The organism is Microcoleus sp. bin38.metabat.b11b12b14.051, from assembly GCF_013299165.1.
In the GTDB taxonomy this organism is placed as follows: domain Bacteria; phylum Cyanobacteriota; class Cyanobacteriia; order Cyanobacteriales; family Microcoleaceae; genus Microcoleus.
The window spans coordinates 22,576-79,376 of the sequence record NZ_JAAFKD010000020.1 but is presented as its reverse complement, the minus strand read 5'-3'; the positions used below and the strand labels follow the sequence as shown (position 1 = coordinate 79,376).

Sequence of the window (56,801 nt, the reverse complement as noted above, 5' to 3'; positions counted from 1 at the left end):
ATGTGGGCGCGGGGGTGAAAGATAGTAGGGTGCGTCGCTACCAAAAATCTGCAAATAATAGCGACAATCTAGGAGCGACGCACCGCCACCGCCAAGAGAGCAAAGAGATAAACTAAAAATCTAACCCTGAGATATTGACATCACAAAACAAAAATTTGCTCAATTCATACCATTTGTAATAATTATTGCAATAGTATATTGTTGAATCTGCCGATCGTACAACTTAGCGCGAATGGTGCGTCGCTATGAGATTATACATTTTTGTGCAGAGATTTTTAGTAGCGACACACCCTACGGAATACTGTAGGATAATTTTTCAAAATTGGTATCAAATGTAGGAGCGTGCGGTGTCATGTCAGACAATCAAAATGAACCCAGAGAATACGATGCCGTCCTTGGAGGACAAAATTCAATTCCTGTCAATGCTGCGGTACTCGGAGGCATAGCCGGTGTTAAAAGCCGCTTAGCCTCACCCATTGTCGAAGTGAGAATCGCCGCCCTCTCCGAAGCACTGAAATATGGAGAAGCAGGTTTAGATTTGATAATTCAAGCAATGCAGGATAAATCAATGCAGGTGAAATTTGCTGCCTATTCACTGCTGAAAGATCGAGATGACTTAAAGATAAAACCGCAGTTTCAAGACTATCTCCCTATATTTGAATTTGATGTCATCACAGTCGATGCAAAAGGAAAAGAAAACAGTCCCAGAAAGTCTTTTGCTCATTACTTCCCTGAAGACTTAGGTAATGGAGTTGTACTAGAAATGGTTGACATTCCTGGTGGTACATTTATGATGGGTTCACCAGAAACAGAGGCAGGTAGGAGTGAAACAGAAAGTCCGCAGCATCAAGTAACAGTACCGGTTTTTTTTGCAGGAAAATACCCCATCACTCAAGCACAGTGGCAAGCAGTGATGGGAAATAACCCATCGACCGTTAAAGGTGAAAAACTTCCTGTAGAAACAGTAAACTGGAATGAGGCTGTAGAATTTTGCCGCCAACTTTCTGAAAAAACAGGCAAGAATTATCGCTTGCTTTCGGAAGCTGAATGGGAATATGCTTGTCGCGCCAGAACTACAACACCTTTCTATTTTGGCGATACCATTACCACGGATTTAGTTAATTATGACGGGCGTTATCCCTTCGGTGGTGCACCGAGGGGACCTTACCGCGCACAAACAATGGATGTGGGGAGTTTTCCTCCGAATCCCTTTGGACTTTATGATATGTACGGTCAGGTTTGGGAATGGTGCAGCGATAGGTGGCACAATAGCTATGACGGCGCACCGATTGATGGAAGTTCTTGGGAAAGTGAAGCAGATCATTACCGGGTGCAGCGTGGAGGTTCGCGGTACAGCAATGCGGTCTATTGCCGTGCTGCCAACCGCAACTATAACTTGGCGCGCCACTCGAACGGGCTCATGGGTTTTCGCGTAGCTGTAGTTTTGCCACTTCCTTCCTCCCCGTTCTCCCTGTGATGACTCTTCTCTACTCTTTAATTTTGTTTTTGCACTAATCTTTGCACGCGATTCAAAATAGTAGGGTGCGTCGCCATCTACAATTTGCAAATCAAATCGACAATCTCATAGCGACGCACCGCCAGAATCAGATACGCCTTCTGATATCGTGTCTGGTCGATTACCATAACAAAAAACGGTTTGTAGTGCGGACTTCAGTCCGCAATATTGAGCGGACTGAAGTCCACACTACGAACGGTTTGTAGTGCGGACTTCAGTCCGAAATATTGAGCGGACTGAAGTCCACACTACGAACGAATCTTGCTGCGGGGGTCAAAGAAACCGGGTTTTTTCGATCGCTCAAAACGCGGAATCAAAGATTGTGGCAAAAACTTGGTTTCTGATTTTAGATATTATATGGCCGCACGGATTCCCATGATGATATAATATGTCAATCCTACAAAAAAGTCAAGCAAAATAAGTACGATCGCCCGCAAAGATTTTGAGACATTCTTTAATGCAAGTGTCAGATTAGATATAGGTCGCTTGGCGCTGAAGCACAACTACAAACTTATTAACACAGGACTAATAAATATGATTTTAGGTTTCGATCCGGGTAAAGACAAGTGCGGCATCGCCGTCATGAGTAGAGACAAGAATGTTTCCTACCATCAAGTTATTCTTTCCGATGCAGCAGTATCTACCATTCAATCTCTGTGCAAGCAGTTTCCCATTGAGTTATTAGTCATGGGAGATCAAACAACTTCCAAAAGTTGGAAACAAAAACTCAGTCAGAGTTTGTCACCCTTTATAAAAATTATCCAGATTGACGAGAGATACAGCAGCTTGGAAGCCAGGACTCGTTACTGGGAAATGTACCCACCGACGGGACTTACTCGCTTGATTCCCCAGGGGATGCGGACTCCGCCGCGGCCGGTAGATGATATAGTGGCGATCGTCCTGATTGAAAGGTATTTGAACAAAAGTGAGTGAATCAGTCGCATCCAACTAATTTTGTTGAACCATCCACACCAAAAATCCTAAGATATTTTCCACAGGAAGCAGGGGATAATCGGTAAGGTCGATCGCAGCCGTGGTTCCTGAAAGCTTGAGAAAGCGCCATTGAGTGCCGCTGCTGATACAACCGTAAATAGTTGCGATCGGGTGTTCTGCTGCTTCGTTAAAGCGCTGTGCCGCTACCATTTCAGCAATACATTGACCGATCCCTTCGTTCAAATCGGCTTTTTTTGCTTCCACCACTACGATCGCGGGCGCTTCTACGGTAAGCTGTTCGGGCGATCGGCTAATTAAAAAATCTACGTATCCGTTGAGATCGCAACTGGGATCGACATTGAATTCCCGTCCCGAAAATAAACTGATTTGGCGGTTCATCAAGCGTCGGACTTCTTGCAAAACTGGGTAGACAATGGCTTCAGATCGGGCTTTTTCTGAATTAACTGCGATCGTCCAAGGCAAATCTTCTAATTCGCTACTCAATCTCGGACTGGGATTAATTGATTCTACCTGTGGAAAAAACCGACTTCCCTCCACGATAGTTAAATGAAAGTCTTTTTTAGCTCTAGTAATTGTAAATTGACTGTAGGGCATAATGTGCGATCGCTCTTTTGGTAATACAGACTTTTATTCTTCTAATTATGCCTAAATTAGAAAGAACATACAATTTTTTCGAGCTCAGCTAATAAAATGCACCCTAAATTTATATAATTTTTGATTGAATAACAGTATTGAGGATATTTAAACAAAAGTTAATCAATTTTATAACCCTTCCCACTCATCTCTGGTAATATTGCCTTGACGTAATATCCTAGATAACAATGCTTGACTGATATCTCCCTGATGAGGATTGGGAATTGTCAGCTTCAATTCACCTTTTACCATGTATTGATGCTTCCCACCAGGGTAAGGCCCGTCAAAACCAACCTCTCTCAAATACTGAACTAAATCGCGGCGACTAATTGGCCCAAAGGTCGGCATTAGGCAACCTCTTGGCTAATATTCAGGTCAATACCGTTGAGGATAGGTAAAGTGTGGCTAAAACGCAACCCTAAGATAATCCATCCTTCCAAAGCGTCTTGCAAATCTTCGCGGCAAGCTTCAGGCGTCGCAGCATTGCCCCATACACCTTGACACTCAGGAATTTCACCGTAGAAAGTACCGTCTTCAAGCAACTCATAGATTGCTTTCTGCATGGCCGTAGTGATGTACTTAGTAAGCATTTAACTCTGGAAACTCCTTAATAAAGATTCCCTAAAATTAATATATCACAAGTTTTGACAGGGGGCAACTTTTCTCAGTCCGGGAGCGGGAATAAATATGTTTCTGCTTATTTTAAAGTTTTTAGTCAAATAAAATGCAATACGGTTAACTTAAGGTTTATTTGTCATTGCGCTTCGGGAAAGCAATCGCAGCGCGTCTATTTATCACATCGTTTTTCCCGGTGAACCGTCTTAATTGAACCGTATTGGGGCATAATGTGCGATCGCTATTTATGAAATTTAAAATGCTACAGACAAGATACGCAAGGCACACTTAAATTGTATATTTAGGACGATGCTCAAAGCCCATCCCACAAAAGTTTGATCAAATTTTCGCTGTCAACTGTCAACTGAATGAAGATCGATCGCCCATTTCCTGCAACCAATTCACCAAATCGTCCGCGCTATTAAAATCAAGCACAGCTTCTGTCAAATTATCGAGTCGATCGCTAGATAACTGTGCAATCCTAGATTTAATTGACTCATCCAACGTTCCCAACTTTCGTTCCAGTAAACGAATCACAGTATTAATTTGACGCTGCAAACTCTGCTGCAAACCCTGCTGCAAACCCTGCTGCAAACCCTGCTCCAAACCCCTTTCTAATCCTGTTTCTAAAATTTCTTCTCTCGACCTTTGCTGATCTTGCAGATAAAACACCTGTGCCTCCAATTGATCTAATTCTTTGCGACTGAGGTTCACGGCATTAGCAATATCAAAAGCTTGCTGAATTGGTGTAGTTGTTTCCAGCGATTCTGGAATCATTTCTAAACTCGGTGCTTCTTTAATGAAATAAATCCACTTGTCAACTAGCAACTCTAACTCATCAAGAGATTTATGAAATTTCGGTAATTCCACAAAAATCAGCGTCATTGTCGGACAGATATAATCAAAGTGTTCTTCCTCTTCTCTAAAAGAAAAACGTGAAATTACTTTGTTTGTGTTTTCAAACAAAATAAAATCTGTAATTGTGATGGCAATTACCGGGTCTAAATTTACGTAGCCCTTGCCCCGCGTCAGTTGATTTCCGTAAGCTTTCGCCGCATTGTAGGCAATCCGTTTTTCAAAGGCTTTAACATTCAAAACTTGCATTTCGATAATCACGATCGTCCCGTTATCGAGGGTTGCTTTGACATCTAAATATGAGTCTTTAGAACCCAGAACTTCTCCGGCTTGATACGGGTCGATAATTTGTAAATCTTGAATCGTGGGATTCCCTTGATAAATTATGGCATTTAAAAAGCTGATGAGAATTGGCTTGCTTGATGCGGAAGCAAAGATTTTCTTAAAGGCAAAATCTGTCCTGGGATCGATAAATGTCATGGTTTTTATCTCCGATTTATAATTTATTTTTTTGAGTCTCGACGGATCTATTATTTTTTAGTTTGTAGTAAGGACTTTAGTCCTTCCATTCTTAATTTTTTAGGACTGAAGTCCTTACTACAAACCAGGAAATCAACGAACAGCAGTTAACTGTTTATCCTTAACTTCAACTGGTGCAGTCAAAGCTGTTTCTAAATCAGCACAGCCGAGTTTTTCCTCCAATATTGCCATCACTTCTCGCCCGAAGTCATTGGAATTTCTCTGCCAAGCTTCTAAACAAATTTGTCCGAAAAACGAACCCAAAGGCTCGGGATTCCACAGCAATTTGCGCGCTGTCCAAGGCATCAAACTCATCGGATCGTAATCTGGTTTCAGAATATCCTGTTTGAAGGCATATTCTTCTAAAATTGTGTGCGGCTGCAAGCCGATGAAGAAAATCGCCGGTTCTACTTTGTCAACTCCGAAAATTCGTTCTAATTCCCGATGATAGGCAATAGTTTGTCTGATGGTTTCAAAGGTTTCGTCAATGACGTTGAATGAATAATTTACCGAAACTACATCGTTATAACCGGCGGCTTTTAAATCGTGGCAATTTTCCAAAACTACGCGCAAGTTGTAGCCCATCCGCATTTTGCGAACCAGTTCCTGGGAACCGCTGGTGATGCCGATTTCAAAGTAATTCATTCCCGTTTTTACCATCAAATCGCACAATTCGGGTGTGAGATTGTCGGCGCGGATGTACGCAGCCCAGTGGATGTCTGTCATCCCGGAGGCGATGATTTTTTGCAATAATTCGATCGCATCATCGATGAATTTGCGCGCGGGGATAAATTGAGCGTCGGTAAACCAGAAGTTGCGGATACCTCGATCGTACAATTGGCGCATCTCCGCCACCACCTCATCCCCCGGATTGATCCGCACTTGCTTGCCTTCAATCACCGTATAAATACAGTAACAGCAATTGTGAGGACAGCCGCGCTTGGTTTGGACTCCGAGGTAGAAGTCCATATCCTGTAGATAATAGGAAAATTCCGGCCAAATGGTTTCGATGTAGTTGTAATTGCAAGCCGTTTTCTCGATGTTGGCTGGCTTTTCGTGAATTAGTCGATCGCGCGGTACAGTTTCTCCTACTACATAACACCTTTCCTGCGCCAAATCTTCGCCTTTAATCAACTTCTCCAGCAAAGCTTCACCTTCGCCCACCGAAACCACTGTCCCCGTCGGCAAACTGCGCCCCAACTGCTCGTAAAACACGCTCACAGCGCCACCACCGACCACTGCACGAGCTTCCGGGCAGTATTTCCGGGCCCGCTTCAATCCGCGCTTAATTAGTCCCAGATTGCGCCAGAGTTCGGTATAGTAAGACGTAGCTAAACGCAATCCCCCGATCGCACCCCGGAACTTGGTCAGCAGATTTTTGGCGTAGTAAAACTCGAAGGCATTTTGCAGCGGATTACCGCCTCTACCGCCGACGGGCGCGTAAATTTGAATATCCCGCCAAGAGAAAACCAACAGCGTTGGCTTAAACTCATCGATGATCGCATCCAAACCTTTCGCATAATCCAGCGGCGGTACTGCGCCTAAGTCGAAAATCCGCTGTTGGACATCGGGAAACAGCTTGTGCACGTGATCCGAAAGATACACAACTCCGATCGGGAAAATCGGATTGCAAGGGAGGCGAACGTACAAAACTCGGTTTTCTTGGTTTTCCATGGTTGCCATATCCTAATGTGGAACTTTTTTAACTATGTTTATATTCTTTTAATATAACTTTACATTATCTCTAATTTTCGCAATTTAATATTAAATATTTTTAATTTTTGCTAAGATGCCTAACGGCGAGCTTGTGGGTGTCGGTGGGCGACAGCAGCCGAAAAAAGCAGCTTTTTCGGGAAATACAGCCTATTTTGACTAAAAATCGCAGCTAGGAGTCGAAAAGCAGATTTTTATTCTGAGACATAGAAAGTTTTGGGCGATCGGTCTCTCATGTGTTATTCAGTTGGTAGTCGGCTTTACAACAGGCCGGGATCGCAAGATGTTAGCCTAATAAGATAACTAAAACTTTTAGGCAAAGCCCCTCAGCAGTTATGGCTCAAATTCTTGACCCAGTACCCTCAGACGCCGACAGCAAAATTCTCTGCTGCTACGTCAACGCCACCAGTCAGATTCAAATTGCTCGCATCTGTAACATTCCTAACTGGTATTTTGAACGAGTGGTATTTCCCGGACAGCGTTTAGTGTTTGAAGCGATGCGGGCCGCAGCATTGGAAATTCACACCGGGATGATGGCGAGTGCAATTTTGTCGGATAAAATTCCTTGCGATCGCTTGCAGATTAACGAAGGCCCCTACTCAAACGTCAATCTTAGCAGATCCCGAGGGGCAGTTTCGGGCGATCGCACGCCAGCCACCGGTCGCCCCAAATCCCGACAAATATCAGAACCTTTGACTGTACCCGCACTAACAGCCGTCGATTAATAGAAGTTGTGAGTTTTGAGTTAATTGATAACTCCGCGCTCAAGATTCCAACTTCTGCAAAGCTGTAGAAACTCAACAGTTAAGAATCAAAGTTTCTGAATAGACTTTTAGATCGAAACTCAACACTGCAAATATAGTCCTGTTTTCCATATTTGTCTGAGTATTTGTAGAGTGCGTCGCCATCAACAATCCCTGCTATTTAATCGACTTTTCGAGTGGCGACGCACCTTATACCATTTCTCTCAAGTGTTGTTAGATAATTATTGATTTTGTTTGCTCGACTCTTCAAGAGTATAGGTGCGTCGCTATCAGACTAGCGATTTTTATTTGGGGATTTTTAATGGCGACGCACCCTACGGCTCTTTTTTTTCTTCAGTCCGCGGAGGCGGACTTGGTTTTTGTAGGCGCGGTTTCAACCGCCGTCTTATCTTAATTGAAGAGTGGGCGGTTAAAATTACTTTATTTTCTTCAGTCCGCGGAGGCGGACTTGGTTTTTGTAGGCGCGGTTTCAACCGCCGTCTTATGTTAGTTGAAGAGTGGGCGGTTAAAATTACTTTATTTTCTTCAGTCCGCGGAGGCGGACTTGGTTTTTGTAGGCGCGGTTTCAACCGCCGTCTTATCTTAGTTGAAGAGTGGGCGGTTAAAATTACTTTTTTTTCTTCAGTCCGCGGAGGCGGACTTGGTTTTTGTAGGCGCGGTTTCAACCGCCGTCTTATCTTATCTGAACAGGATTGATATTAGTTTGTTTTTCATATTTGCCTGAGTTTTGTTCGCGAGCCAGAAAGCTGTGCAAAAATATCAATATACAGCTTCTCAAATTTCAGTTATGTCAGCAGAACCGATCGCACTTTCCCCATCTTCCCCCCCGGTATTTGAGCCGGCAGTATTCCGGCTTTCTCCGCTAATTAGAATCACGCTGTTGAGTTTGTACGTCGCCCTGAGTATTCCCTTACCGTTTTTGTCGGAAGTCACGAAAGCACCGGTTTCGCCCGCAGCACTGTGGGTGGCAATTGCGATCGGCGCTGTGGGCTTGTATGGCGTGCTGTGCGAACGGGTAATTCTCAGCGAGGAGGGGATTCAAGTCACCTATCCGAACTGGTTTCCGCGCGTGTTTCGCAAGGGTTGGTCGCTTCGTTGGACTGAGGTGAAAGCTCTTAAACCTCGATCGACCGGTCAAGGAGGTTTAGTATATTATTTTCTGAGTCATGCGGGTGAAGGTTATTTGTTACCGATGCGGGTGGCTGGATTTGGTAAATTCGTGCGTTTGGTGGAAGCGAAAACGGGTATTGATACTACGGATGTTCGACCTTTGTCGCAGCCTTGGATGTATCTGATTTTGCTCTTCTGTACGCTGTTGCTGCTATTGGTGGATGCGTGGACGATCGCAACTGCGATCGCTCTTCAAGGTAATCTGTAAATCTGTAAGTTAAGTAGGGTGCGTCAGCTAAGGAAATTTTCGCTACAAATTGACAATCTTACAACTGACGCACTCCTCAAATAAATGGTGCGTCAGAATTAGATTAGCAGTGATTATTTAAAATTACCAAACTGACGCACCCTACCACTAAAGTTAAGTAGGGTGCGTCAGCTAGGGAGATTTTCGCTACAAATTGACAATCTTACAACTGACGCACTCCTCAAATAAATGGTGCGTCAGAATTAGATTAGCAGTGATTATTTGAAATTACCAAACTGACGCACCCTACCACTGACGCACTCCTCAAATAAATGGTGCGTCAGAATTAGATTAGCAGTGATTATTTAAAATTACCAAACTGACGCACCCTACCACTGACGCACTCTTCAAATAAATGGTGCGTCAGAATTAGATTAGGAGTGATTATTTAAAATTACCAAACTGACGCACCCTACAACTTAAAATTATTGTGGGGTGGGCCGGAGATCCCGCCCCAAATATATAGCCTTTCTCAAATGTTATTAATGAAAAACCCGGTTTTTTTGAGAAGCCGGGTTTTGCTGGTGTATTCTATTGTTGATTAGAAGTTACTTAGCTTCAGCCGATTTCCGAGTGTTACGCGATTCGTAGTAAACTCCAGAACCTGTATCGGAGACAAAGTGACAATCCCAGTAAGAGCGAATAAAGCTCTTCCAAATTGGATCGGTTGACTTGCGGTAATAATCACCCAACAAAGGCTTAATTGCTTCTGTTGCTTCCTTTAAGTGATAGTGCGGCATTGTCAAGAAAATGTGGTGGGCTACGTGAGTACCGATGTCGTGATGGATGGAATTGATGATTCCATAATCGCGATCGATCGTAGATAACGCACCTTTCAAGAAATACCAGTCATCTCCGCGATACCAAGGAATATCGGATTCTGTGTGGTGCAGGAATGTTACCAAATCCAGCCAGATTACAAATACTACGTAGGGAACTAGGTAGAATTTGAGTAAAAACAGCCAACCAAATTGATAGGTTAACGCGCCTAAAAAGGCTACCATTAACACTAAGGATGCGGAACTCGTCAATACGTCCGCTTTTTCGGAAGGACGGAAAATCGGGCTACCGGGCATGAAGTGAGAACCTACCCGATCGGGCGATCGCTTAAACAGATAAATTGGATATGCAAATAACAGCAGATAAAAACGTCCTAGCTTCTCGTACCAGGTCATTTCATTGTATTTGCTCTCCGACACGGGATACCAGCTTTCATCGTTGTCCAAGCTGCCTGTATTCGCGTGGTGGGTTCTGTGGCTGATCCGCCAACCGTGGAATGGTACGAGAATTGGTGCGTGAGAGAGGTGTCCGATCAGGTTGTTGAGCCATTTGCTCTTAGAAAATGAACCGTGCCCGCAGTCGTGGCCGACTACAAACAATGCCCAAAACATGGTTCCTTGCATGAACCAGAAGATTGGATAAAATAACCAGGAATCGAGGCTGTAGGCGATCGCATATAAGCCTGCGATAATCCCTAAATCCAAAAAGAAATAAGCTAGAGATCTCCAAGCCGAGGGTTCAAAACAATGGGCTGGAATGGCTGCTTTGACATCAGCAAGAGTAAAAGGTAACTCTTTTGTACGAGATGATGAGCCTTTATCGCTCGGCGGATTGATAACAGTGTTTGATTGCACGAAGTTTCCGATTTAAGCTGACTTGAGAAACCGCATTCCGCCTTTTAACAGTCAATCGATTTTAGATTTTAGACTTCGACTTCGCTCAGTCGAACGATTTTAGATTTTAGATTTATTCCAGAGATGAATCTGCGGCTTAAACTAAATATCTAAATTTTTTGGCTGCTCGTGATACAAGTCGAGGGCTTGTATCCCTGTGCGGGTGAGGTGATCTTTTGCCCGCGAGGAGCCATATTCTTTACTTGGCAAGGGTTTCTAAAGTTATTTAGTTCGCATCAATAGCCCGCCCGCAATTCTCAAGCAATTGAGCTTGGGGAATACTTGTGTGGCAAAAATTTGTGCGATCGACCCTGTTATCTAAAAAAATCTCTTGTACCCGTTGTTGGTGCGAAATGCGACTTCAATTTGAGATCGCACTTTTGGAGGAACTATCTCCAGTTCGCAGGTAGCATACAGCATTTCGAGCAGGAATTGTCAAGGAATTTGTAGGTTGAGGCGATCGATTTTAGATGGCGATTTGAAATTTGAGATTTTTTCTCCAATTCCAAACCTCAAATCGGAGTCTGGGGTTTCACGCAAGTTCTACCCAACCGATCGCTCACTACAAATTCACAAATTCTGCAAGATTTGCTAGAGCTAAGTTAATGTAACATTTCTACACACTTTCTGGCAATGAGTTACCAGAAAAATTTGAAAATTCATAAATTGCTGAAAGTGGCCGCCCAAAATGGGATGAAAGCCCCCGAAAATTGTCGATAACTCAAGCATTTTAGATTTTCGTTCAAACTCCTAGATTGACTGCGCGGCCAGTCATATCATATCCGCTCGATTCACAAATATCAAATTGGTTCGTAGTACGGACTTTAGTCCGCTCTTTTCTTACGGACTAAAGTCCGCACTACGAACCGGTCCGCTCGATTGACAAATATCAGATTGGTTCGTAGTACGGACTTTAGTCCGCTCTTTTCTTACGGACTAAAGTCCGCACTACGAACCGGTCCGCTCGATTAACAAATATCAGATTGGTTCGTAGTACGGACTTTAGTCCGCTCTTTTCTTACGGACTAAAGTCCGCACTACGAACCGATCTATTTTAGATTTTCTAGGTTGTAGCCTTTTCTAAGATGAGCTTCTCCCGTTTGACGACTGCGGGAATCTCGATCGGATAATCGCCGGTAAAACAGGCCGAACAAAAAGTTTTCGTGTCTTCATTCGTGGCTGTCAGCATTCCTTCCCGGCTCAAGAAAGCCAAGGAATCAGTCCCAATTTGAATGCCAATTTCGGCGACTGACTTAGTAGCAGCAATTAACTGATCTTGATTGTCGGTGTCGATACCGTAGAAACAAGGGTGAGTCACCGGCGGCGAGGAAATTCTCATGTGAACTTCGGTAGCACCCGCATCCCGCAAGGCTTTGACAATTTTGCGGCTGGTAGTCCCGCGCACGATGGAATCGTCGATAATAATTACCCGCTTTCCTTCCAACACATCTTTGAGAGGGTTGAGTTTCATGCGGATTCCTGACTCGCGCATTGTCTGAGTCGGTTGAATAAAAGTGCGTCCAACGTAGCGATTTTTAATCAATCCTTCGGCGTAGGGAATGCCGGAAGCTTGAGAAAAGCCGATCGCCGCTGGGATGCCAGAATCGGGAACGCCGATGACTATATCAGCATCAATGGGAGATTCGGCGGCCAACATCCGCCCGAGTCGCAGTCGGTAGGTATATAAATTTTCACCTTCCATAATGCTGTCGGGTCGAGCAAAATAGATCATTTCAAAGATACAAAGTTTGCGCTTCTGCTGCTGACTCCAGTGGAAGGAAGCCATACCTTCTTCTGTAATCCAAACTAATTCTCCCGGTTCTACATCCCGCAAAAATTCTGCCCCGATAATATCTAAGCCGCAAGTTTCGGATGCTAAAACGTATCGTACCGGAGTTGTGGGGAGAGTGCCAATTACCAGCGGGCGGACGCCGTGGGGGTCGCGGACTCCCATAACGCCTTTTGGAGTGGCGATCGTCAAACTAAAGGCTCCTTGGCACATAGCAAAGGCACTGATCGCAGCTTCTAACCAGTCTTTCCCATGGTCTACTTCCCAACCGATCGCCACTGCGATCGCCTCTGAATCCGTCGTGCTGACAAACTCGCAATTGCGAGACATCAATTCTTCCCGCAATTCTTTGGTATTGACAAGATTTCCGTTATGTGCTAATGCTAGACTTCCCAAACGGGTTGGAACGACCACTGGTTGAGCGTTGACAACGCGCGACGAACCCGTAGTAGAGTAGCGAGTGTGGCCTACGGCTAAATTACCTGGCAAATGACCTAAACTCGATTCGTTAAAGACTTGTGAAACCAGTCCCATATCCTTGTGCAGGTGGACTGTTTCACCGTCAAAAGTAGCAATTCCGGCTGATTCCTGACCCCGGTGCTGCAACGCGTACAAACCGAAGTAGGTCAACTTGGCGACATCTTCACCCGGTGCGTAGATACCAAAAACGCCACAAGCTTCCTCGGGCTTGTCGGGTTTGCTAGAATGCTCGTCAGCCTCGAAGGAATGGTTGGGAATCATAGATGGGTTGGCTCTTAATAGCGATGGTATTTGAGGGGGACAAGTTCACCGGTGAATTCTGTTCGGGAAGATGTCGCATAATTTAACATTTTCTTAATATTGCCACGAATCAGACCTCCTGTTCCAGATTTTAGATTTTAGATTTTAGATTTACTCGCCTCGATCTGGCGATTAAACTTTGACCTAAAATTGCGATCTCTCAACTACTGTTAAGTGGGAGGGCTGTTATCCGTGGCAACTGATGTCGGATTTCAGACTGAAGCTATGCGGCGTTCGATCGCATTGTAGTATCGATCGCCCAGTTCTGCGATATTAACCTCAATTAACGGCAGATTATCGGTAGTAAAAACCCGCAAACACGATTTAGTATTACCAACCAAGCCGATTTTCTGCCACTTCCCGGCTAAATGCTCCTGCAAATAGGATGTCCAAACAGCCTCGTTGGCTGGACTCACCGAAACTAAAATGCAGTTACCCATTTCGCCAAACAACAGTTCATCCCAACGCTGAGACCGCTGCGAGTTTGGGTACAGGTGGACTGTGGCACCCAGTTTAGCAGAAATGCAGGATTCCGCCAGGGCGATCGCAATTCCGCCCTCGGCGCAATCGTGGGCAGAGCGTACCCAACCGCTGCGAATGCCATCCCGACAAGCTTTTTGCACTTCTCTTTCTAGATTGAAATCAATAATTGGAGGCTTACCCGCGATCGTACCGTGAACAGCAGCCAAATATTCCGAACCGCCTAGAGTCGGAGAAGTTTGCACATCAGAATTTTCCGATGATTCGCCAATTCCCAACAGATAAATTAAATCTCCCTGTTTTTCCCAAGCTTGGCCACAAATCTTCGTCAAATCCGGAATCAACCCCACCATTCCGATTACCGGAGTCGGATAAATTGGTTGAGGATTTCCGTCAGCATCAACCGTTTCATTGTAAAGAGAAACATTACCGCCAGTTACTGGAGTTCCCAACTCGCGACAAGCATCAGCAATTCCCCGACAAGCCGATGCTAACTGCCAATATCCCACAGGCTTTTCAGGACTACCAAAATTGAGATTATCAGTAACAGCAAGAGGTTCAGCACCAACACAACTCAAATTTCTCGCCGCTTCCGCCACTACCGCCTTTGCACCTTCATAGGGGTCAAGATAAACATAGCGAGAATTGCAATCAACCGTTGCAGCAACTCCGGGAATAACCCCCCCTGGCCCCCCCTTGCTAAGGGGGGGAGAAATTTCGGGAAGTTTTCTACCTTGTCCCTTTGAAAATAGAGGAATTACATCTTCTTCCTGTTTGCTTGCAGAAGCTTGACCAACAGCATCTTCTCTCTGTAGCCCCCCCTTAGCAAGGGGGGGTTGGGGGGGTTCTTCTAACCCTTTAGCAAGGGAAGATTGGGAAGTTTCGACCGATCGCAATCTAACAACAGCAGCATCCGCGCCACCTGGTAACAGCACAGTATTGTTCTGCACTTGATGGTCATATTGGCGATAAACCCAGCGTTTAGAAGCGATGCTAGGAGTATCTAACAGAGTCAGCAAAATCTGATTCCAAGTCTGCAAATTACCTTGAACTTCGATACCGGCTGCGGTGCATTCCGGCAACTGAGCCGCCGTCCATTCCCAGGCTTTCCTAGCATATTCTGGCGGTTCTGTCAACAATTCGCGGTGATAAATTGGCGTATTATCAGCCAAAGCCGTCGCCGTAATTTCCGCAGCGATTTCACCTTTAAAGAGAATTCGGACGATCGGCTCTGCGATGACTGTCCCCGCGACTACAGCGTGCAATCCCCAGCGATGAAAAATATCAATTAATTCCTGTTCCCGTCCTTTGTGGGCCACAAAAAGCATCCGTTCTTGAGATTCCGAAAGCAGGTATTCGTAGGGAACCATACCACTTTCTCGAACCGGAACTTTATCTAAATCAAATTCAATTCCAACGCCACCTTTAGCTGCCATTTCCGATGTCGAACAGGTAATTCCCGCCGCACCCATATCTTGGGCGGCGACAACTGCGCCAGTTTTGAATGCTTCCAAACAAGCTTCAATTAAGGATTTTTCGAGGAATGGATCTCCTACTTGCACCGCAGGGCGATCGTCCATCGATTTCTCAGTCAATTCTGCACTAGCAAAACTTGCGCCTCCCATGCCATCTCGACCAGTAGTAGAACCGACATAAAGCACGGGATTTCCGATTCCCGCTGCGCCCGATTTAACGATTTCTTGAGTTTCCATCAAACCCAAAGCCATGACATTAACTAACGGGTTTTCAGAATAAGCAGGATCGAAGTAAACTTCGCCGCCAACTGTGGGAACACCGATACAATTTCCGTAGTGACTAATTCCCGAAACTACACCTTTAAATAATCTCTGAGTTTTGCTATCATCTAAATTGCCGAAACGCAGAGAATTCAAAAGTGCGATCGGGCGAGCACCCATAGTAAAGATATCGCGGAGAATCCCACCAACACCAGTTGCTGCGCCTTGGAAAGGTTCGACTGCTGACGGGTGATTGTGGGATTCAATTTTGAAAGCAAGTTGTAAGCCATCTCCCAAATCTACGACACCAGCATTTTCTCCAGGCCCGACCAGAATGCGATCGCCCTCTGTGGGAAACTGTTTTAATAGCGGCCGCGAATTCTTGTAGCAGCAGTGTTCGCTCCACATAACGCCGAACATTCCCAATTCAGCCTTATTAGGATGGCGGCCCAGACGCTGAACGATTTCTTCATATTCTTCGGGTTTGAGTCTTTCGGCGGCAATTTCTTCGGGAGAAAAGGGAAGGTTTGACATAATAATTGCAATGTTTTGTAGATTTTACATCCCGATCGGGAATTCTTTAAATCAGAACGCAGACATCAACGCCAAAGAAACCGGGTTTTTTATTTAATCTGAGAGTTGGAACCTGTGTATTTTCCCAAAAAACCCGGTTTCTGACCACCCCGGCGTCCAGGACAGTTAATGGTAATTTCGAGAAGTTTGTTGATAACAGCGTTCAGATTTGAAGTTCTAGTATGGATTGAGGGGGCTGCATTGTTCTCAACTTAATGTCAAAGATAGTACCAGTTATTTATCGCTCCGATTAACTCCTAGCACGCGATCGATCATACAGGCAAATTGAGAAGTTACCAAATATCCGATAATAATTGACATATATCTTGTTTTATGCTATGGCAACCACGCCCGACGGTTAAAATGTTCTTAATTCCTCAAACCCTTGTCGAAGATTCCATATGACATCTTCCTTCTTACCTCTTCCTTCGTGTCCTTAGCGTCTTCGCGGTTCGTACTTCCATCTTCCATCTTCCATCTTCCATCTTCCATCTTCCATCTTCCTTCTTCCTTCTTCCATCTTCCTTATGATTCAACCTCAAAATCTCAATTTTGCCAACCAAAACTTGCGGAACCGTTCATTTAAAGGGCTGGACTTATCAGGGGCGAACTTCAGCGGTTGCGACATTCGAGGCTGCAATTTCACCGGTGCGATTTTAAGGGGAGCAAATTTTCAGGGTGTCAGAAGCGGACAAAGCCGCCGGCGGGTAAAAAATTTGATTGCTAGGGCGGGGGTAACTGCGGTGACTGTGACAGTGGCTGGGGCTTTGGTTGGATTGATTGGCGGGGCGGATGCGGGGGCTGTGGCGGTAGCGGGGACGGCTGCGACAGCGATTGCTGCGACTCGGGGCGAGGCGGGAATTGTCGCTGGGGCTGTGGCGGGGGCTGCTGCTGCGATCGGGGCTAACGGTATTGTGACATTGTTTGGGGGGGATAATCTGAGGGGAATTGGTTTATTGTTAGTTTCTGGGGTAATTTTGGGGTTAACTGCGATCGGCTTTTTTATCGCAGTTGAAGAAATCGAAAAATTGTCAGTAACGTCGTTTAGAAAAGCTGATTTGACTGGTGCTGTATTCGATCCAGGGGCAGTTCTCGATGCCGATTTTTCCGATGCGCGAGGCTTGCCGTGGTAAGCTGTAAAACCAAATCCATTATGACAGTTCTGGACTACGACGAGATCCATATAAATAGTCCTGGACGCACGGGTGGTCAGAAACCGGGTTTTTCCGAGAAGACGCGCTATGATTCGCAGATTTGGGAAAAAACCCGGTTTCTTTGTCGGAGTGCGTCCAAGACTGATAAATTACTCCGGCAATGTTTTTACTTATTTTTGTTAATTAGATCGTACTAGCTTTGAGAATTTTAAACTTTTGTGACAATTTCAACTTTTTGGTAATTGTTGCGATAAAGGCGATCGATCTATCAAAGCAAAGAAATAGATCAAACATATAGCCTTTCGAGCGAAAGATGTACGTTGTTGGGGTTGAGTTTTGCGATCGGGGCGGCATTTTGGCGGCGGATTAGAAGCTGATTGATGATGGCGGAAGATGTTTTGGGCGATCGTACCCATAGACTTAATGTTAAATTAGACAAGATTGCAAAAATAGCTAAGACGGACAAGATGTCCATCCTACAAAAATCATCTTTTCTTGTGGAATGGGCCGGAGAGCCCGTCCTAGAATTTGATTAAAAGGACTTTTGCAATCTTGTCTATTTTCCTGTATTTTCAGTCACTCACAATACCTCCGGCGATCGACTTCTTTTCAAAGCAATAGATAATTGCCTCAATCGTTCGCTAACTTCTAAATTCGATTCTTGTGACTTCAAATTATGAGGTATTTCAGCAAACAGAAGTGGATTTTCCTGCAACCACTCATTGAGAGCAACGCCAGTCCAAGTACCTTCTTTGTCTCGGAAACTATCAACTAAACCCTTCAGTTCTTGAATACAGTATGACTCGAAACCAGCAGCACTAAAAATTGCATAGCGTAAGTATTCTTCAAACGCATTAATATCATTTTCTACCTCAAAAACTACAGCTTCTTGTGGCAATTTTATGTCTTTAGAAACATCTACCACTATTTGCGCTGCTACCCCAGCAATTTGTGTTGCTACTCCTGTAACTCCTAATACTTGTTGCCGAATCTCAGAATTAAATAGTAAATCTGAACCATACTTTACATATTTTTTGAGAACTTTAAAGGCAGCTTCTTCACCACTATAGTAGTTATCAATAATTTCAATATCTACCCCTAAACTTTTGATGATTTTATTTCGAGTATCACTATTAACTGGGCCGCGAATCAGCGCTTCAGCAACTGGACGAGCAAAGCGTAAAAATAATACGCTTAAGCTATTCTCTAGTTTTGCTAAAAAATATTCCTCTGAATTTTCAATGAGCCTGGGTTTTACTTGATTACTTTCCCATAATAAACTTGTCATGTATTCAACTAATTTTAATGCTTCATCCTTAAGTTCTAAAGCAAGTTGATGAGCAATTGCAGAGAGAAGCTTACTAATATCACCGTACAAATCATCACGCCAAGCAAAATTGGCTTTCATGCGGTCAAATTCGGGATTTGAGTTAGCAAGAAAAATGGTATCTTTCTTTTTAAATGTTTCCTCCCTGAGTTTCTGCATTTCGTTGTCAACGATTTGTAAATATCGTTCTCTAAATTTTTCTATTTGAGTGAATGACTTAGCATTAGAACTGTCTAAGGATTTGTTGACAATAGAATATTCATAGTATTTTTGTAAATCAGCTTTGATGGTTTCCCATTTTCGATTCCACCATTCTGTAAATAAAACCCGCCGATTATTTTCTTCAAATAGCTTGGCTTCTTCAGGATTTTCTGGATACTTTTTGCTGACTGTAAGATAAATTTGTTCAGAATTGCTGAAAATTTTATTGATAGACGCTTCGCATCTTTTCTTTAAAATAGAGACACGCTCAGTGTTGATATAGTTAAATATTTTCTCCTTAATTTCGGGAATCCCAGTGCCATTTTTATTCAGAGTTTCTTCATCGGTAATTCCAGTTAATGTTTTTAATCGAGCTTGAATATGGGTTGCGTCCCCAATCTCTAACTTAGTCTGTTCTCCTGCTAAACCATTCAACATTAGATAGGCTCCGGCTGAACCATGTACAATGCGTTCAGGGGGAAGGTTTGCACGTTTTAACCAGTCTTGAGATGCTTCTTCAATATGTGTTTTAAGCGCCTCTGCACTACCTAATGAATCAATGCGACTTAAAAAGACAAAAAGCTTATCAGCAACCGTGACGTTTTTATCGCCAAGTTCGGTAAACTTGATGATTTCTAGTTCCTTTTCTCGGAGGCTAGTAAACCGCTGTACCAATATCACCGCATCACAGTCAGAGAGCATAGCTTGTGCTTCATCAACGTGCTTTGCTAAACCTGAATCTAAACCGGGAACATCATAAAAAACAATTCCTTCAGCTTGAGCAAGTTTGTTAGTATAAAGTCTCGCCTCTAAAACAGCGTGAGCATACTTTTCATCTGCTACATACTTCTTGAGTGGTTCTCTAATATCTTCGAGTCTAGTAAAGGGAAAAGTCAGATTACCTTCTCTTCTTACCTGTTGTAAAGTTATTTCGTTGAATCCTATAGTATTTAGGTCTTCTTTCGCCCCTACTTTCTCAAGTTCTTTGAGTAAGTTGATAAACTCTTCTTCGGTTCTCGCTTGTACTTCTAGCCTTTGTTCAGACTCGTTTTCAACTGAATAAATTTGGGTTGTGGTAAATGTGCATCTTCCTCCCTTGGCTGGAAGTAAATCACATTGCAACCAAGCATTAATAAAGGTGCTTTTCCCGGCTTTCTCTAGCCCGACAACAGCGATGCGAAACTCGCGCTTTTTGAGTCTTTCAAGTTGGCGACGAGTTGGTTCTGCTTCTTGTAAAAGTACGTCTTTTAATCGAGCCGGAACTTCAGATTGAGGTAAGTTGGCTAAATTTACCGCGTGTCTTTGGATGTTTAAAGCGTCACTGAGACGAGTTTCATAGTAAGAAGAAGCTGTTTTCCAATCCATTTTGGGGTTCCTTAAATGCGGTTAAAGTTTTCTAAGCCAGATAAATTTCTAAGACAAGCGTATTGTTGAATAATACGCTGTCCATAGTTGGGTAGGTTTCTTTTTAATATGTAAGGGCTTTCTTTGTCAATCATTTCTTGCCCCTGATTGATATGAATTATAATATAAACTTCTCGGTTACTATTAGTTGGAATGTCTTCATTTGGCATTATTTCTAAAAATTGCTCTTTTGAATTAGCCTTATTAACGTCTGTGCATAGAAAATACGAGGCGTTATCTATCAGCGTTTTGAGGTCAGAAGTCTCTAGACGGTTGTCTGTAAAACCATTTGGATGCTTATCTTTTAAATCAATGATTACAGATGCTGGAACAACAAGACATAAAGCAGCAGTAATTGGTTCAGGAGGTAGTACCTGCAAAGAATCAGGTTTCTGATTTCTTGCATTACCTGTTGGCTCTTGCTTAGGCTTTCTTATGTATTGGATACACACAGCAACTCCCACCAGTATGCAGGCTATAATCACAATCCAAGCAATCTTTACCATATCTGGATTAATAACATTCTGTAATAAATTATCATTAAATGGATGTAAGAAGAGCTTGGGTTGAGGTATTAGGAAATCAATGTAATCTCGATCATCCTCTAACGAAGCATCATCTTTGATACCAAAACGAGTACATAGTTCGTCTGCTTTTGATTTTGATTGTTCGGACTCAAGTAATATATGTATTACTTTGTATAAAACGCCGTTTTTCTGATTTACGATCAGGGGGTACACTTGATCAAAAACGTCTTTATACAGTCTTTCTAGATGCTCATTTGCCACTTGAATTTTCATCCTCATTTTTTAAGAGTTTTCCTAATACAACAAATTCTTCTGCCAATTCTTGGGCTTTTCGTTCCATAGGTTGCCAAACATTTTTTTGCTTTTCATAATCTAAAGTTATTTCTTGGTGAGCTTTATCTAGTCTAGCTTGATAACGATCGAGAATATCATTTTGATTTTTATGTACCTCTTTTTTTAAACAATCAATTTGTTCTAGCAACCAACTGGCAATTTGTTTAACTAGGTCTGGTTCAGCTAATTTTACCTGACTATCCCAGTTTTTTAATAAATTCTCTGTGCTAGGAATTGTAGCATTATCGCTACATCGTGCTTCGTATTTTGGAACCAACCATAACCAGTGCCAAAAAATTCTACTCTCTTCTTCCCAATTGCCTTCTGTAATTGAAAAGCCAGATTCAAAACTTAAACTAAATGAAAGTTCTTTTTTAACTCGTATCAGTTGGGAATCAGGAAACCTGATTATTATGTTGGGTGCTTCTTTATTTGCTCCTTTTTCTAAATGGGATAAATGACAATTGAAAAGCTCGACCACGGCCTGGTACATCCTCTCTATTTCCTGATTAGAGATTTGTTTTAAAATATCTTTCATTACCAGATTCAAATGCTTAGACAAGTCGTTTAAGGCTTGATTTAGTAGTTCGAGATTTTTTTTATCCTCATCTGTTCTTGCTTCTCTTATTTCACCATCTCTAGCAGCAGACCCAGTGTAGCCTAAGTTTATTAGTCGTTTGAGGTTGCTTTCTAGAAGTTGTACCTGTGAATCATCTGCTTTTTTTAAATTTGGGTTTTTTACCAGTATCTGCCCCTTCTCCAAAGATTCTGCTACTGATTCTAAAACTTGCTTTATCCCTCTACTTAATTCTCTACTCCATCCATAAAGGGGGTATAATTTTTCTCCTAATTCCTTATAAGGTTCAACATCTTGAAGTTCCTTCAGGGTTTTTTGTAAATAGAACACAAGATCGTCTTCTGACTTTTTTTCTATGACTTGTTTAAATTTTGCATCTATCTTTTCAAACGGCATTCTCAAATTTGCATCGCTAAGTTGAAGAAAACGGTCAAGTGATGACCTAATGTGTGATATTTTTTCACATTCCTGTTGGTAGTGTTCTTCTGAACTGCTAAGAATGGCCGTGGTTGTTTGTACTGCCCACTCTGCTACAGCATTTCCAGCAGCTACATTAAAACGTTCTATAGCTTGCGGTATTACTAACTGTGGAAAGTGTTGATTAATATGTTCCTTTAAGTGTTGCTGAAACTCTTCTGCATAAGATTTTTTCCATAATGATTCAGAAACTCGGTTTCGGTCGTGTCTAGACCATTTTTGTACGTTACGTGGCAGGTCTTCTAGTATATCTTCATCAATTAATCCATTAAAATTGTTGTCTGCCTTTTTACACGCCTCAGCACTGAATATTTCATCATGATTTTGTATCTCAAGGGCTAGTAAAGCAGGCCAGGTACTGAGTTTTACCACTTGCAACTTGTCAATCTCTTCTGTATATTCTTTTAATTGTTCAGTCAATTCAGTTTTAATACTGCGGATAGCATTTTCAACAAAGCGATTTTCTGTGTCAGGCCAATTTCTATCGGCTCGGAAAACATCAATACGATTAAGAGTAAAAAGCATCCGCGCAGGGGAACCACCTAAATCTTTGACCTGCTGTACAACTTCTTGCAATAAGCTTTTTACTTTCTGTGCATCGGTTTCTGCACTATTGTATGTCACTATGCACAATGCCTCTCGGCACTGTTGAATCACATTTGCGTTACCTCGATCGCCCACATAGGCTAAACCAGGTAAATCAAGAATTTTTACCCTTGTTCCTTGGGGTAGTTCCAGTTGAGACTCTTTGACAAGCCGGAAAGGGTAAAAGATTGTAGATTGTGGACAAGCTAAATTCGGTTGTTTTTCTCTATTTTCGATATAACTTATCATTGCTTCGTATAAGCGCTGATAAATTTTCTCCTCTCTGATACCTCTCCATTCTCCACACTCCCACAATGCTCCTGGTGTTTCATGGATTATTAGAGACTTTTCCTTGCTATATTCGATAGTGACTGCCCCTGCGCTCATTTCACTTACGGCTACAGGAACAATTTCGGCTCCACACAACAAATTCACCAAAGTGCTTTTCCCGCTACTGGTGGTTCCTGTAGTCGCCAGAGTTCAGAGTCGGATTACGAAGTTGATCGACCAGATTGCTTAAAGCCTCGTCTAACTTCATAGAGAGTTCTTGCATTTCCGGCTGATATGTATCTGGTAAATGCTCGGAAATTTCTGTATAAAAATTATTCCAGTATTTAGCAAGCAGTTGAGCTTTGAATTCTACTTCGTCAAAAACTTTGTATAATTGTTTACTCATGTGTTAAATACTGGTGTTGATAGTGAATATGTATCCTAGTTAACATATTTGAGTCGCAACTTATAAAGGGCTGACAGTCGCACTGTTTAATCATGACTCTAGGGTATTAGACTATACCTGTCAAGATACGATCGCACTTTCTTTAAATAATTTTATACACAGGCTCTTCAGATTGTTGCAGGTCTTCAATCAGATGATCGGCCGGCGTTGCTGAATGCAGGTATCAAACGATCGCCCGATCGCTGAAGGATCGCTCTCACTTGTGATAAATTATACCCATATTTCCCAAGTCGATCGCACAATTTCTCAAAAGATCGATCGCACGCACAGTCGAGTTTTGTGCAAGATATCTCATCGTCATTGGCGTTAAAGGGCGATCGCGCGTTGAGAGTTTGTAGACTGACAATTACTGATTCCTCACCCATTCGCGGAATTCTCGCACTGCTGCGGTTGCGCCTGTCGTTTGAGTGCGATCGATAAATTCATCAACTTTTGTAGTCGGTAGCATCGTCCAAGCGAGGGGAAAATTGCACTCTGCATATTCGCCATTTTGCAATCGATAAAACTTGATGCTTCGTCCGTCGTAACGCCAGATTTCCGATACGCCTAAATCTGCTAGGCGATCGATCAGTCTGTTGCGATTTTCATGTTCTGGTAGCGGCACCATTATTTCTAATTGACCTTGACGATCAGCAATTCTACTAGAACGTTTGTTTCCCAGTTATGCGAGCAGATTTTTATATAATTTTCAACTGATATTTGGCAGTAAAACTCTTTGTTCAGGGGGCGTTGATATTGTTAACATTTGAGTTAGGTGTTTATTTGTGACTATTTTTTTGGTAAAATAGCAGTCGATCGCAAAATATTGACTTTATGACTAAGTTTCCCCACGATCAGTTTGCCAAAGAATACCTTCAAGAATTATTATCACCCCTCGGACAAGTAGAAACAAGCAAAGATGTCACCGCTGAAGTCAGAGAAATAGATGTCTGGTTTCAACCAACTTCTTTTGAGACGGAATACGTCCAAAGTTTAGGTTTATTAGGTAAAATGGCTGCCACTGTAGCGGTGATTGAACCGTTCCGCAATCCTGTAAATGTCGAAGAAATATTCAGTTGTGTGGTAAAACTATTAAATAGTAGGGCCAAACTGGGGCGATCGGCTAATCGAGAAGACCAGCGTTTACAAGAAAGACAATTGCCAACGTTGTGGATTTTAACTCCCACTGCTTCGGAACTTTTACTGGACAGTTTTGGTTTTCGGGTTCCCGAAGAGTCAGAGGGCTGGGGGAAAGGAGTTTATTTTTTAACTGAGGTTTGGAGGGTGGGACTAATCGCCATTCACCAGCTACCGAAAAGCCCAGAGACTATGTGGTTGCGAATGTTGGGCCGCGGACGGGTACAGCAGCAGGCGATCGCCGAATTAAGTGCATTGCCTATGGATAATCCACTCCGAGCTAACGCGCTACAATTATTGTACATCTTGCAAGCAAATTTGCAAGCGAATACACCAACTATTCCCGCAGGGGATGAAGAAGATCAGGAGTTAGTTATGGCGATCGCACCTCTTTTTCAACAACATTTAGAAGCGGCACAACAAAAAGGAAGAGAAGAAGGAAGAGAAGAAGGCCGGGAAGAAGGACAGCGGATGATTTTGGAGAGTTTCTTGCAAGTCAGATTTGGGGAGTTAGACCCGCGAACTCTCGCATTAATTCTGCCGGTATCTGCTTTACCTGTTGCTGAATTTACGTTGCTGTTAGTTCAATTGTCTACTCTGTCTGCGGGAGAAAATGAACACCAACAAGTCCAAAATTTGTTGGCGGAAACTGTCTTGAAAAAAATGTTGAATCAAGGAGAACAGTCATCAGAAGTTTTGGCTAGTATTATCCCTAATTTTCTGGCTTTGTCTCCGGAAAATTTATCATCTTTATTGGCAGAATTACCTCAGTTGTCTCTCGAAGAACTGACAGCTAGATTGGCACAATCATTGACTTAGAAACAAAATAAACTGACGGGCAATCGCCTGTCAATATTGGGGCGGTTTCTCACAGACACCGCCCCTGAATTTTGGAGATGTCAATAACTACGGTCATGCGCTACTGTGGTTAAGAATAGACTGTGGTCATTAGTCCTTGTTGTATGAAGCTGCGATCGTTCTTTTCTTTCCTCATTGCTGGCGTTTTGGCACTCTTAGCCTTGGGTGCAGGTGGTTTTTACTGGCTGTCAACCAAAACTCCCCTGAATTTGCTCACGGGCGGGCCGACAACGACTCCGGCTGCGGCTGTGTTTGTCTCGAAACAAGCACCTTGGTTAGTTTCAATGCTGGTAAATCCCGATCGCCTCGAAGCATTGCGGCAAATCTTTGCTTCTCCCGAAGAAAGAAGCCGATCGCACGCTGAATTCGAGCAAATCAAAAAAAGTCTCCTCGCCAATACAGATCTCGATTACAGTCGCGATATCCAACCTTGGATAGGTGACGAAATTACCCTCGCCGCCACAAATCCCGATTTCGACGATCGCGATCGCAGCAAAGGCCAACAAACCGGGTTTCTGCTGGCGGTTTCCTCCCAAAATGCCGATCGCAGCCAAAAATTTCTCACCTCCTACTGGCAAAAAGCATCTCGCCAGGAGAAAACAGTGCAGTCGGAACTATATAAAGGTGTCAAAATATATTATAAAGAATCACCAATACCAAACAAAAAAACCGATATAATTTCGAGTTTCAACCCGCTAAATCTGCCGAATTCAAGTTTGCCAGCCAGCTTCGCGACGGCGGCAATCGGCGGCAGTTCTGATTCAGTAAATAACAGTTTTGTTTTATTTGCCAACAGTCCAAACGTGCTGCGAGATGCCATTAATAACGTTGAATCAACCAACCTCAATCTTGAAAATAACCCCGAATATCAAAAAGCTGTCCAGCAGCTAACTCAAGGCAGAATAGGTTTAGGATTTGTAAATTTCCCGCAGCCTGCAAGCAAGCAAAATCCCCAAGTTTCCCCCAATTCTGTCGCAGTTGCTGTCGGAGTCAACCGACGCGGATTGCTGGCTCAAACTGCTTTAGTGACATCGCGAGAACAAACAGCTTCTCCCACACTCTCGGAACCAGTCAAAGCCTTGCAATATATTCCATCAGCTAGTCCTTTCGCCGTCGCCAGCACCGATTTAAAGAATCTTTGGGGTGATTTGTCATCGTCGGTGTCCGCTAACCCAGAAGTGTCAAAATTAGTCGATCGCGCGCTCGCAGATATTCAGCAACTCTGGGGCGTCAATTTGCCCCAGGACATATTTAACTGGGTACAAGCAGAATACGCTTTAGCAGTGGTTCCGAGTTCGTCAAACACTCCCGACTGGATTTTTGCGGCCGAGAAATCTGCTGATACTCAAAAGGCGATCGACAAACTCGATGAAATTGCCCGCAGCAAAGAATACAGCATCGGCAGCTTCACTCTCAGAAATCAGAAAATTACCGCTTGGACGCAGTTGACAACGAGCCAGAGTTACGATATGAAAAATAATAGAAAAAGCGCGATCGAAACCGAGGCGAAAGGAGTTCGAGCCACAATCGGGAAATACGAAATTTTCACTACATCAGTAGAAGCAATGGACGCAGCGCTTACAGCAGCCGAAACAGGCTCTTTGGTGGCAAATCAAGACTTTCAAATTAGCATCGAACCGCTACCGCCAGCTAACGACGGCTATTTTTATTTAGACTGGCCCTCCAGCAGAGCAATTTGGGAAAAACAAATCCCGCTGTTGAGGTTAATTGAACTTTCTGCAAGACCACTTTTTGACCACTTGCGATCGTTAACCGTTACGAGTACGGGAGAAATAACAGGAATTCGCAAAGCCACAATATTTATGCGGCTGAATTAGTCATCAACCCAATTCCGTGTACCCGCAATCTGTAAAGGTTCGTAGTGAGGACTTTAGTCCTTCCTCTGAAAATTTAGAGGAAGGACTAAAGTCCTTACTACAAACCTAGGACTACTTACTGAGGGTTGACAGGCTTTTTCGGTGTCCCAAAATAAGCTTGAAATACCTCTTTCGCGATCGGCGCTGCCGCGATCGAACCAAAACCGCCATTTTCTACAACCACGGCGATCGCAATTTCCGGCTTGTCAGCAGGCCCATAGGCTACATATAGCGAGTGATCCTTCTGTCCGATCACCTCCGAAGTCCCTGTTTTGCCCGCCGTCAGTGGAATTGAACCGTCATTGAGTCCTTGTCCCGTACCGTCGGTAACTACTGCCACGAGTCCTTCTTTAATCACCTTAACTGTCGCAGGTTTAATCCCCGTAGGTACTGGTTTTGTCTCAGGCTTGCCAGTCTCAGAAGTCAAAAGATGCGGCTTGACGCGATTACCACCATTGGCGATCGAACTCACCATCACCGCCGCCTCCAAAGGAGTCACCAACACGAACCCCTGACCGATCGACATCGTTACCGTATCGCCAGCATACCAAGGTTCTTTATAGATTTGTTCCTTCTCCGCTGGAGTCGGCATTTGACCGTGATCGCCGCCGCCTAGGCCCAAAAGCTTCAAATCCGTATCCTTGCCAATTCCCAAGCGGTGTCCCCACTTAGCAATTTCCTCCGGGCCCGTACTAATCCCGACTTGATAAAAAAACGTATTGCTACTGAAAGCCAAGGCATCCCGAAAGCCGATGTTGCCGTAACCCCCGCTGTGTTCGTTAAAATCAATTCCCCCCACAGTAATGTAAGACGAGGTACCGACAATTGAGTCTGCCGAAAACTTGCCCGACTCCATGCCGGCGACGGAAGTCACAATTTTAAAAGTGCTCCCGGGGGGATAGCCCTGCATCGCCCGATTCAAAAATGGATTTTCCAAGTCTTGAAGAGTCGCCCAGTCATCCTTAGTGATTTTTCGCGTAAACAGATTGGGGTCAAAAGTCGGGTGGCTGGCCAAAACTAATACGCCACCGGTTTTCACATCCAGGGCCACTACTGCTCCCCGGCGGTTCCCGAGGGCTGTTTCGGCTGCTTTTTGCATCGACAAATCTATAGTTAGCTGCACCGCCTCGCCCGGTTTGGGCGGTGTCTCTCCCATCAGCCGCAATTCTTGGTTTTGTGCGTTTACCTCGATCAGCCGATCGCCCCAAACTCCCGCAATCTGCTTGTTAGAACTCGCTTCAACCCCCATCTGACCGACAATCATCCCCATCGGATATTCCGGGTGAGCTTTCAAGTCTTCTGCGGTAGCTTCGCCAATATACCCGAGAACGTGAGCTGCCACACTGCCTTCGGGATAGTAGCGACTCGCTTCTGGCCGCACTTCCACTCCCCGCATTTGTCCCACCTGTTCTGCTAGCGGCACAAACACCTCCGGCGGCATCGCTTGCTTGAGCCGCACCGGTCTGTAGGATAGAGGATCGACCTGTTTTATTTTTTGTAAAATTTCTTTTGCCGGGATTTTCAGGAGCTGGCTCAATTTGTCTGCTGTGACTTTCCACTGTTCCGGCGTTTGTTCTTTGGGCCACACATAGACCGATCGAGCTAAATTGTTTGCCGCTAACAGCTTGCCTTTGCGATCGACAATGTGTCCGCGATTCGCCGGCATCGGCACTAAGCGAACGCGATTGTTTTCGGCTCGTTCTCGATTTTGCTTTCCTTGTACCAGTTGCAATTCCACCAGCCGACTAGCGTGGAGGCTCAGCAAACCTGTTGCCACCAGCATTAACACGATCGCCCGGTGTATTGGACGCGAATGTTTCTTAGGACTTTCCCCTAGGGTTTTGTCATTCGAGCGAAATCCAGAGAGCGCAGAAATTTCTCGTTGCATCATTCTATAGGTAGATGTCAAATCCTAGATTTTAGATACCTGATTCTCAACTGTGAAGTATACACTATCAGGTCGGGGGCGAGCCAATAGCTGCGAGCAACAGTTACTGGCAACTACCGTTCGGCGAAGCGGAGCGGTTGATAATTTGCGGTTAATTAATCAGTCATGACTTACAAATGGTGACTAATCGCCCAAACACCAAGAAATAGCTAGCAACACCAACGTTAGGCTCAGCCAATTGGGGAGGTGGAGCCAGCCCGACAAACCCATAGGCAACCATAGCAAAACCTGGGCGGATAGGGAAGCGATCGCCAACAGACAGGCGAGCAGTATCAAATTAACCATCTTGACACAGTACAATTGCGGATAGGAGCCGATCGCGTGTGGCAGAACTCACAGTGGCACGAGCCAGGGCGATCGCGCAGGTATTGTCCTGATAGAAATAAGGAACAGAAGCCTGAAGGTTTTGAACTTCATCAAAAGAAATTATTCTTCCTCCAAAAATCTGATTTTTGGGGCTGCGATGGGAAATTCTGAGTTGTGATTTTAAGTTGTGACAGAGGAGTATTGCCATGTTTTTTAATCCGCGAGCCCATTTCAAAAACGGTGCGATCTTGGCTGCGATCGGTGCGATCGCCACCCTACCAGTTTTAGCAGAAACAGCCAATTTCGGCACTTTAACTTTATCGCGAGGTTTTGGGTACCCAACAGCAGTTTTGAGAGGTTCCACAGGCGGATCGTACTCTCTATCTGCCATTACCAACACCGATCGCCACAAAAACAAATGTTTGGGTTTTGCCACCCCAACACCCGACCACATCATACTTTTACAGCAAAACTTTTCAAAACTCACAATCCAAATTAACAGCGGCGGCACCGACACAACTTTACTCGTACAAGGCCCCGGTAACACCGTGCGCTGCGGAGACGATGCAGGTCAGAATAAAGATGCTGGCATTGTTGATTCAGATTGGCAAGCAGGCTCTTACAAGATTTGGGTAGGCACCGTCGAACCAGGAGTCAAGTCTAACTATACGATCTCAGTACAAGATTGAGTGTAACCCCACCCCATGGCGGATGGGCATTCGTAGTTAGTTCCAAAGCGGAACTCTGACAGGAGCACTCAAAACCCCTCTACTTACTCCTTCCAGGTTAAACCCGAAAATTGTAGCTACTTTGATAGAGTCGAGGGAATAATTACTCATCCCCGCGTCTTATAAAAAAAGTTCGGCAAGCGAAAAACTCATCGGCTTTAGCCATGAGATGTAAGCGGCACGGGCGGTTTAAACCGCCGTGAATCTTTCTTGATTCTTAATATTTAAAAGGCGACTGCTATATTAAGATATGAACAAGGAGGTGAGTGAGATTGCTAACAAACTATATTTACAAATTGCGCCCCAATCAAACGCAAGTCTTAAAAATGTCGGCTTGGGTAAATATGCTTAGAAGTCATTACAACTGGTGTCTAAATGACAGAATTACCCAATACAGCCAACAGTTTATCCAAGGCGACTACTGCGATATTAGAACTTATGGCGAAGTTTCACCGTTAACCTGTTTCGTCAGCAAAAGTGGCGCAACCGGAAATCCCTGGAAAGAGGATAAGTTTGATCGAGAAGGTAAGGCTAGAAATCCCCGTATAAGTGCGGCGGACATTCAAATTACAGCATTGCCAGAATTGAAAATTGCTAGACCTTGGTATGCTCAAATAGATTCAACAGTTCTACAACAGAATGTTAAACGCTTAGACACTGCTTATAAGAATTTCTTTGAAGGCAGAGGATTTCCCAGGTTCAAAAACCATAGCAACTTTACGTCTTTTACTTATGTGATGGGCGTAAAACTAAAGGGCAATAAAATCTATCTCCCTAAACTGGGCTGGATGCGATTTCATAACTCTCGTTCAATCCCAGATGGATTTACCATCAAGGCTTGCACGGTTAGAAAACGTCAAAATGGTTGGTATATTTCCATCAGAATAGAGGATAAAGCTGTACCTGAATACAGCGCTAAACTGCTTAGTGATCATCCCAAAGTAATAGGGTGCGATTTAGGAATAACTAAGCTGGTTCACCTTTCTGATGGACATCAAATCGAGAATCCCAAGTTTGCAACCAACAAAAAAGCTAAGTGGACTCTGAAAATTAGACAAAGGCGAGTTAGCCGTAAGGTCAAAGGTAGCAAAAACCGCAAAAAAGCGGCTATCAGAGTTGGGCGATTTCATCAAAAGATTGGTAATAAACGCCAAGCGCATCAATGGAAAGTTGCTGACAAGATTGTGTCTCGCAACGTCGATGTAATTGCCCTAGAAGATTTAAACATCTCTGGGATGATGCGCCGATCTAAGGTGAAAAATGACAATGGGAGATTCCTGAAGAATGGACAATCTAGAAAGAAGGGTTTGAATCGTTCTATCTCTGATGCAGGTTGGGGTGAATTGATCTTGAAGATTGAGTATCTTGCTGTGAAGCAAGGAAAAATCGCAATTAAAATCAATCCTAAACACTAAGGCCAAGAATGCAGAAATTGCGGTCATATCGACAAATCGAATAGAGATGGAGAAAAGTTCATCTGTGTCGAATGTGGCTATCACGAACACGCCGATATTGGCGCTGCAAAAACCATTAGAGATAGAGCTTTGACAATAGTACGTGGGCCAGGACGCGAAACTTGGTGCTAGTCATCTAAACGCCCAAAAGGTATCACCGCGCTCAAAGAGCAAACGCGGTGAGTTTGGGAACCTGAGCAATCAGGATATTAAGGTTGCAAAATCTTAACAATCTCAGTCGCTTTAGCGCTGAGAGTGTCAAATCCCCAAGGCGTTCGGCTACGAAAGGCGCGTTGCTGTTTCTGGGCCTCTCGATTATGGGGTACTACGACGTTTTTTGATAGAACGCAGCGGCGCTGCGGCATGGGGACGATCGAATATCCTCAAATTATCCCCCAATCTCCCCCAATCTCCCCCTGGCCAACTCCCGCAATCTCCCACTCCCCCCCAGCGACAGATCCGCCGCTAACCTCCCCATCGAGTAAAATGTAAGATCGAAAGTGCCGTGTTTAACCAAAATTGGTAACTCCGAAAGTGCTAAAGACTCTTAGAGCTGACTTCAATATAATTTTCGATCGCGACCCTGCCGCTCGCAACTGGCTGGAAGTGTTGTTTTGTTACCCAGGCCTTCAGGCCCTAGTGCTGCACCGCCTCGCACACTGGCTTTACGTGCTGGGAATTCCCTTCATCCCCCGCTTGATTTCCCACATAGCCCGCTTTTTGACCGGAATAGAAATTCACCCGGGGGCGACGATCGGCAAAAGCGTCTTCATCGACCACGGTATGGGGGTTGTAATCGGTGAAACAGCGATAATCGGCGATTTTGCCCTAATTTACCAAGGCGTCACCCTCGGCGGCACAGGCAAAGAAAGCGGCAAACGTCACCCTACCGTCGGCGAAAATGTAGTTGTCGGTGCCGGCGCCAAGGTACTAGGCAATCTGCTAATTGGCAACAACGTTCGCATCGGTGCAGGTTCCGTCGTCCTCCGCGACGTACCCTCTGACTGCACCGTAGTAGGGATTCCCGGCAGGATCGTTTATCGATCGGGAGTGCGCGTCAATCCCTTGGAACACGGCAGTTTGCCGGATTCGGAAGCTGTGGTAATTCGCTCTTTGCTCGATCGCATCGAGTCCCTCGAACAGCAAGTAAAAAGTTTGATTCCTCAAGCATCTGCCACTTTAACTTCTGTTCCCAATTCCCCTTCAGCATTCCCAACTTTAAATCAAACCAGCAATGTAGCTGTAGCTGAAAAAACCCAAGTTGCTACTACCGCTTGTCAGTTAACAGATAAAGCAATTCAAGAATTTTTCGACGGCAGCGGCATCTGATGCCATTTTCGATTTTCGATTTTCGATTTTCGATTTTCGATTTTCGATTTTCCATTCAAGAATGGAGAAAGACTGACTGCATAATATTTGGAAGAGCATACAGTTGCATTCTTTTGGGAAATTGGGATGAGTTGAAAATTAAAAATTAAAAATGCCACTTTGTGTTTTTAATTTTTAATTTTTTACGGATTGACCGATCGCACAAACCAATTTCCCTCGCCGTCGCGCCCATAGAGCGATCGATTCTGCGGTTCCCCCCGCAACTCCAACAAATCCACCGTTTCCGGTTCCAACAACAACAAGCAAAAATTAGGCAGCGGAGCGATCGCATCCGGGGCAGCACACTCAAAAGCACTAACATCCGCTTTTTCTGCCCCTGGACGAGGCCAAGCAAACTGCACCCGCGCCCCCTCAGAAAGCTCCTGCCAAGCTGTGCGGCGCCCCGTGCACAACTCTGAATCCAAACAATCTGCCCCCACCAAAACTAACTTTCCAGCAATCCGAAATTGTTCGCGAGTTTTAGGGAAATACCAGCAAATCTCCCCCCAAGGATAGAGGTTAATTTCCTCTACCTTTTGACTGCGAATATCTGTAATAAACTTTAACTGATTGGTGTCTGCCAAAAAGCCTCGAAACACCACAGTGCGGTTAGCGGGACGCCCGTCAGCCCGAACCGTTGCTAGTTGCAAGTAGCGGGCATAAGCAAGACTGCGGTTCCGGTGAAGGGCTCGCGCTAAAGGCGATCGCCAAAGTGCTAAAGACATAATTAATAACCTATCATATTGGTAATGGGTAATGGGTAATGGGTAATGGGTAATCAGTAATTGGGAATTGGGAATTAGTAATCGGTAATCGGTAATCGGTAATCGGTAATCGGTAATCGGTAATCGGTAATCGGTAATCGGTAAGACGGCGGTTGAAACCGCGTCTACACAAACGAAGTCCGCCGGACGCCGACGGTCGACAATAAGGTAATTTTATTTAACCACTCCATCTTCAACCTGCACCAGGCGCGTGAGTGTTTGTGTAGACGCGGTTGAAACCGCCCGGTCTTCTAATGACCAATGACCAATGACCAATGACCAATGACCAATGACCAATGACAAATGACTCTTTTCTACTATTAGTAATTTTATGTCAAATGCACTCTCAAAAATCAACAACATTGAAACTCCCCACAGCGGCTACCACTGGGACAGCAGTTCCCGGCGCTTTTTTGAAGGCTGGTACTACCGAATAACATTACCAATTCACGAACAATCCTTTGCCTTCATGTATTCCATCGAAGACCCCAGAGGCGGTCAACCTTACAGCGGCGGTGCAGCTCAAATTCTCGGCCCCAAAGATAGCTATTTGTGCCGCACATTCCCCGATGTCAACAAGTTTTGGGCGCACAGAGAAAGCTTGGGTTTCGGACATTGGGGAAAAACAGATTTACAAATCAAACCACAATATTTAGAACCGCAAGTATTCGACAGCCGCGTCGAAGAAGGCTATCAAGCTACTGCCACTTTGAATCAAGGTTATTTGCACGATCCGGGAAGTCGCAATCACTGTTTTTGGCAGTACGAAATAAAGCCTGTTTACGGTTGGGGAAACTCTGACGAACTCCAGAAATCCACAGCGGGAATGCTATCTTTTCTGCCCGTATTTGAGCCTGGATGGCAAATTTTAATGGCTCACGGCTTAGCCACAGGCTGGATAGATTGGAACGGCGAGCGCTACGAATTTAAAGATGCTCCCGCTTACAGCGAAAAAAACTGGGGCGGTGCTTTTCCCCAAAAGTGGTTTTGGATTAATTGCAATTGTTTTCAAGGCGAAAGCGATTTAGCTTTAACTGCTGGCGGCGGCAAGCGGGGCGTGCTGTGGTGGATGGAATCGGTGGCAATGATTGGCATCCATTACCGAGGCAAATTCTACGAATTTGTACCTTGGAATTCCCAAGTTAGTTGGAATATTGAACCTTGGGGAAGCTGGACAATGCGGGCAAGAAACAGTCAGTTTGAAGTAGAGTTAATTGGGACTGCAAGCTCTCCGGGTACTTACGTGCGAACTCCTACAGCCCAGGGGATGGCTTTTTGTTGTCGGGATACGACTCACGGCGAATTGCGCTTGCAACTGCGGGAATTGTTGGGGGGAAATGTTGAAAAAAATGGCAAGCAGCGTTCTAAAATTATCCTAGAGGCTCAGAGCTCTTTGTCTGGTTTGGAAGTTGGCGGCGGGCCTTGGGATGAAGTTTGGCGATCGAATTAAGTCATTAGTCATCAGTCATCAGTCATATTATGTCCGCTAAATTACCAGTAATAAAAACGGTTTGTAGTGAGGACTTTAGTCCGCATAATTCAGAGGAATCGCATTCCGAACGATCGAACCAATTTTGTTACTGTTCCCTCGGAGATGATATCAGTTAACATTAGCAGAACAGCCATGATAAATTTACTCGGTTTGCAATTAGGAAAATTCTACCGCAGCCAGCGGTTACAAAAAACTCTGAAGGTGATTGTGGGGCTATTTTTTTGTTTCGGCACAATCTTGATGCCGACGACAGTTGCGAGTGCTGGCGATTTGTCTCGCCAACCAATCACGGAAATTACTGTTAGCTTGGGTAACGAAGCCGGGGAACTAAAATTTTTTCCAAATCAGCTAGAATTTGAGTCTGGAAAACGCTACAAATTAGTGCTAAAAAATCCCAGTTCGCAGAAACATTATTTCACTTCAAAAAACTTTGCTGATGCAAGTTGGACTCAAAAAGTTGAAGCTGGTAATGTGGAAATTAAAGGAGGCGTTCACGAACTGGAACTGAAGCCCGGGGCTGTGGCAGAATGGGTGTTCGTGCCGGTGAAATCGGGAACCTACAACCTGCGGTGTACGGTAGCCGGACATACAGAGGCGGGGATGATTGGCAAAATTGCGATCGCCTCTTAAGGCCTGTTAATAATACATTAAGAGTTTGACTAATTCTTGTCTCATACGAAAACAAGTCTGACGCTCAAAATGTACAAACATGGGACTGGGATTGGCCTGTAAAAATACCTACTCACCCGTTGGCTTGACACGCTAAGCAATCTTTTTGAGGCTGAGATTGCTTTCATCTCGCGGCTCATAAAAAAGAGAGAGATTTTGGTTAAAATGCGTGCAGGATTGTCAATAGCGGTTAAGTAGACTCTAGGGGAGCCATTGTCAGCCCAGCACGGCTCAATTGCATATGATAAAGTTCTGCTTGTTCTTGCGGGCCTACCCAGACGGTGGCTTGGCCTTCGTGGTGAATTTGGTTGGCGAGTTTCCAAGCTTGATCGCTCGTCATCCCTGGAATGTATTTGGTCAGACATTCCACAACGTGCTGAAATGTATTGAAATCGTCGTTGAGAACTATTACCCGGTAATTTGGATAAGGCTTTCGGGTAACTTGACTCGATCGAACGGGTGCTATGGTTGGTGAAGAGGTCATCGCGCGAACAGCCACTGATACTACAAAATTTGTCAAAGAGTTACCTCTGGCACTATAACACAATTTCACAAGTTTTCCACCCCTACTCGCCAGCGCGATCGGCTTGGGCGATTTAAGATTTGAGATTTTAGGACTCCCGAGCAAGAAACGGGGTTTCTAGGAGATTGAGGGTTTTTACCCAGGATTTTGGTTAAAAAACCCGGTTTCTGGCTGCTCGTGAGATGCACCGCGCCCGTTAAACTACCGTTAACTGTCGATCGAATCCACCTCCGAACTGTCGCCCCTAACGTATGCTTGCAGCAGCAGTTGCTTTCAATCTTGAATCAGCGGGTAGCGGGGGTTGGCTCCGGTGAACCGTCAAAAGCGCGCTCGTCATCTCCTCAACCCCAGCAAAAAACAAATCATCGCCTCCAGAATCGCAGCGGTGGAATATCTACCTAACGCTTCATAACAGCAATTACAAGATGCAGAATTTCTGTAAAAAAATTAGGGTTTTAGCTGAACTACACCAAGGTAAAGGAATGTTGAAAGCTGTTTTTTTCGGCTAATACAGCAGATTCTTGAAGCCCCGATTATCTAGTTATTGCAGGGTGGCTTAGGGCAAAAATTTTACTGTTAATAAACTCCAGCCTGGTAACAAGTCAAACGACCAATAGCCAAGCATCTGTAGGGAAACGGTATTGCTTGATCCGGCCTGCGAGTTCGGCGAATTAAAAATTATTTGTATAGGAATGACAACTTTAGCAAGACTTTTTTAAATTGGTATTACTTATACCAATAACGGAGCGAACCTTGTTTCCCTTTCGTCTTGGAATACCAACTTTGTTTAAAACATTATCATGAAGAAGGACTGAAGTCCTCACTACGAACCTATTAAGTTTGTAGTGAGGACTTCAGTCCTCAGAATCCTATACTACTAAGCCGCTGCCAAATTGGCTGCTGCGAAATCCCAGTTAGCCAAATTATCCAAGAAATTAGTAATGTAGTCGGGACGGCGATTTTGGAAATCCAAATAATAAGCGTGTTCCCACACATCCAAAGTCAACAACGGAGTTTGGCCGTGTGCTACTGGAGTGTCAGCGTTCGCAGTTTTGGTAACTTTCAAAGTGCCGTTGTCCAAAACCAGCCAAGCCCAACCGCTGCCGAACTGAGTTGTCGCCGCAGCCTTGAATTCTTCTTTGAATTTGTCAAAGCTGCCGAAGTCGGCGTTGATTTTTTCAGCTAAAGCTCCTGTCGGAGTGCCGCCGCCGCCCTGTTTGAGCGAATTCCAAAAGAAATTGTGGTTCCAAACTTGACCTGCATTGTTGAAAATGCCGGCTTTGGATGGATCTTTAGCAGATTCCATGACAATTTCTTCGAGAGATTTGCTGGCTAGTTCGGTGCCTTCAATCAATTTGTTGAGGTTGGTCACGTAAGCAGCGTGGTGCTTGTCGTGGTGGAACGAAAACGTGTTTGCCGACATATGACCTGACTCTAAGGCGTCAGCGGCGAAGGGTAATGGTGCGAGTGTAAATGCCATTGTGTTCAATCCTCTCTTGGTGGCTTTTTTAGGTTGACTTTCCGGCTTTTGTTTGATTTGAGCCTAGAGTCGCTAGCTTGAGTTTATCAAGCTGTCGTAAATAATTCTTTACAATTTTTATATTTTATCTCAGTTGCAGCTTTTTAGGATTTTGGATTCTGGTTTTCACCAAATTTACTAATCGCAGGTTTCACATAGCACAAACCATTGCAAAAAGTCAACCCACCTACGCGATAAATAAAAGTTTTGGGGAAATTGTCCGCAGGCGGAAGTTTGATGATGGTTATAAATAAATTAAACCTGTTTTTTGGCACAGATCAGCTCAATTTAACTTAAGCTGTAAGGAAGTCCCACAGATTCCAGGAGTCTTCAATGGAAAACCGTTCAAATAACCAGACCACCCACCCCCCGCAATGGTTGAATTTGAAACTAATAGTCAGCGGTCTGGAAACAGTTCAAGACTTAATTGTCATTTCTTTGTGCATCGGTTTGTTCTGCTTCATGGTGCTCGAACTGCGAGAAATGTTTTTCTCGCTATTGCCTCCTTTGAATTTTCAGGAAGTGACGGCAGATATTTTATTTTTATTGGTTTTGGTGGAATTGTTTCGGCTGCTCATTATTTACTTGCAAGAGCAGCGGGTTTCGATTGGTGTGGCTGTGGAAGTTTGTATAGTTTCTGTTTTACGAGAAGTTATCGTGCGGGGAGTTTTAGAAACTCCCTGGATTCAAATATTATCAACAGGTGGATTTTTGCTGGTTTTGGGAGTATTGTTGGTCATCCGAGTTTGGTTGCCGCCAACTTTCGAGGGTATTGACCCGGAACGCCGTATTGCTAACAGAAAGAGGAATCTGTCAGGCTCTGAATCTTCTGCCGATCCTGTTGGAGTCAATAGCAAGTTTAATTCTCATTGATTGTGGCCCGACAGCCTATTTTAGATTTTAGATTGAGTTTACAGCTTGTCTCGTTACCAGGCATCATCTTCCGTAAAATAAGTAATATAAGGTTTGTAGTGAGGACTTTAGTCCTTATAAAATCCTGAAGAAGGACTAAAGTCCTCACTACAAACCTATTTTTACGGTTATTCGATACAATCCTGAAGAAGGACTAAAGTCCTCACTACAAACCTATTTTTACGGTTATTCGACGCTGTGACACAATATTAGCCGTTAGCCTGCAATTCGCTTAAACGAGCTAAGACTTCTTTGGAGTGAATCGATGGATTAATTTTGACAAAAGTTTCGCGCAAAATGCCTTCCGGGTCAATTATAAAACTGTGCCGTGCCGAGATGAAACTCATCCAAGAACCGTAAGCTTTACTCACTTTGCCGTCGGTATCGGCTAACAGCGGAAATTTCAAACCTTCAGAATCGCAAAATTCCGCGTGGGAGTTGACATCATCGGCACTAATCCCGATAATTTGAGTGTTTTTTGCTAAGTATTTTGGTAAGTCTTGCTGGAACCGACGCGCTTCGATCGTACAACCGGATGTAAAATCTTTGGGATAAAAGTAGACTACCAGCCATTTACCGCGATAATCGGACAGCGATACTTGTCCGTCGCGGCTGTTTGTCGGCAAACTAAAATCGGGTGCTGCTTGATTCACCCCCGGCAGCGTGCCGCCGAGGGCAAAGGCTTCGGGAGTAAAAATCAAACTCAGAAAGGCTAGACAAATTGCCAATAAAGTGGTAGAAAACTTGCGGCGGGAAATCATAAATTCACAAGTAAAACTGTACTTAACACAAGTTTACAGTTTTCTGATTAAATGGGTAGGGGCAATTCGCGGATTGCTTCTAGCACTAAATCCGAGCTACGCACCCCTTTGATGATTCGGCGGTTAAAACCGCTTCTCGACAGACGAAGCCCGCGGAGGCGGGCTAAGAAGTCAAGGGGATATTTGGTCAGGATTTGGTAGAAAACCCAGAGATCACTCACTCAAATAGCAATTTATCTATGAGCGCTGCACTCCCCTTAACAGGCAAAGTTACAGTAGTCCAGGTAATTAATGGTCAACCGGTGACGATCGAAGTAGATGGCACTAATGCCCCGATTACTGGGGGCAATTTTGTTGATTTAGTTGAACGCGGCACTTACGACGGGGTGATGTTTCACCGAGTTGTGCGCCAGCCCGATCCTTTTGTGGTGCAAGGGGGCGATCCGCGCAGCAAGGATACTAGCATTCCCGCCAGTCAGTTGGGAACGGGTAATTTTATCGATCCGGATACCAATCAGGCGCGTTTTATTCCTTTGGAAATCAAGCCGCAAGGGGCGGCGCAACCTGTTTACAACCAAGTTGTCACCCAGACGCCGCAGTTGCCGCACACTCGCGGGGCTGTCGCTATGGCTCGTTCTAGTGCTTTGAACTCGGCGTCTTCGCAGTTCTATTTTACTTTGGATGCTTTGCCGTTTTTGGACGGCAATTATGCTGTTTTTGGTAATGTAATTCAAGGTTTTGATACGGTTAATGCGGTGCAGCAGGGCGATCGCATTTCTACCGCCAAAGTCGTTGGAGGAATTGTCCCCAGTCGGACTTCCAGCATCATTACTAATGCTGCTGTACTCAACAGTTTTGTCAATAATACCAATTTTCTAAATCTGCCTTTGCGATCGCTCAACTTGCCTAATACCCCGAACAACTATCAAGTCACCGCCCAAGACTCGCAGCAAAACCCCACCGGCGTGCGCGGAGGTAGCGGAAACGATCGCATTATCGGTTCACCGGTTGATGATGCCATCAACGGTGGCAAAGGCAACGATACTATCACCGGCGAAGGAGGGGACGACTTTCTCAGAGGTGGCAAAGGTAGCGATTTAATTAGTGGCGGTATTGGTAACGATATTATCAACGGAAATTTCGGCGACGATACTCTTAATGGCGATGCTGGGAACGACTTTTTACGGGGTGGCCAAGGTAATGATGTCTTAAATGGTGGGGATGGCAATGATATTTTGATTGGGGATACAGGCAACGATACTATTACTGGAGGTAGTGGTGCAGATACTTTTGTTTTGCTCGGAGTCGATCCTGCGAGTCTTCCTTTTATTCTCCTACTGCCAACGAATCATACCATACTTGATTTTAAACCAGCGGAAGGCGATCGCATTTCTGTGACAGGACAATTATCGGATCCTAGATTCACTCAATCTGGCAGCGATACTTTAATTAACTTAGCTGGGTCTTCTGCTATTGTTAAAAATGCTACCGTCGATTCAGTTAGAAATGCAGTCTTTGCAATTCCTTTACCTACGCTTCCTCCTCGTCCTAATGACTTACCCAATGGCGATGCAGCCTTAAGAATTGGGTAGTTTTAAGTAGATTGGGTTGAGTTAACTCAACCCAATTACAATGGTTTTCAGGTCAATATCCATATATTTTATTAGCTGCCAGCCCCTTGCTACAGGATCTATTTTCTAGGCATTATTCCAAACTTCAACTAAGACCATAGCTTTCTAAGTTTGGCGACTGCATCTTGATAATAATCCATTTTTCCCTGCTGCTTAAACAGCCCTGCCGCTTTCTGAAAATCTTCAAATGCTCCCTGCACTTCTCTCAACTTATATCTAGTCAATCCTCGGTTGAAGTAAGCTTTAGCAAAATCTCGATTTAGCCGAATCGCTGACTCAAAATCAGCTAGCGCTGCCAGGGAATTTTCCATTTGCATCCGGATAGAGCCGCGGTTAAAATATGCTTGGGCTAAATTGGGGTTGAGCATCAGTGCCGAGTTGTAATCGGCGATCGCCGCAGTATAATCTTTGGAACGAGTCAGCATAAACCCGCGATTGCTGTAATACTTGGCTCGATAAGGATTGAGTTCGATCGCGGTAGTTAAGTCTTCGATGGCAGACTGCGTGTAACCCAATCTGTAGCGGGCCACACCGCGATCGTTGTAAGCTGGCGAGAATTGCGGGTTCAGGTTAATTGTAGCAGTGAAATATTGAATCGCAGCCTGCAACTCTTGTTTTTCGAGATTTTTTAAACCCTGGGTGTAAAGCTTGGTGGTATTAGCCTTTAAATTTGCCTCTTGTCGCGCTTGGGCTTGCTCGCCCGAAAATACTTTGCCTGCAATATTAGCAAATCCCAAAGATTCCATCGACTGGACAATAGTGGTGACAACTAATTGACTTGAGAAAATGGGGATAGTAGGCATGGGAGGGTGGGGGTTGAACAGTATACTTTCATTGTCTCCGATACCTCAGCTACTGAGAGTGATATCCGTACTCTCACGAAGGTGATAAGTTAGCTGCGAGTTGGTGATGCTCCAACATTGACTTGTGTAATCTGAGTTAGCTTAGTTAGTGATTTCGATCGCAATTATTGAAAATAGGGCGTATAACCCGCTAAATATGGTTGTTTTAGGCGAGCTGGGCAGTTTTTTGGCCCTCGCGCTTCCCAGAGTGTCGGAGTGTCTGAGTGTCCCGGGGTGCGAGGCGCCAAGGGGGAGAGATTTGAGTTTTTGGAGAATATTTTATCGAAAGATACAATTTAAAGGGCAGCAGCTTATGACGTTGTAGGGATGCGCTATCGGTAAATCCCGATCGATAGCGGCGGCCATCTGATACTCTGTTTTGAGGAAAAATATCAGTTTGACAGCGAGGCATCTATGAAACAAACTGGTTTGTAGCCACAGAGCGCATCTGAGACGGCTGGTGCCTGCACCTACCCCGACAGACATTTAACTAATAGTTTTGAGTAAGATTGCTGGGGAAAGTCGCCGATAATTTGGTATGCTTTAGATTACACATCAAGAATCTATTGTGCAAATTAGTGTCAATGAAAAGAGTTCTGAGGTTGAAAACTTTATTTGCGGCAGTGTTGGCGATCGTGCTGTTCGCTCTCTACTCAACTCCTCCTGTGATGGCCGCGAATCCGGAGGATGTCAGTCAGCTATTAAAAGATAATTGGTGCGTCAGCTTTCTCTGGAAGCAGTGCGATTTGAGCGCGGCCGATTTGCACGGAGCTAATCTCCAAGAAGCCAACTTGAGCGGCGCCAACTTATCCGGTGCCAACTTGTCCGGTGCTAATTTAAAAAATGCTGACCTTTCAGACGCCAATCTCACCGCCGCCAATTTAGCAAATGCTGATATTTTAGGTACCGATCTCAGTCGAGCTAATTTGACAGAAGCTAATTTCAACCGCACCAAATTGTGGGATGCTAATCTGACTTTGGCAAATCTGAGTCGCGCTAATTTACAAGATGCTAATTTATTGGATTCTCGACTTTGGGGCAGCAACCTCACCGAAGCTAATTTAACGGATGCGACGCTGCACGGTGCTGACTTGCAATATGCTAATTTAGCAGATACTAATTTGACAAACGCTGACTTGCACAGCTTTTTTTTCCGAGGTTCCAAACAAGTCACAAATCTGAGCAATGCTAATTTAGAAGGAGCTAATCTAACGGGAGCAAATCTCAGAGGTGCGCTGCTGGTTGGGGCAATCATGCCTGACGGCTCTATTAATAATGAAGAAATTGGCTTTAATTTAAAATCAAGTGCGTCTGAATAATTTGATAACCCAGCAATCACAGGCTTTCCAGCCTGTTAGCAATTAATTGGTATTTACAGCTAAAAGGCTTGTTCCACAATTAATTGATGTAAAATAAAAAAAATCAAAGCTGGTTGAGGATGGTGTCAGGATATCAGTTTAAACCGGGGTGCAATTTGCTTGCCAAAAAGGGAGATATGCGCCGCGCGCGTAGTTTTCCACTTCTCAGCAGTCAATTTCAATAAAATTTCCAATTTCCAGCCGAACCTACGTGAATCTGTTACAATTTTAAGGAACTCCAAAACTCACTTTCCTAGGATACAAGCCCGGAATTAAATCGTAGAGCTCGAAAAAAATTACATATTTACTTGAATCTCCCAGATTCTTCTGTTGTTGAGTCTATCCCAAATCTCAAATTGGCGAAATAAATCTGTTGTACAGTCAATTATTCAATTGTTTAAGTCTTCTATTGTTCGAGCGGCGAAATTTATCTATTGTAGAATTAATCCCAAATCTCAAATCGGCGAAATAAATCTACTGTAGAGTTAATTATTCAATTGTTCAATTGCCGAGATTCATCTGTTATAGAGTCTATCCAAAATCTCAAATCTAAAATCTAAAATCGACTGATGGAAACTTTGCAAACTCAACTTTACCAACTGGCACAATTTGCTAATAATTTAGTAAATACTCAACTAACACACCTGAGTTTATTCAGCGTCGCAGTCATCTTTCTGGCAGGGTTGCTCACGAGCTTGACGCCCTGTATGCTTTCAATGTTGCCAATTACGATCGGCTACATCGGCGGATACGAAGCAAAAAGCCGCCTGCAAGCCGCCGCCCAGTCTGCCTGGTTTTCCTTGGGATTAGCCACAACCCTCGCAGGTTTAGGCATTGTCGCATCATTTGCGGGTCAAGTTTATGGCAAAATTGGTCTGGGTTTGCCGATCGTTGTCAGCATCATCGCGATTTTGATGGGGCTGAATTTACTGGAAGCTTTACCCTTGCAAATGCCGTCTTTCGACGCTGTGGGGTGGGTGCCGAAGGATTTGCCCGCGGGCGTGCGATCGTACTTATTGGGCTTAACTTTTGGTTTAGTAGCTTCTCCGTGCAGCACTCCGGTTTTAGCTACTCTCTTAGCTTGGGTTTCCAAAACGGGAGATACAGTTTTAGGCGGTGTGTTGCTGCTGTTTTATGCTGCTGGCTACGTCGCTCCGCTGATTGTAGCAGGTACTTTTACCGCGAGCATTAAAAAGCTGTTAGAATTACGCAGGTGGTCGAGTTGGATTACGCCTGTTAGCGGCGTTTTGCTAGTAGGATATGGCGTTTTCTCCCTGCTTTCTCGCATACTTCCCGCCTAAGGTTCGATCGTTCGGACTTCAGTTATTATTTAGAGATATAGCAATCATTACAGAACTAATGAGCTATCTTTTTAGACGAACCGCGAAGACGCGAAGAACACGAAGGAAGAAAAATAAATAATTCACAATTGATTGAGAATTCCTAGATAAAAATAATATTTTCTTCCTTCTTCCTTCTTCCCTCTTCCTTCTTCCTTCTTCCTTCTTCCTTCTTCCTTCTTCCTTCTTCCTTCTTCCTTCTTCCTTCTTCCTTCTTCCTTCATAATTACCAATGACATCAAAAGAAGTATTTCTATCCAAACTATCAAACTGGGCGACTGCTCCTCAAAAGTTCTTCAAGCGAGAGATTTTGCCGGTGCTGGCAGATTTGCGGCTGGCAATTATCTTGCTGCTGGCGATCGCATTTTTTAGCATTTCTGGCACTGTCATCGAACAAGGTCAATCTGTAGAGTTTTACCAATCCAACTATCCAGAACACCCGGCTTTGTTCGGGTTCTTAACCTGGAAAGTTGTCCTAATTTCAGGACTAGACCATGTATACCGCACATGGTGGTTTTTGTCAATCCTAATTTTGTTCGGCAGCAGTTTGACAGCTTGCACTTTTACTAGACAATTTCCCGCCCTCAAAGCCGCTCGCCGCTGGAAATTTTATGAAGAACCGAAGCAGTTTGAAAAGTTAGCTCTCAGTGCGGAATTAGAAACAGTTGCTTTAAGTTCGTTAGAACAACTTTTGCAGCAAAAAAACTACCGCATTTTCCGAGAAGGTGAAAAAGTTTATGCTCGCAAGGGCATAATTGGCAAGATTGGCCCGATTATTGTTCACGCTAGTATGCTAATTATTTTAGCTGGCTCGATGTTGGGATCGATGACGGGATTTATGGGTCAAGAAATGGTTCCTAGCGGTGAAACGTTTCGGGTGCAGAATATCACGGATGCGGGGCCTTGGGCGGGGCCGCAAATACCTAAGGATTGGTCGATGCGTGTGAATCGGTTCTGGATCGATTATAGTCCGAGCGGGGCGATCGACCAATTTTACTCGGATCTGTCAGTTTTGGACAAAACAGGCCAAGAGGTCGATCGCAAAACCATTCACGTTAACGAGCCGCTTAGATACCGCGGAGTCACATTTTATCAAGCAGATTGGGCTCTAGCAGCCGTCCGAGTTCGCCTCAACAAAAGCCCTGTTTTGCAATTGCCAATGGCTCAGTTAGATACCAAAGGTAAAGGCAGAATTTGGGGTGCTTGGATTCCGACAAAACCAGATTTGAGTGCGGGAGTTTCTCTGCTAGCAAAAGACTTGCAAGGAACGATGTTAGTCTACGGTACGGATGGCAAATTGTTAACTACTGTTCGCGCCGGTACAGCAATCGAAGTTAACGGAGTGAAGTTGGCAATTGATGAAGTTGTAGGTAGCACGGGATTGCAAATTAAAGCCGATCCGGGAATTCCACTCGTCTATACGGGCTTCGGCTTGCTGATGCTCAGCGTGCTGATGAGCTATCTGTCTCACTCGCAGATTTGGGCTTTGGAAAAAAACGGCAAACTCTATGTCGGCGGGCGCACTAATCGCGCTCAGGTGATATTTGAAAGAGAAGTTGTGGAGATTTTGGACAAGTTGGCAGAATCGAAAACCGCAGAGGCTAAAAGTGCGTTAAGCGAAGCTATCCCGTAGGGAATCGCCCCGACTTCTGTTGCTAGTCAAAGCTAACCGTAGTTAATCGTAGGGTGCGCGCTACGCACCTTACACCAAGGGATAAAACGAAAAATAAAATAAAAAATTAATGTGGATAAAAAAATATAATTTAGTCAACACGCCTTGCTGAAAATAGAAATTATTGAAAGTCACGGGGTTACAATTTCAACAGATTTAATTTCCGAAACTGTTAGAACACCGAGTTCGGTAGAAGCAAGGAGTCAAGGGAAGTTCATTTATCAAAAAAGATTGAATGGACTTGTTCTAAGAGTGGTTTACCGAGAATATTTAGATAGAATTTTAGTAATTACTGCTTATCCTGGTAAGAAGCCAAGATATGAAAAATATTAGATAGGGCTTGCTGAATAAAAGTAGAAAGCGGTCAAAATACTTATCACTTGGCTCTCTAATATGATGTCGAGTCGATTATCATCACAAAAACCGTTCGTAGTGCGGACTTCAGTCCGCAGCCCGAGAGCGGACTAAAGTCCGCACTACAAACCTTACTTATTTAAACGTTTGTAGTGCGGACTTTAGTCCGCAGCCCGAGAGCGGACTAAAGTCCGCACTACAAACCTTACTTATTTAAACGATCGGGCTGTTACTTCTCGTGCCGCACCTCAACCACGGTGTGCACATTCCCCCGCGGCAGAAAATCGCCCTTAATTGTCACTTCCAGCGGCGCGCAAGCTGCGACAAAATCATCTAAAATTTGATTGATCGATTCTTCGTGAGAAATGTAGCGATCGCGATAACTGTTGACGTAGAGCTTCAGGGCTTTTAACTCTACCACTCGCTCGTCGGGCACATAAGTAACGTGAATCGCGGCAAAATCTGGATAGCCCGAAAACGGACACTTGCAAGTAAACTCCGGCAAAGTAATGTTAATCGTATAGCGGCGCCCGACTCGCGGGTTGGGGAAAGTAATTAACTGCCCCTCCAAAATCTCGCGTTCGCCGTATTTCATTGCCTCGGTACTTGACTTTGGCGACACATCTTGTTCGGTTGGGTGGTTGTTCATAGCGATCGACTGAAAACTGCTCAGATTTAATTAAACTCACTATCAATATCTGTAACAAATATCTTGACGAATTGTGTTGCGATCGATCAAATTGCAAATACTCTCAGGCTAAACTTAAAAAAGTTCACCCTCGCCATCTACAATTATGCAAAATACTACCTTATCTGACAATACATCCCCTGAAAACTCAAATAGTTACTCTCCATCGGTACCGATTTCCCTCTATCGAGAAGTCACCGCAGAGCTGCAAGCCGCCCAAGCGATGCTCGACTCTCTCAAAACCCACAACCAGCAATTAGTTCAACAAAATCAACAACTGCGGCGAGAAGTAGAAACAGTAGTTCAAGTATCCCAACAGCTACAGCAAGTAGTCAACTCGGCTCAGAGCGTCACCCAGACTGGGATGCCTCCAATGCCCTCAGTCAAATTCAATTTCAGCGTTGAACCTGTGCCCCCAGCATCTGCAACCTCGCAGACTAACTCTGCCGTACCTCAACCACCTCAGACAGTGGCTTTCCCTTTCCCCCTACCGGAGCCAACAGCCCCTCCGATGCCGGATACACTGCCAGAAAAATTATTTACCGAGGTTCCGGAAACTCCTTACCGCGTGCGCTCTCAACCCAAAAAAGCCTCAGACTTGAGCGGAGTGTGGTTGGCGATCGCCATTTTTCTCATTGTCATTGCCGCCTTTGGCGCAGGTTATTTAGTTGTTCGCCCTTTGTTGAAGGGGAAGTAAATTCCAACAATAATCCCACGACCTGAGCCGTGGGATTTTAACCGAAACCTAGCATAAAATATTCAAAGTTACGCTAATTGGCTACTATACTCTGACGGCACTCGTTTCTACTGCACGAGGCGCATACTGCTCTTCACAAGCAGAACCTAGGCTGCCCACCCCGGGCTCGAAACCGCGCGTGAACTCGGTGAGTTTGACCTGTTTAGCTTCCAGAGCTGTCTGTAGCACCTTCATGGCCTTGTGAGGGTCGCCGGCTCCGCAGAAAAATAAGTCTGCGGCAAAATAACCGTGTTCAGGCCAAGTATGGATTGCTATATGAGACTCTGCCAAAGTTGCAGTAGCCGTCACTCCGTGAGGACTAAACTGGTGTACGCACAAATCGATGAGAGTAGCTCCTCCGGCTTCGATCGCATCGAGAATAGCGCGGCGGATACGTTCAGGATCGTTGAGCAGGTCTCCAGGAGACTGCCAAGCATCAGCGACCAGATGGGTTCCCAATTGTTTCATTCTGCGGGGTTTTACCTCTAATTCACAATGTCTCAAACCTTTTGACGATAGCACGGACTTGAAAAATTATCAAGTAGATTTCCTAAAAAAATCAAAATATAGTGGCGAGGGCGATCGCCACTATATTTTTTGGCACTTTGTCCCAAGTCCAAGCCCGGCGCCAGCATCCAGCAGGCGATAGCGCGTTACCGCACAAGCAAGTAAGTGAAGCTTTTGGCTTGAGGCGCGATCGAGCATTAGCTCGCTCCCAACTGACAATCGCCACGCTACCGGACATCGCCATCAATCCCGGCTGTGAGTCGCCCCATTCGGTAAAATTGCCCCGCCCAAAGCCGCTTGATTCAAATTAGCAACATTCAAGCTCGCCCCAATCAAATTAGCCTCAGATAAATTAGTCCCTGTCAAATTTGCCCCAGTCAAAGAACTTAGCAGCAAACCCGCACCCGACAAATTGGCGTTACTCAAATTCGCACCCCGCAAATCCGCTTCCAGCAAGCTAGCACCCGACAAATTTGCACCGCTCAAATCAGCTCCCCGCAGAGAAGCTTTGTTCAAATTCGCAGCCCTCAAATCAGCATTGTGCAGAATCAAACCATTCAAATTAGCTTTACTCAAATTAGCGCCTTGCAAGTCAGCACCGCTTAAATTAGAACCATTTAAATTAGCTCCTTTTAAGTCAGCACCGCTCAAGTCAGCATTGCTCAAATTAGCAGCACAAATACAAGCCTCCCGCAAACTTGCTTCGCTCAAAATCGCCCCAACCAAATTGACACCGCTGAGATTTCCACGATTGAGATAAGCCCGAATTAGAGTTGCACCACTCAGGTTTGCGCCGTTCAAATCTACCTCGCTCAGAATCGCTCTGGTTAGATTTGCTCTGCTTAAATCAACCCCGCTCATAATTGCTCGGCTCAGCGTCGCTCCGCTTAAATTAGCTTCAGTTAGCTTTGAGCCGCTGAGCAAACAAGCTCCGACTAAACTCGCTCCTGTCATCACAGCTTTGCTCAAGTCAGCGCGAGACAATATTGCTCCGCTGAGATTGGCTCCGCTAAAATCTGCTCCGATCGCCACAGTTCCCGTTAAACTAGAACTGCCGAGGTTGGCTTCAATTAATTTCGCTTTAGATAAATTAGCTCCGCTCAAGTCAGCGCAGTTTAAATTAGCTCCAATTAGTTTGCTTCTAATTAAGTTGGCGCCTTTCAAATTAGCGCTGCTCAAATTTGTGCGACTGAGATTAGCTTCAATTAAATGAGCTGCAATCAGGTTAGCACCTCGAAAATCTCGTTCCCCGTTTCTATGTCTAGTTAAAAGTTCATCGACGCTTAAAATCTCAGTGAAATTCATAAAAAAATTGAGTGAGTTTCCTTAATTTCTCGATGTTCTATGTTGTCTGAAAGTTGGTGCGGTGTCTGGCAATCAGTTCTTTTTTAACCAATACTGCTACCGTAACAATTGTCAAAACACGTTCATTACTAGCAGCACCAGACTAATCTAGTTATAACTTAAGAAAATAGACCAGATTTTCTCTACAAATCTTGGGTTTGCCAGCGCAGTAGTCATGAATAAATAGAGTTTTTCGCTCCCGCGTGTCAGTCCTTTAAGTCTTATTTTTCTAATAGTTGGTTGTGGCTGATGTTAGTTGTTAATTGTTATAGTCCTGGACGCATTTTTTACGGTGTAGCAAAGCCTTGAGATTGCTTCGGAAGCCTCGCAATGACAGAAATACGTTTTTTTGCGTCCAGGACTGTGTTAGTTCTATTTGGACTAACTACATAATCACTAACTATTAACTACTAACCACTTACCAAAATACCCAGAAGTTGTCGATCGCTCTTGTCAAGGTCGATCGTCTATTTGGGTTATTGCTGGCGGCATTAGCGCCGCATTCTGACCCGAAAAATTGCCGCGGAGGGCGATCGATCGAATTGATGAGTGCAACCAAGAAACAAGAGCTCGGAGTTTCAACCCAAAAGCCTTCTACATAAATGCCTTCTATCTGCGATCGCCCGTCAAAGCCTCCGCCCGCTCAGCTCAGCTAGTGTCACCTCCCCCCACTGTGCTCGGTGCCAGTGAAATCCAACAGGAAGGCTGTTTCCCTCGGAGTGCTGAGCGATTCGCAGGCTTTGCCAGCCATAGGCTGCCGTTGGCCTGAGAGTTCGCAAAAAAATTAACCGCGAGCCGTTTCCGTACTCTCGCGCTGCTGTGCTTGCTGTTAATCTTGACTCGATCCATGAGCGCTTGCGGTTCTAATTAACAGAACACCCGAAACCAGACGCGCTCTCGGACATAAAAGCTATTTCTGGGCTTCTCAAATGCTTCGCTGAGGCATTCCCAGAAAAACTGTATTCATGCCAGCAGGTCTTGCCAACGGCAATTTGGCTGCTATAGCGAACCAATGACCCGCCTAAGTCTTGCGGTTCGGCGACAATATTATTTTACTAATAGTTGGCGACCACCGCAGGCCCTACTCGGCGCGCAGGACGGGCTACTTCACCTGTATAAGTTGCTGAAATTAGCCGCCCCATAACTAAAGATAGTCCTTCTTTGACTAACAGGGCAATCTCTGCTGTAATTTATGTCATTAACTTTGATAATACTGCGTTATTGGCGATCGAGCAGTAGTGAGTGTTACAGACGAAAAAACCGCAGTTTTTTTTCCAGGTGTAAAAATTAATTAAGTTAACTAAGGAATGAAAATTTAATAACTTACACTTTTATTCTTGTGGGATGGGCGTCTCGCCCGTCCCGAAAGGGCGGGCGGGACACCCCACAAACTTGTGTAAATTATTTAATTCGCGATCCTAAGCCGATCGACCTGCCGGCGCAAAGCCCAGCTCGCAGTCTCAAAATTCAACTTTTACTTTGAGCAGGTCGCTTTTTTAAAGTTTCCAGAACAAAACAAAAGCCGGCTTTCACAGAAAAAGCCGACTTTTGAGATTATTTTACAGGCGCATTAGGGTCAGCCCCTGCACCCGCAACCATCAGAGATGCCCAGTAGGGCAGTCCCTGCGGGAATTAGAAACCATGCCCAAACCAAGTCACAACAATCAAACTCAAACTATCTAAACCCGACGGTTACCAGTCACGCCCTGATTGGGGTCATAAATATTAGCCGTAGTATCAACGCCAGGAGTGCCCGGAGCGCCGTAATCTGCGCGAGCGCTATCCACGCTGGGATAGTCGTAGGTGTTCCAATGCTGAATGCCTCCGCGGCTCATAATTGCTTCAGCTTTAGCGACTTCTGCTTCGCTACCGTCAAGCATTACCAAGTAATCTCCTCTGGCGACTCGATCGTTGTAGGCTCTGGCTTGCTCTTCGGGAATTCCCAAACCTACCAAAGCTCCGATCAAACTGCCAGCAGCCGCACCCAAAGCAGTACCTGCTAGTGTAGTGGCGATCGTCGTAGCGGTGGCTCCTGCCAGCATAATCGGCCCGATACCCGGAATTGCCAGCGCGCCGAGGCCTACCAACAAGCCAGTCAAACCGCCCAAGGTGCCGCCTGTGAGCGCGCCCTTGGTCGCCCCCTCATCAGCCTTGTTGTCGGCGTTGTCCTTCACGTCAATGCCTGCGATTTCCCCTTTAGAGTCGGCATCCTTGGCGATCACCGAAACCCGATCCATGTCGAAACCAGCAGTTCGCAATTCTCCCAGCGCGTGTTCCGTCTCGCGGCGGGTAGCAAACACGCCGACAGCGCGCTTGTCGCGGGCCAAAGCTTTGCGGCCGGTATCTGCTGGCACATCGTAAATACCCCAGTCATGAATGCCCCGCACGCTCATAATTCCTTCGGCGGTGGCCAACTCAGCATCCGTTCCTTCGACGAATATTAAATATTCTCCGCGCGAGAGGCGATCGCCATAAACTTTAGCTTTAGCTTCGGGAACACCCAAACCCACCAAACCGCCAACCAAACCGCCGGCTGCTGCTCCAATCGCACCTCCGACAACGGTATCAGCTAGCAGAGTGGCGATCGCGCCCCCCGCCATCACCGGGCCAACTCCCGGAATCGCCAGCGCCCCAATGCTGCCCAGCAACCCGATCAAACCGCCCGTGACTACTCCAGCCGTCGCGCCAGCTTTCGCACCGCCGCCCACTTTCTCATCAGTGCTCTTAGCAGCGCTAGCACCAGCGATTTCGCTGCCGTTGAGGTTTTCCCCAACTACCGAAACCTGATTCATCGGAAAGCCGGTACTTTGCAGTTCCATCAAAGCTAATTCCGTATCGCGGTAATTAGAAAAAGCTCCTACAGCCCGTTTGTGTTGACCTAAAGCCATTTTTTTTCTCCTTCAAAATATACTGTTTTTACACAACCACAGAATTCATGCTCTGCTTGCGGCCATCCATCACATTTAGTCATTTTTTCCCAACATTTTTAATCGCTCGCTGGGAATAAATTACCTCTCTATCTTCCGACCAGTTTTTTACTAATTGTCAGGAATTCACCATCGGAAATTGAAAAGAGTAACTTGCAGGTAGTGCGCGACTTTTTAGTTGTGAGTAAATTGAAATCTTTCAACTCTTTAACTTAAAAAAACCTACCTGGAAGAGTCACGCAAGCGTTGCGAACCGCTCTCAAAGCAATTTTAAAATGCCCGACTTTCCCGCCGACTTCTTCCTTCCTGAGACGGCGGTAGCCGACGAGTCTTTTTACCCGAACAGCGACTTGGGCGATCGCACAACAGAAGGAAGGCTTATTTCTGGTTCGCGATCGTTTGTTAATTCTTAGGCGATGCGGGTGCAGCGGGGGCGACAACAGCCGTAACATTCACACTTTTGACACCCTTAATCTCTTTAGCTAGCGGCTCAATTTTAGCTAAATCAGTTTGGTTGGGAACTGTGCCACCGACGATAACAGCCCCGTCTTTTGCCTCAACAGTTAGCTGACCTTTCGTGATGTTCACTTCCAACTTCGAGCGAACTTCGCTTTTCAGGTCGCCATCGGCTCTTTTTGTATCGCCGCCCGTCACATTGTTGCGCTGTTCTCTGGCTCTGATATCAGAATTTGCTTGGGCTTTGCGAATATCGCTAGTGGCGTCGCCCTGAGTTTTTTGAACTGTCTCGGCTGGCGGCGGGCTGCTGCGATTTTCTGTGGTAGAATTAGGAGCATCAGCGCTAGTTTTAGCCCCGTCACTGCAACCAACAGCCCCAAATAACAAGATGCTGCTGATGATAATTGGTGTTATTTTGTTCATAATATGTCAATGTCCTCCAAGTAAGCTTTCGATGAGCCAGACTTCGTTGAAGTAGATTAAGCAACACTAAACTTTAACTAAACTTTAGTTGGTGCCTTTTACCTAACAAGCCTTATATCAAACATATAAAACTGAGGAATCCGGTACATCGCTCCACAGGTGTAAATGCTATCTATGTCGTTAGATAGAGTGCAAAAAAGCAAATGACGTATGATGTAAAAATCAACTTGATACTGTTGAATGCACTGTTACTGAAAAAAACGATCGAGCGCAAGATTTTTATTTGCCGCAGTCCATATTTTGCGATCGACCAAGTGCCAACTCGTAAGTTGTTTTAATAAATGCGATCGCCACTGGCAACAGAAATTTCCCTCAACATCCGTTAAATCCATTAAATCCGTTGCCCAACTTCCTGCTTCAAAACAAACGAAAAGAATCCAGAAATTTTTGAGCATTTTCTGATACCGGAGTAGTAGCAACTAGCCCGTAAACGCGCGTATCCACCAAAAATACCTGACCTATACCTACAGGTTGCGTGGCTCCAAGCGACTGAAACTCAAATTCTTTTCCCGGATAGCCGCCCAGGGAAATATCCCGCACTTGTAGCACTTTGGCATTCGCCGCCACCACAAAGAAATCAACGGCATTGTTTAAAGTAATTTTGATATTATTGTTGCTGAGTCGAAAATCTAAATCGAAGTATTGGAGTAAATAAGTTTCTTTATTTTTTAATACTGACCTATAGGTATGAGTTGTGATTTGAGTTGAGAAAGTTTCAGTATTAATTTTAGGAGTTCCCGGCATATCGATCGCAAACTCACCTTGGCTTGAGCAAAACGGCTGCCACTCCGGCTGAGCAAGCGGCGCCCGCAGCAAAGCTGGTTGAGCTTTTGCGGGACTTGTAAACTTCAGGGCCGAGACAAATAATGTAGCAATAACTAGGAGTACGTGCAGCAATTTCATTTGTATAATAAATATAATTGTCCGATCGATCTGCGCTAGCCTAGAAATATATCCGCAAACGAGGGATTCATGCTGAATACTATATTTACTCAACGGCGAGGCAACTCAGGGCGATCGCCAGCTAAAACCAGTAAAACCAATAAAACCAATATACTCGCTACCCTAAATAGAGGGCTTGCCCTGTGTCTGCTGGCTGCTGTCACAGCTTGCGCCAACAGCCCCAACAGCAAGGCACTCGAAGAATCCCTAGCAGCAGATCCAAAATTACAACAAAATCCGGCGGTTTTGTCCAATCCATCGCCAGCGACAGCAGTTGAAACCAACTCCAGCGCCAAACTTCCTGCCGATTTTCCGACAGAAATTCCACTATATCGTAATGCTCAGTTAGTCGAAGTGGGCCCGCCAACCGATCCGCCGTCAAAAAACGCGCGACTGCGCTGGGAAACCACAGATCCGGTGAATTCGGTTCAGAACTTTTATCAGTTAGAATTTGGGCGGCGCAACTGGAAAATAGTCAGCCTCCCAAGCGCCGACGGACAAGGTTCCTTAGTCGCCACCCGAGATAATTTGCGGGTAACAGTGTCGCTTTCTGGGATTGAGAAAGTAGGAGGTTCTACAAAATTTGCGATCGACTACACCAAAGACAGCCCAGAAATTGCCGCCAGCCCCGAACCGAACAATTCCGAGTCTAGCCCATCCCCAAGCGCTTCACCAACTCCCTCAAATTCAGAGGGAAGCACACCCGCGCCATCGACTGCGCCAAAATCACCAAAAATTAGCCAACCAGACACCCAAATCCCTCAACAGTTGCGGCAGTACGTAGCAGATTTGGCTCAGTTAGAAGCGCTAAAAGTGCGATCTAAAAGCGGTGCTAATTTAGAAACAGGCACCACCTTACCCGAACCCAACAAAATTGTTACCCGCCGCGAATACGCCCGCTGGTTAGTAGCAGCAAACAATCAGATATATGCCAGCCGTCAAGCAAAACAAATTAGATTAGCAGTAGACTCTAGCGAACCTGCATTTTCTGACATACCCAAAACCGACCCAGATTTTGCAGCAATTCAAGGTTTAGCAGAAGCCGGCTTAATTCCGAGTTCGCTTTCAGCAGAAACGAAAGATCTGAAATTTCGTCCCGATGCGCCTTTAACACGCGAAACAATGGTTCTCTGGAAAGTACCATTAGATACTCGTCAAGTTTTACCCACCGCCAACATTGAAGGAGTCAAAGAAAAATGGGGTTTTCAAGATGCTTCTAAGATTGATTCCCAGGCCTCGCGGGCAATTTTAGCGGATTTTAACAATGGAGATTTGGCAAATATTCGCCGGGTTTTTGGTTTTACTACTCTGTTTCAGCCCAAAAAATCCGTGACTCGCGCCGAAGCTGCTGCTAGTTTGTGGTATTTTGGCATTCAAGATCAGGGATTGTCGGCGAAAGATGCCCTGCAAGCAAAGTCTCAACCTACTCAGTAGAGTTGTTTGAGATACTTAAAAGTTTTAAACAAAGCATTTACCGATAAAACAACAGCTTGAGATTACCAACTTTTTTGTCCGAAGCAACGGACAAGCCAAGCAATCGCAGTCTCTGTTTTTTACTCAGGTGTAGTCTGTAGCGTCATCTGATAAATATAAAATAGGTTAAGCGACAAAACCAAGTCCGAGGGAACAAGAAGGACTTAAGTCCTCACTACTAACCTGAGGGAACAAGAAGGACTTAAGTCCTCACTACTAACCTGAGGGAACAAGAAGGACTTAAGTCCTCACTACTAACCTGAGGGAACAAGAAGGACTTAAGTCCTTACTACTAACCTGAGGGAACAAGAAGGACTTAAGTCCTCACTACTAACCTGAGGGAACAAGAAGGACTTAAGTCCTCACTACTAACCTGAGGGAACAAGAAGGACTTAAGTCCTCACTACTAACCTGA

54 protein-coding genes are annotated in these 56,801 nt (G+C 44.8%); 23 read left to right on the top strand and 31 right to left on the bottom strand.

The genetic code is table 11. The features are described 5' to 3' along the window. Positions 1–352: 352 nt before the first annotated feature. Positions 353–1,477, top strand: coding sequence for a formylglycine-generating enzyme family protein (locus QZW47_RS20525; RefSeq protein WP_293130524.1), 1,125 nt, complete (start codon positions 353–355; stop codon positions 1,475–1,477). Between the two features lie 573 nt (positions 1,478–2,050). Continuing rightward, positions 2,051–2,449 carry a pre-16S rRNA-processing nuclease YqgF gene (locus QZW47_RS20520; RefSeq protein WP_293130521.1) on the top strand — a complete coding sequence of 133 codons (399 nt, stop codon included), beginning with the start codon at positions 2,051–2,053 and terminating at the stop codon, positions 2,447–2,449. Between the two features lie 15 nt (positions 2,450–2,464). Here QZW47_RS20520 and QZW47_RS20515 read toward each other — a convergent pair whose 3' ends face one another. The 5 genes from QZW47_RS20515 to QZW47_RS20495 all read right to left on the bottom strand — a co-directional run bounded on the left by QZW47_RS20515 (position 2,465) and on the right by QZW47_RS20495 (position 6,766). Further along, positions 2,465–3,064, bottom strand: a complete 600-nt coding sequence (locus QZW47_RS20515) for a hypothetical protein (RefSeq protein ID WP_293130518.1) — start codon at positions 3,062–3,064, stop codon at positions 2,465–2,467. Positions 3,065–3,232: 168 nt separating this feature from the next. Beyond that, the gene (locus QZW47_RS20510) at positions 3,233–3,451 is read right to left on the bottom strand and encodes a type II toxin-antitoxin system HicA family toxin (protein WP_293130515.1); all 219 of its coding nucleotides are present in this window, start codon (positions 3,449–3,451) and stop codon (positions 3,233–3,235) included. Next, the gene (locus tag QZW47_RS20505; RefSeq protein WP_293130513.1) at positions 3,451–3,693 is read right to left on the bottom strand and encodes a type II toxin-antitoxin system HicB family antitoxin; all 243 of its coding nucleotides are present in this window, start codon (positions 3,691–3,693) and stop codon (positions 3,451–3,453) included. Before QZW47_RS20505 ends, QZW47_RS20510 begins: the two co-directional genes overlap by 1 nt. Positions 3,694–4,078: 385 nt before the next feature. After that, complete coding sequence (locus QZW47_RS20500; RefSeq protein ID WP_293130510.1) at positions 4,079–5,053, bottom strand: Rpn family recombination-promoting nuclease/putative transposase; 975 nt, start codon at positions 5,051–5,053, stop codon at positions 4,079–4,081. Between the two features lie 132 nt (positions 5,054–5,185). Continuing rightward, positions 5,186–6,766: a photosystem II high light acclimation radical SAM protein gene (locus QZW47_RS20495; RefSeq protein WP_293130507.1), complete on the bottom strand. Its 1,581-nt coding sequence runs from the start codon at positions 6,764–6,766 to the stop codon at positions 5,186–5,188. A 374-nt stretch (positions 6,767–7,140) separates the two neighbouring features. Here QZW47_RS20495 and QZW47_RS20490 point away from each other — a divergent pair, with 374 nt between their 5' ends. The 3 genes from QZW47_RS20490 (at position 7,141) to QZW47_RS20480 (ending at position 8,947) form a co-directional block, all read left to right on the top strand. After that, positions 7,141–7,530, top strand: coding sequence for a DUF1830 domain-containing protein (locus QZW47_RS20490; protein WP_293130504.1), 390 nt, complete (start codon positions 7,141–7,143; stop codon positions 7,528–7,530). A 327-nt stretch (positions 7,531–7,857) separates the two neighbouring features. Then, positions 7,858–8,265, top strand: coding sequence for a hypothetical protein (locus QZW47_RS20485; protein ID WP_293130501.1), 408 nt, complete (start codon positions 7,858–7,860; stop codon positions 8,263–8,265). A 91-nt stretch (positions 8,266–8,356) separates the two neighbouring features. Then, the gene (locus QZW47_RS20480) at positions 8,357–8,947 is read left to right on the top strand and encodes a hypothetical protein (RefSeq protein WP_293130651.1); all 591 of its coding nucleotides are present in this window, start codon (positions 8,357–8,359) and stop codon (positions 8,945–8,947) included. A 587-nt stretch (positions 8,948–9,534) separates the two neighbouring features. On the opposite strand, the gene QZW47_RS20475 is transcribed toward QZW47_RS20480, so the two are convergent. The 3 genes from QZW47_RS20475 to purL form a co-directional block, all read right to left on the bottom strand. After that, a complete protein-coding gene (locus QZW47_RS20475) occupies positions 9,535–10,620 on the bottom strand; it encodes a DUF3474 domain-containing protein (protein ID WP_293130498.1) in 1,086 nt (361 codons plus the stop codon). A gap of 1,102 nt (positions 10,621–11,722) precedes the next feature. After that, positions 11,723–13,189, bottom strand: a complete 1,467-nt coding sequence (gene purF, locus QZW47_RS20470; protein ID WP_293130495.1) for an amidophosphoribosyltransferase — start codon at positions 13,187–13,189, stop codon at positions 11,723–11,725. 251 nt (positions 13,190–13,440) lie between these two features. Then, positions 13,441–15,978 carry a phosphoribosylformylglycinamidine synthase subunit PurL gene (gene purL / locus QZW47_RS20465; RefSeq protein WP_293130492.1) on the bottom strand — a complete coding sequence of 846 codons (2,538 nt, stop codon included), beginning with the start codon at positions 15,976–15,978 and terminating at the stop codon, positions 13,441–13,443. A 566-nt stretch (positions 15,979–16,544) separates the two neighbouring features. Between purL and QZW47_RS20460 the strand changes: the two genes are divergently transcribed. Continuing rightward, positions 16,545–17,150: a pentapeptide repeat-containing protein gene (locus QZW47_RS20460; protein WP_293130490.1), complete on the top strand. Its 606-nt coding sequence runs from the start codon at positions 16,545–16,547 to the stop codon at positions 17,148–17,150. A 307-nt stretch (positions 17,151–17,457) separates the two neighbouring features. Here QZW47_RS20460 and QZW47_RS20455 read toward each other — a convergent pair whose 3' ends face one another. From QZW47_RS20455 to QZW47_RS20425, 7 genes are all read right to left on the bottom strand, one after another. After that, positions 17,458–17,646, bottom strand: coding sequence for a hypothetical protein (locus QZW47_RS20455; RefSeq protein ID WP_293130488.1), 189 nt, complete (start codon positions 17,644–17,646; stop codon positions 17,458–17,460). A 105-nt stretch (positions 17,647–17,751) separates the two neighbouring features. Then, positions 17,752–20,064 carry a dynamin family protein gene (locus QZW47_RS20450; RefSeq protein WP_293130486.1) on the bottom strand — a complete coding sequence of 771 codons (2,313 nt, stop codon included), beginning with the start codon at positions 20,062–20,064 and terminating at the stop codon, positions 17,752–17,754. Positions 20,065–20,075: 11 nt separating this feature from the next. Continuing rightward, positions 20,076–20,903: a hypothetical protein gene (locus QZW47_RS20445; RefSeq protein WP_293130484.1), complete on the bottom strand. Its 828-nt coding sequence runs from the start codon at positions 20,901–20,903 to the stop codon at positions 20,076–20,078. Continuing rightward, the gene (locus QZW47_RS20440; RefSeq protein WP_293130648.1) at positions 20,881–23,037 is read right to left on the bottom strand and encodes a GTPase; all 2,157 of its coding nucleotides are present in this window, start codon (positions 23,035–23,037) and stop codon (positions 20,881–20,883) included. The genes QZW47_RS20445 and QZW47_RS20440 overlap by 23 nt, the downstream gene beginning before the upstream one ends. Before the next feature lie 16 nt (positions 23,038–23,053). Continuing rightward, positions 23,054–23,278, bottom strand: coding sequence for a hypothetical protein (locus QZW47_RS20435; protein WP_293130482.1), 225 nt, complete (start codon positions 23,276–23,278; stop codon positions 23,054–23,056). A 185-nt stretch (positions 23,279–23,463) separates the two neighbouring features. Then, positions 23,464–23,703, bottom strand: a complete 240-nt coding sequence (locus tag QZW47_RS20430; RefSeq protein ID WP_293130480.1) for a hypothetical protein — start codon at positions 23,701–23,703, stop codon at positions 23,464–23,466. After that, positions 23,685–23,945 (bottom strand): hypothetical protein, encoded by a 261-nt coding sequence (locus QZW47_RS20425; protein ID WP_293130478.1) that lies wholly within the window; start codon positions 23,943–23,945, stop codon positions 23,685–23,687. Before QZW47_RS20425 ends, QZW47_RS20430 begins: the two co-directional genes overlap by 19 nt. Positions 23,946–24,151: 206 nt before the next feature. Here QZW47_RS20425 and QZW47_RS20420 point away from each other — a divergent pair, with 206 nt between their 5' ends. Both QZW47_RS20420 and QZW47_RS20415 read left to right on the top strand, forming a co-directional pair. Continuing rightward, on the top strand, positions 24,152–25,273 hold the full coding sequence (locus tag QZW47_RS20420) for a flagellar assembly protein H (protein WP_293130476.1): 1,122 nt from the start codon (positions 24,152–24,154) through the stop codon (positions 25,271–25,273). Positions 25,274–25,395: 122 nt separating this feature from the next. After that, complete coding sequence (locus QZW47_RS20415) at positions 25,396–27,150, top strand: DUF3352 domain-containing protein (protein ID WP_293130474.1); 1,755 nt, start codon at positions 25,396–25,398, stop codon at positions 27,148–27,150. A 115-nt stretch (positions 27,151–27,265) separates the two neighbouring features. Here the strand turns inward: QZW47_RS20415 and mrdA are convergent, their stop codons facing one another. From mrdA to QZW47_RS20400, 3 genes are all read right to left on the bottom strand, one after another. After that, positions 27,266–29,080, bottom strand: coding sequence for a penicillin-binding protein 2 (gene mrdA / locus QZW47_RS20410; protein ID WP_293130646.1), 1,815 nt, complete (start codon positions 29,078–29,080; stop codon positions 27,266–27,268). 180 nt (positions 29,081–29,260) lie between these two features. After that, positions 29,261–29,422 (bottom strand): hypothetical protein, encoded by a 162-nt coding sequence (locus QZW47_RS20405; protein ID WP_293130472.1) that lies wholly within the window; start codon positions 29,420–29,422, stop codon positions 29,261–29,263. Further along, positions 29,415–29,651 carry a hypothetical protein gene (locus tag QZW47_RS20400; protein WP_293130470.1) on the bottom strand — a complete coding sequence of 79 codons (237 nt, stop codon included), beginning with the start codon at positions 29,649–29,651 and terminating at the stop codon, positions 29,415–29,417. The genes QZW47_RS20405 and QZW47_RS20400 overlap by 8 nt, the downstream gene beginning before the upstream one ends. Here QZW47_RS20400 and QZW47_RS20395 point away from each other — a divergent pair. From QZW47_RS20395 to cysE, 4 genes are all read left to right on the top strand, one after another. After that, entirely contained in the window at positions 29,650–30,132 is a 483-nt protein-coding gene (locus QZW47_RS20395; protein WP_293130468.1) for a hypothetical protein, read from the top strand. The genes QZW47_RS20400 and QZW47_RS20395 overlap by 2 nt on opposite strands. A gap of 365 nt (positions 30,133–30,497) precedes the next feature. Next, complete coding sequence (locus tag QZW47_RS20390) at positions 30,498–31,586, top strand: transposase (protein ID WP_293130466.1); 1,089 nt, start codon at positions 30,498–30,500, stop codon at positions 31,584–31,586. Positions 31,587–31,613: 27 nt separating this feature from the next. Further along, complete coding sequence (locus QZW47_RS30195; RefSeq protein WP_366930909.1) at positions 31,614–31,757, top strand: hypothetical protein; 144 nt, start codon at positions 31,614–31,616, stop codon at positions 31,755–31,757. Positions 31,758–32,159: 402 nt separating this feature from the next. Beyond that, positions 32,160–32,954 (top strand): serine O-acetyltransferase, encoded by a 795-nt coding sequence (gene cysE / locus QZW47_RS20385; protein WP_293130464.1) that lies wholly within the window; start codon positions 32,160–32,162, stop codon positions 32,952–32,954. 182 nt (positions 32,955–33,136) lie between these two features. Here the strand turns inward: cysE and QZW47_RS20380 are convergent, their stop codons facing one another. After that, on the bottom strand, positions 33,137–33,718 hold the full coding sequence (locus QZW47_RS20380; protein WP_293130462.1) for an Npun_F5749 family FMN-dependent PPOX-type flavoprotein: 582 nt from the start codon (positions 33,716–33,718) through the stop codon (positions 33,137–33,139). 370 nt (positions 33,719–34,088) lie between these two features. Between QZW47_RS20380 and QZW47_RS20375 the strand changes: the two genes are divergently transcribed. Together QZW47_RS20375 and QZW47_RS20370 are read left to right on the top strand one after the other, a co-directional pair. Continuing rightward, on the top strand, positions 34,089–35,207 hold the full coding sequence (locus QZW47_RS20375) for a tocopherol cyclase family protein (RefSeq protein WP_293130460.1): 1,119 nt from the start codon (positions 34,089–34,091) through the stop codon (positions 35,205–35,207). A 174-nt stretch (positions 35,208–35,381) separates the two neighbouring features. After that, complete coding sequence (locus tag QZW47_RS20370; RefSeq protein ID WP_293130458.1) at positions 35,382–35,879, top strand: cupredoxin domain-containing protein; 498 nt, start codon at positions 35,382–35,384, stop codon at positions 35,877–35,879. Between the two features lie 229 nt (positions 35,880–36,108). Here the strand turns inward: QZW47_RS20370 and clpS are convergent, their stop codons facing one another. Together clpS and QZW47_RS20360 are read right to left on the bottom strand one after the other, a co-directional pair. Beyond that, positions 36,109–36,402 carry an ATP-dependent Clp protease adapter ClpS gene (gene clpS, locus QZW47_RS20365; protein ID WP_006633998.1) on the bottom strand — a complete coding sequence of 98 codons (294 nt, stop codon included), beginning with the start codon at positions 36,400–36,402 and terminating at the stop codon, positions 36,109–36,111. A 916-nt stretch (positions 36,403–37,318) separates the two neighbouring features. Continuing rightward, positions 37,319–37,921 (bottom strand): superoxide dismutase, encoded by a 603-nt coding sequence (locus QZW47_RS20360; protein WP_293130456.1) that lies wholly within the window; start codon positions 37,919–37,921, stop codon positions 37,319–37,321. A 372-nt stretch (positions 37,922–38,293) separates the two neighbouring features. Between QZW47_RS20360 and QZW47_RS20355 the strand changes: the two genes are divergently transcribed. Next, positions 38,294–38,833 (top strand): phosphate-starvation-inducible PsiE family protein, encoded by a 540-nt coding sequence (locus QZW47_RS20355; protein ID WP_293130454.1) that lies wholly within the window; start codon positions 38,294–38,296, stop codon positions 38,831–38,833. Positions 38,834–39,081: 248 nt separating this feature from the next. On the opposite strand, the gene QZW47_RS20350 is transcribed toward QZW47_RS20355, so the two are convergent. Next, on the bottom strand, positions 39,082–39,633 hold the full coding sequence (locus QZW47_RS20350; protein WP_293130452.1) for a peroxiredoxin: 552 nt from the start codon (positions 39,631–39,633) through the stop codon (positions 39,082–39,084). 239 nt (positions 39,634–39,872) lie between these two features. On the opposite strand from QZW47_RS20350, the gene QZW47_RS20345 reads away from it, so the two are divergent. Then, on the top strand, positions 39,873–41,225 hold the full coding sequence (locus tag QZW47_RS20345; RefSeq protein WP_293130450.1) for a peptidylprolyl isomerase: 1,353 nt from the start codon (positions 39,873–39,875) through the stop codon (positions 41,223–41,225). Between the two features lie 128 nt (positions 41,226–41,353). On the opposite strand, the gene QZW47_RS20340 is transcribed toward QZW47_RS20345, so the two are convergent. After that, entirely contained in the window at positions 41,354–42,067 is a 714-nt protein-coding gene (locus QZW47_RS20340; RefSeq protein WP_293130448.1) for a tetratricopeptide repeat protein, read from the bottom strand. Positions 42,068–42,690: 623 nt separating this feature from the next. Here QZW47_RS20340 and QZW47_RS20335 point away from each other — a divergent pair. Together QZW47_RS20335 and QZW47_RS20330 are read left to right on the top strand one after the other, a co-directional pair. Beyond that, the gene (locus tag QZW47_RS20335) at positions 42,691–43,425 is read left to right on the top strand and encodes a pentapeptide repeat-containing protein (RefSeq protein ID WP_293130446.1); all 735 of its coding nucleotides are present in this window, start codon (positions 42,691–42,693) and stop codon (positions 43,423–43,425) included. Positions 43,426–44,030: 605 nt separating this feature from the next. Continuing rightward, positions 44,031–44,765 (top strand): cytochrome c biogenesis protein CcdA, encoded by a 735-nt coding sequence (locus QZW47_RS20330; RefSeq protein WP_366930908.1) that lies wholly within the window; start codon positions 44,031–44,033, stop codon positions 44,763–44,765. Between the two features lie 122 nt (positions 44,766–44,887). Here QZW47_RS20330 and QZW47_RS20325 read toward each other — a convergent pair whose 3' ends face one another. Next, the gene (locus QZW47_RS20325; RefSeq protein ID WP_293130442.1) at positions 44,888–45,043 is read right to left on the bottom strand and encodes a hypothetical protein; all 156 of its coding nucleotides are present in this window, start codon (positions 45,041–45,043) and stop codon (positions 44,888–44,890) included. On the opposite strand from QZW47_RS20325, the gene QZW47_RS20320 reads away from it, so the two are divergent. Continuing rightward, entirely contained in the window at positions 45,037–46,437 is a 1,401-nt protein-coding gene (locus tag QZW47_RS20320; RefSeq protein ID WP_293130440.1) for a cytochrome c biogenesis protein, read from the top strand. The two genes, QZW47_RS20325 and QZW47_RS20320, sit on opposite strands and share 7 nt — an antisense overlap. Before the next feature lie 622 nt (positions 46,438–47,059). Here QZW47_RS20320 and queF read toward each other — a convergent pair. Beyond that, positions 47,060–47,479, bottom strand: coding sequence for a preQ(1) synthase (queF, locus tag QZW47_RS20310; RefSeq protein WP_293130438.1), 420 nt, complete (start codon positions 47,477–47,479; stop codon positions 47,060–47,062). Positions 47,480–47,624: 145 nt separating this feature from the next. On the opposite strand from queF, the gene QZW47_RS20305 reads away from it, so the two are divergent. Then, complete coding sequence (locus QZW47_RS20305; protein WP_293130436.1) at positions 47,625–48,215, top strand: hypothetical protein; 591 nt, start codon at positions 47,625–47,627, stop codon at positions 48,213–48,215. A gap of 84 nt (positions 48,216–48,299) precedes the next feature. Here the strand turns inward: QZW47_RS20305 and speD are convergent, their stop codons facing one another. From speD to QZW47_RS20285, 4 genes are all read right to left on the bottom strand, one after another. Continuing rightward, positions 48,300–48,722 (bottom strand): adenosylmethionine decarboxylase, encoded by a 423-nt coding sequence (gene speD, locus QZW47_RS20300; protein WP_293130638.1) that lies wholly within the window; start codon positions 48,720–48,722, stop codon positions 48,300–48,302. 91 nt (positions 48,723–48,813) lie between these two features. Continuing rightward, positions 48,814–48,999 carry a hypothetical protein gene (locus tag QZW47_RS20295; RefSeq protein ID WP_293130434.1) on the bottom strand — a complete coding sequence of 62 codons (186 nt, stop codon included), beginning with the start codon at positions 48,997–48,999 and terminating at the stop codon, positions 48,814–48,816. A gap of 5 nt (positions 49,000–49,004) precedes the next feature. Next, the gene (locus QZW47_RS20290) at positions 49,005–50,066 is read right to left on the bottom strand and encodes a pentapeptide repeat-containing protein (protein WP_293130432.1); all 1,062 of its coding nucleotides are present in this window, start codon (positions 50,064–50,066) and stop codon (positions 49,005–49,007) included. Between the two features lie 1,718 nt (positions 50,067–51,784). Further along, positions 51,785–52,993, bottom strand: coding sequence for a general stress protein (locus QZW47_RS20285; RefSeq protein WP_293130430.1), 1,209 nt, complete (start codon positions 52,991–52,993; stop codon positions 51,785–51,787). Between the two features lie 314 nt (positions 52,994–53,307). Here QZW47_RS20285 and QZW47_RS20280 point away from each other — a divergent pair, with 314 nt between their 5' ends. After that, positions 53,308–53,445, top strand: a complete 138-nt coding sequence (locus QZW47_RS20280; RefSeq protein ID WP_293130428.1) for a hypothetical protein — start codon at positions 53,308–53,310, stop codon at positions 53,443–53,445. On the opposite strand, the gene QZW47_RS20275 is transcribed toward QZW47_RS20280, so the two are convergent. Beyond that, complete coding sequence (locus QZW47_RS20275; RefSeq protein ID WP_293130426.1) at positions 53,435–53,911, bottom strand: BON domain-containing protein; 477 nt, start codon at positions 53,909–53,911, stop codon at positions 53,435–53,437. The two genes, QZW47_RS20280 and QZW47_RS20275, sit on opposite strands and share 11 nt — an antisense overlap. A gap of 203 nt (positions 53,912–54,114) precedes the next feature. On the opposite strand from QZW47_RS20275, the gene QZW47_RS20270 reads away from it, so the two are divergent. Continuing rightward, on the top strand, positions 54,115–54,249 hold the full coding sequence (locus QZW47_RS20270; protein ID WP_293130424.1) for a hypothetical protein: 135 nt from the start codon (positions 54,115–54,117) through the stop codon (positions 54,247–54,249). Between the two features lie 79 nt (positions 54,250–54,328). Here the strand turns inward: QZW47_RS20270 and QZW47_RS20265 are convergent, their stop codons facing one another. After that, a complete protein-coding gene (locus QZW47_RS20265; RefSeq protein WP_293130422.1) occupies positions 54,329–54,874 on the bottom strand; it encodes a hypothetical protein in 546 nt (181 codons plus the stop codon). A gap of 69 nt (positions 54,875–54,943) precedes the next feature. On the opposite strand from QZW47_RS20265, the gene QZW47_RS20260 reads away from it, so the two are divergent. Then, a complete protein-coding gene (locus tag QZW47_RS20260) occupies positions 54,944–56,347 on the top strand; it encodes an S-layer homology domain-containing protein (protein ID WP_293130420.1) in 1,404 nt (467 codons plus the stop codon). Positions 56,348–56,801 lie beyond the last annotated feature (454 nt).

What these genes read in the sequence shown, in the direction of transcription:
- QZW47_RS20525 (WP_293130524.1), top strand. Translation starts at nt 353, where the DNA reads ATGTCAGACAATCAAAATGAACCCAGAGAATACGATGCCGTCCTTGGA.
- QZW47_RS20520 (WP_293130521.1), top strand. Translation starts at nt 2,051, where the DNA reads ATGATTTTAGGTTTCGATCCGGGTAAAGACAAGTGCGGCATCGCCGTC.
- QZW47_RS20515 (WP_293130518.1), bottom strand. Translation starts at nt 3,064, where the DNA reads ATGCCCTACAGTCAATTTACAATTACTAGAGCTAAAAAAGACTTTCAT.
- QZW47_RS20510 (WP_293130515.1), bottom strand. Translation starts at nt 3,451, where the DNA reads ATGCCGACCTTTGGGCCAATTAGTCGCCGCGATTTAGTTCAGTATTTG.
- QZW47_RS20505 (WP_293130513.1), bottom strand. Translation starts at nt 3,693, where the DNA reads ATGCTTACTAAGTACATCACTACGGCCATGCAGAAAGCAATCTATGAG.
- QZW47_RS20500 (WP_293130510.1), bottom strand. Translation starts at nt 5,053, where the DNA reads ATGACATTTATCGATCCCAGGACAGATTTTGCCTTTAAGAAAATCTTT.
- QZW47_RS20495 (WP_293130507.1), bottom strand. Translation starts at nt 6,766, where the DNA reads ATGGAAAACCAAGAAAACCGAGTTTTGTACGTTCGCCTCCCTTGCAAT.
- QZW47_RS20490 (WP_293130504.1), top strand. Translation starts at nt 7,141, where the DNA reads ATGGCTCAAATTCTTGACCCAGTACCCTCAGACGCCGACAGCAAAATT.
- QZW47_RS20480 (WP_293130651.1), top strand. Translation starts at nt 8,357, where the DNA reads ATGTCAGCAGAACCGATCGCACTTTCCCCATCTTCCCCCCCGGTATTT.
- purF (WP_293130495.1), bottom strand. Translation starts at nt 13,189, where the DNA reads ATGATTCCCAACCATTCCTTCGAGGCTGACGAGCATTCTAGCAAACCC.
- purL (WP_293130492.1), bottom strand. Translation starts at nt 15,978, where the DNA reads ATGTCAAACCTTCCCTTTTCTCCCGAAGAAATTGCCGCCGAAAGACTC.
- QZW47_RS20460 (WP_293130490.1), top strand. Translation starts at nt 16,545, where the DNA reads ATGATTCAACCTCAAAATCTCAATTTTGCCAACCAAAACTTGCGGAAC.
- QZW47_RS20455 (WP_293130488.1), bottom strand. Translation starts at nt 17,646, where the DNA reads ATGGACATCTTGTCCGTCTTAGCTATTTTTGCAATCTTGTCTAATTTA.
- QZW47_RS20450 (WP_293130486.1), bottom strand. Translation starts at nt 20,064, where the DNA reads ATGGATTGGAAAACAGCTTCTTCTTACTATGAAACTCGTCTCAGTGAC.
- QZW47_RS20445 (WP_293130484.1), bottom strand. Translation starts at nt 20,903, where the DNA reads ATGAAAATTCAAGTGGCAAATGAGCATCTAGAAAGACTGTATAAAGAC.
- QZW47_RS20435 (WP_293130482.1), bottom strand. Translation starts at nt 23,278, where the DNA reads ATGAGTAAACAATTATACAAAGTTTTTGACGAAGTAGAATTCAAAGCT.
- QZW47_RS20430 (WP_293130480.1), bottom strand. Translation starts at nt 23,703, where the DNA reads ATGGGTGAGGAATCAGTAATTGTCAGTCTACAAACTCTCAACGCGCGA.
- QZW47_RS20425 (WP_293130478.1), bottom strand. Translation starts at nt 23,945, where the DNA reads ATGGTGCCGCTACCAGAACATGAAAATCGCAACAGACTGATCGATCGC.
- QZW47_RS20420 (WP_293130476.1), top strand. Translation starts at nt 24,152, where the DNA reads ATGACTAAGTTTCCCCACGATCAGTTTGCCAAAGAATACCTTCAAGAA.
- mrdA (WP_293130646.1), bottom strand. Translation starts at nt 29,080, where the DNA reads ATGATGCAACGAGAAATTTCTGCGCTCTCTGGATTTCGCTCGAATGAC.
- QZW47_RS20405 (WP_293130472.1), bottom strand. Translation starts at nt 29,422, where the DNA reads ATGGTTAATTTGATACTGCTCGCCTGTCTGTTGGCGATCGCTTCCCTA.
- QZW47_RS20395 (WP_293130468.1), top strand. Translation starts at nt 29,650, where the DNA reads ATGTTTTTTAATCCGCGAGCCCATTTCAAAAACGGTGCGATCTTGGCT.
- QZW47_RS20400 (WP_293130470.1), bottom strand. Translation starts at nt 29,651, where the DNA reads ATGGCAATACTCCTCTGTCACAACTTAAAATCACAACTCAGAATTTCC.
- QZW47_RS20390 (WP_293130466.1), top strand. Translation starts at nt 30,498, where the DNA reads ATGTCGGCTTGGGTAAATATGCTTAGAAGTCATTACAACTGGTGTCTA.
- QZW47_RS20380 (WP_293130462.1), bottom strand. Translation starts at nt 33,718, where the DNA reads ATGTCTTTAGCACTTTGGCGATCGCCTTTAGCGCGAGCCCTTCACCGG.
- QZW47_RS20375 (WP_293130460.1), top strand. Translation starts at nt 34,089, where the DNA reads ATGTCAAATGCACTCTCAAAAATCAACAACATTGAAACTCCCCACAGC.
- QZW47_RS20370 (WP_293130458.1), top strand. Translation starts at nt 35,382, where the DNA reads ATGATAAATTTACTCGGTTTGCAATTAGGAAAATTCTACCGCAGCCAG.
- clpS (WP_006633998.1), bottom strand. Translation starts at nt 36,402, where the DNA reads ATGACCTCTTCACCAACCATAGCACCCGTTCGATCGAGTCAAGTTACC.
- QZW47_RS20360 (WP_293130456.1), bottom strand. Translation starts at nt 37,921, where the DNA reads ATGGCATTTACACTCGCACCATTACCCTTCGCCGCTGACGCCTTAGAG.
- QZW47_RS20355 (WP_293130454.1), top strand. Translation starts at nt 38,294, where the DNA reads ATGGAAAACCGTTCAAATAACCAGACCACCCACCCCCCGCAATGGTTG.
- QZW47_RS20350 (WP_293130452.1), bottom strand. Translation starts at nt 39,633, where the DNA reads ATGATTTCCCGCCGCAAGTTTTCTACCACTTTATTGGCAATTTGTCTA.
- QZW47_RS20345 (WP_293130450.1), top strand. Translation starts at nt 39,873, where the DNA reads ATGAGCGCTGCACTCCCCTTAACAGGCAAAGTTACAGTAGTCCAGGTA.
- QZW47_RS20340 (WP_293130448.1), bottom strand. Translation starts at nt 42,067, where the DNA reads ATGCCTACTATCCCCATTTTCTCAAGTCAATTAGTTGTCACCACTATT.
- QZW47_RS20335 (WP_293130446.1), top strand. Translation starts at nt 42,691, where the DNA reads ATGAAAAGAGTTCTGAGGTTGAAAACTTTATTTGCGGCAGTGTTGGCG.
- QZW47_RS20320 (WP_293130440.1), top strand. Translation starts at nt 45,037, where the DNA reads ATGACATCAAAAGAAGTATTTCTATCCAAACTATCAAACTGGGCGACT.
- QZW47_RS20325 (WP_293130442.1), bottom strand. Translation starts at nt 45,043, where the DNA reads ATGTCATTGGTAATTATGAAGGAAGAAGGAAGAAGGAAGAAGGAAGAA.
- queF (WP_293130438.1), bottom strand. Translation starts at nt 47,479, where the DNA reads ATGAACAACCACCCAACCGAACAAGATGTGTCGCCAAAGTCAAGTACC.
- QZW47_RS20305 (WP_293130436.1), top strand. Translation starts at nt 47,625, where the DNA reads ATGCAAAATACTACCTTATCTGACAATACATCCCCTGAAAACTCAAAT.
- speD (WP_293130638.1), bottom strand. Translation starts at nt 48,722, where the DNA reads ATGAAACAATTGGGAACCCATCTGGTCGCTGATGCTTGGCAGTCTCCT.
- QZW47_RS20295 (WP_293130434.1), bottom strand. Translation starts at nt 48,999, where the DNA reads ATGTCCGGTAGCGTGGCGATTGTCAGTTGGGAGCGAGCTAATGCTCGA.
- QZW47_RS20290 (WP_293130432.1), bottom strand. Translation starts at nt 50,066, where the DNA reads ATGAATTTCACTGAGATTTTAAGCGTCGATGAACTTTTAACTAGACAT.
- QZW47_RS20285 (WP_293130430.1), bottom strand. Translation starts at nt 52,993, where the DNA reads ATGGCTTTAGGTCAACACAAACGGGCTGTAGGAGCTTTTTCTAATTAC.
- QZW47_RS20280 (WP_293130428.1), top strand. Translation starts at nt 53,308, where the DNA reads ATGCCCGACTTTCCCGCCGACTTCTTCCTTCCTGAGACGGCGGTAGCC.
- QZW47_RS20275 (WP_293130426.1), bottom strand. Translation starts at nt 53,911, where the DNA reads ATGAACAAAATAACACCAATTATCATCAGCAGCATCTTGTTATTTGGG.
- QZW47_RS20270 (WP_293130424.1), top strand. Translation starts at nt 54,115, where the DNA reads ATGACGTATGATGTAAAAATCAACTTGATACTGTTGAATGCACTGTTA.
- QZW47_RS20265 (WP_293130422.1), bottom strand. Translation starts at nt 54,874, where the DNA reads ATGAAATTGCTGCACGTACTCCTAGTTATTGCTACATTATTTGTCTCG.
- QZW47_RS20260 (WP_293130420.1), top strand. Translation starts at nt 54,944, where the DNA reads ATGCTGAATACTATATTTACTCAACGGCGAGGCAACTCAGGGCGATCG.